Origin of the sequence: Sinorhizobium sp. KGO-5 (genome assembly GCF_036245905.1) — a bacterium.
GTDB classification, from domain to species: domain Bacteria; phylum Pseudomonadota; class Alphaproteobacteria; order Rhizobiales; family Rhizobiaceae; genus Sinorhizobium; species Sinorhizobium meliloti_A.
In genome coordinates this window covers 278546-334712 of sequence record NZ_BDIZ01000005.1, presented here as the reverse complement: position 1 = coordinate 334712, position 56167 = coordinate 278546, and the positions used below count along the sequence as shown (strand labels likewise).

55 protein-coding genes, 2 tRNA genes and 1 pseudogene (2 of these 58 cut by a window edge) are annotated in these 56167 nt (G+C 61.4%); 26 read left to right on the top strand and 32 right to left on the bottom strand.

The window, feature by feature from the left end; genetic code table 11:
• Window positions 1–406: the end of a DNA gyrase subunit A gene (gyrA, locus tag BHD07_RS22245; protein WP_324763353.1), read on the top strand. 2390 nt of this gene lie to the left of the window's left edge; only the last 406 of its 2796 coding nucleotides appear in the window; the start codon falls outside the window, past its left edge; its stop codon occupies window positions 404–406.
• A gap of 67 nt (window positions 407–473) precedes the next feature.
• Here gyrA and BHD07_RS22240 read toward each other — a convergent pair whose 3' ends face one another.
• Entirely contained in the window at window positions 474–1367 is an 894-nt protein-coding gene (locus tag BHD07_RS22240; RefSeq protein ID WP_338283101.1) for a LysR family transcriptional regulator, read from the bottom strand.
• Window positions 1368–1457: 90 nt separating this feature from the next.
• Between BHD07_RS22240 and BHD07_RS22235 the strand changes: the two genes are divergently transcribed.
• Window positions 1458–2498, top strand: a complete 1041-nt coding sequence (locus BHD07_RS22235; protein WP_338283100.1) for an NAD(P)H-binding protein — start codon at window positions 1458–1460, stop codon at window positions 2496–2498.
• On the opposite strand, the gene BHD07_RS22230 is transcribed toward BHD07_RS22235, so the two are convergent.
• The 7 genes from BHD07_RS22230 to trxB all read right to left on the bottom strand — a co-directional run bounded on the left by BHD07_RS22230 (window position 2488) and on the right by trxB (window position 9189).
• Window positions 2488–3501: a lytic transglycosylase domain-containing protein gene (locus BHD07_RS22230; protein ID WP_338283099.1), complete on the bottom strand. Its 1014-nt coding sequence runs from the start codon at window positions 3499–3501 to the stop codon at window positions 2488–2490. The genes BHD07_RS22235 and BHD07_RS22230 overlap by 11 nt on opposite strands.
• 46 nt (window positions 3502–3547) lie before the next feature.
• A complete protein-coding gene (locus BHD07_RS22225; RefSeq protein ID WP_338283098.1) occupies window positions 3548–4057 on the bottom strand; it encodes a GNAT family N-acetyltransferase in 510 nt (169 codons plus the stop codon).
• A 58-nt stretch (window positions 4058–4115) separates the two neighbouring features.
• Entirely contained in the window at window positions 4116–4910 is a 795-nt protein-coding gene (locus BHD07_RS22220) for an aminoglycoside phosphotransferase family protein (RefSeq protein WP_338283146.1), read from the bottom strand.
• Window positions 4911–4980: 70 nt separating this feature from the next.
• Entirely contained in the window at window positions 4981–6102 is a 1122-nt protein-coding gene (locus BHD07_RS22215; protein WP_338283097.1) for an alkene reductase, read from the bottom strand.
• Window positions 6103–6150: 48 nt separating this feature from the next.
• Window positions 6151–6441 (bottom strand): ArsR/SmtB family transcription factor, encoded by a 291-nt coding sequence (locus tag BHD07_RS22210; RefSeq protein WP_003529553.1) that lies wholly within the window; start codon window positions 6439–6441, stop codon window positions 6151–6153.
• Window positions 6442–7084: 643 nt separating this feature from the next.
• Complete coding sequence (locus BHD07_RS22205; RefSeq protein WP_003529555.1) at window positions 7085–7981, bottom strand: LysR family transcriptional regulator VtlR; 897 nt, start codon at window positions 7979–7981, stop codon at window positions 7085–7087.
• Between the two features lie 233 nt (window positions 7982–8214).
• On the bottom strand, window positions 8215–9189 hold the full coding sequence (gene trxB, locus BHD07_RS22200) for a thioredoxin-disulfide reductase (protein WP_324763358.1): 975 nt from the start codon (window positions 9187–9189) through the stop codon (window positions 8215–8217).
• 433 nt (window positions 9190–9622) lie between these two features.
• Between trxB and BHD07_RS22195 the strand changes: the two genes are divergently transcribed.
• The 4 genes from BHD07_RS22195 to BHD07_RS22180 all read left to right on the top strand — a co-directional run bounded on the left by BHD07_RS22195 (window position 9623) and on the right by BHD07_RS22180 (window position 13096).
• Window positions 9623–10093 (top strand): Lrp/AsnC family transcriptional regulator, encoded by a 471-nt coding sequence (locus tag BHD07_RS22195; RefSeq protein WP_003529557.1) that lies wholly within the window; start codon window positions 9623–9625, stop codon window positions 10091–10093.
• Window positions 10094–10190: 97 nt separating this feature from the next.
• On the top strand, window positions 10191–11027 hold the full coding sequence (locus BHD07_RS22190; RefSeq protein ID WP_338283145.1) for a glycosyltransferase family 2 protein: 837 nt from the start codon (window positions 10191–10193) through the stop codon (window positions 11025–11027).
• A gap of 18 nt (window positions 11028–11045) precedes the next feature.
• On the top strand, window positions 11046–12077 hold the full coding sequence (locus BHD07_RS22185; protein WP_338283093.1) for a glycosyltransferase: 1032 nt from the start codon (window positions 11046–11048) through the stop codon (window positions 12075–12077).
• Window positions 12074–13096 (top strand): glycosyltransferase, encoded by a 1023-nt coding sequence (locus BHD07_RS22180; RefSeq protein ID WP_338283091.1) that lies wholly within the window; start codon window positions 12074–12076, stop codon window positions 13094–13096. Before BHD07_RS22185 ends, BHD07_RS22180 begins: the two co-directional genes overlap by 4 nt.
• Before the next feature lie 6 nt (window positions 13097–13102).
• On the opposite strand, the gene BHD07_RS22175 is transcribed toward BHD07_RS22180, so the two are convergent.
• A complete protein-coding gene (locus BHD07_RS22175; protein WP_338283090.1) occupies window positions 13103–14158 on the bottom strand; it encodes a glycosyltransferase family 4 protein in 1056 nt (351 codons plus the stop codon).
• A gap of 80 nt (window positions 14159–14238) precedes the next feature.
• Complete coding sequence (greA, locus tag BHD07_RS22170) at window positions 14239–14715, bottom strand: transcription elongation factor GreA (RefSeq protein WP_003529568.1); 477 nt, start codon at window positions 14713–14715, stop codon at window positions 14239–14241.
• A 318-nt stretch (window positions 14716–15033) separates the two neighbouring features.
• Here greA and BHD07_RS22165 point away from each other — a divergent pair, with 318 nt between their 5' ends.
• Complete coding sequence (locus BHD07_RS22165; RefSeq protein WP_338283144.1) at window positions 15034–16476, top strand: MFS transporter; 1443 nt, start codon at window positions 15034–15036, stop codon at window positions 16474–16476.
• A 3-nt stretch (window positions 16477–16479) separates the two neighbouring features.
• On the opposite strand, the gene BHD07_RS22160 is transcribed toward BHD07_RS22165, so the two are convergent.
• The 3 genes from BHD07_RS22160 to BHD07_RS22150 all read right to left on the bottom strand — a co-directional run bounded on the left by BHD07_RS22160 (window position 16480) and on the right by BHD07_RS22150 (window position 21648).
• Window positions 16480–16827 carry a DUF6894 family protein gene (locus BHD07_RS22160; RefSeq protein WP_338283086.1) on the bottom strand — a complete coding sequence of 116 codons (348 nt, stop codon included), beginning with the start codon at window positions 16825–16827 and terminating at the stop codon, window positions 16480–16482.
• A gap of 83 nt (window positions 16828–16910) precedes the next feature.
• Complete coding sequence (carB, locus tag BHD07_RS22155) at window positions 16911–20402, bottom strand: carbamoyl-phosphate synthase large subunit (RefSeq protein WP_100673996.1); 3492 nt, start codon at window positions 20400–20402, stop codon at window positions 16911–16913.
• 202 nt (window positions 20403–20604) lie between these two features.
• Window positions 20605–21648 (bottom strand): zinc-dependent alcohol dehydrogenase family protein, encoded by a 1044-nt coding sequence (locus tag BHD07_RS22150; RefSeq protein WP_338283085.1) that lies wholly within the window; start codon window positions 21646–21648, stop codon window positions 20605–20607.
• A 214-nt stretch (window positions 21649–21862) separates the two neighbouring features.
• Here BHD07_RS22150 and ypfJ point away from each other — a divergent pair, with 214 nt between their 5' ends.
• Window positions 21863–22798 (top strand): KPN_02809 family neutral zinc metallopeptidase, encoded by a 936-nt coding sequence (gene ypfJ, locus BHD07_RS22145; protein WP_018097684.1) that lies wholly within the window; start codon window positions 21863–21865, stop codon window positions 22796–22798.
• Between the two features lie 41 nt (window positions 22799–22839).
• Here ypfJ and BHD07_RS22140 read toward each other — a convergent pair whose 3' ends face one another.
• Window positions 22840–23838, bottom strand: coding sequence for an aldo/keto reductase (locus BHD07_RS22140; RefSeq protein ID WP_338283084.1), 999 nt, complete (start codon window positions 23836–23838; stop codon window positions 22840–22842).
• A gap of 117 nt (window positions 23839–23955) precedes the next feature.
• Between BHD07_RS22140 and BHD07_RS22135 the strand changes: the two genes are divergently transcribed.
• From BHD07_RS22135 to BHD07_RS22125, 3 genes are all read left to right on the top strand, one after another.
• Window positions 23956–24864: a LysR family transcriptional regulator gene (locus tag BHD07_RS22135; protein ID WP_324763366.1), complete on the top strand. Its 909-nt coding sequence runs from the start codon at window positions 23956–23958 to the stop codon at window positions 24862–24864.
• Window positions 24865–25025: 161 nt separating this feature from the next.
• The gene (locus BHD07_RS22130) at window positions 25026–26285 is read left to right on the top strand and encodes a TCR/Tet family MFS transporter (RefSeq protein ID WP_324763367.1); all 1260 of its coding nucleotides are present in this window, start codon (window positions 25026–25028) and stop codon (window positions 26283–26285) included.
• 167 nt (window positions 26286–26452) lie between these two features.
• Complete coding sequence (locus tag BHD07_RS22125; protein WP_100673991.1) at window positions 26453–27853, top strand: MATE family efflux transporter; 1401 nt, start codon at window positions 26453–26455, stop codon at window positions 27851–27853.
• Between the two features lie 243 nt (window positions 27854–28096).
• On the opposite strand, the gene BHD07_RS22120 is transcribed toward BHD07_RS22125, so the two are convergent.
• Window positions 28097–28228 (bottom strand): hypothetical protein, encoded by a 132-nt coding sequence (locus BHD07_RS22120; protein WP_003529597.1) that lies wholly within the window; start codon window positions 28226–28228, stop codon window positions 28097–28099.
• A 225-nt stretch (window positions 28229–28453) separates the two neighbouring features.
• On the opposite strand from BHD07_RS22120, the gene coaD reads away from it, so the two are divergent.
• From coaD to BHD07_RS22090, 6 genes and pseudogenes are all read left to right on the top strand, one after another.
• A complete protein-coding gene (coaD, locus tag BHD07_RS22115; RefSeq protein WP_018097678.1) occupies window positions 28454–28945 on the top strand; it encodes a pantetheine-phosphate adenylyltransferase in 492 nt (163 codons plus the stop codon).
• 26 nt (window positions 28946–28971) lie between these two features.
• Window positions 28972–29544: a peptidylprolyl isomerase gene (locus BHD07_RS22110; RefSeq protein ID WP_018097677.1), complete on the top strand. Its 573-nt coding sequence runs from the start codon at window positions 28972–28974 to the stop codon at window positions 29542–29544.
• A 24-nt stretch (window positions 29545–29568) separates the two neighbouring features.
• Window positions 29569–30078: a peptidylprolyl isomerase gene (locus tag BHD07_RS22105; RefSeq protein WP_003529604.1), complete on the top strand. Its 510-nt coding sequence runs from the start codon at window positions 29569–29571 to the stop codon at window positions 30076–30078.
• A gap of 181 nt (window positions 30079–30259) precedes the next feature.
• A complete protein-coding gene (gene queA / locus BHD07_RS22100) occupies window positions 30260–31342 on the top strand; it encodes a tRNA preQ1(34) S-adenosylmethionine ribosyltransferase-isomerase QueA (protein ID WP_100673989.1) in 1083 nt (360 codons plus the stop codon).
• The gene (gene tgt, locus BHD07_RS22095) at window positions 31343–32473 is read left to right on the top strand and encodes a tRNA guanosine(34) transglycosylase Tgt (protein ID WP_275597970.1); all 1131 of its coding nucleotides are present in this window, start codon (window positions 31343–31345) and stop codon (window positions 32471–32473) included. It begins immediately after the preceding gene.
• A gap of 290 nt (window positions 32474–32763) precedes the next feature.
• Window positions 32764–33586: pseudogene (locus tag BHD07_RS22090) on the top strand (transporter substrate-binding domain-containing protein).
• 1341 nt (window positions 33587–34927) lie between these two features.
• On the opposite strand, the gene BHD07_RS22085 reads toward BHD07_RS22090, so the two are convergent.
• From BHD07_RS22085 to BHD07_RS22060, 6 genes are all read right to left on the bottom strand, one after another.
• Window positions 34928–35812, bottom strand: a complete 885-nt coding sequence (locus BHD07_RS22085; RefSeq protein ID WP_338283082.1) for an SDR family NAD(P)-dependent oxidoreductase — start codon at window positions 35810–35812, stop codon at window positions 34928–34930.
• Window positions 35809–36594 carry a hypothetical protein gene (locus BHD07_RS22080; RefSeq protein WP_026168888.1) on the bottom strand — a complete coding sequence of 262 codons (786 nt, stop codon included), beginning with the start codon at window positions 36592–36594 and terminating at the stop codon, window positions 35809–35811. The genes BHD07_RS22085 and BHD07_RS22080 overlap by 4 nt, the downstream gene beginning before the upstream one ends.
• Window positions 36595–36603: 9 nt before the next feature.
• A complete protein-coding gene (locus tag BHD07_RS22075; RefSeq protein ID WP_018097672.1) occupies window positions 36604–37191 on the bottom strand; it encodes a protein-S-isoprenylcysteine O-methyltransferase in 588 nt (195 codons plus the stop codon).
• 133 nt (window positions 37192–37324) lie between these two features.
• A complete protein-coding gene (locus BHD07_RS22070) occupies window positions 37325–37909 on the bottom strand; it encodes a hypothetical protein (RefSeq protein ID WP_100673984.1) in 585 nt (194 codons plus the stop codon).
• Between the two features lie 163 nt (window positions 37910–38072).
• Window positions 38073–38213: a hypothetical protein gene (locus tag BHD07_RS22065; protein WP_003529619.1), complete on the bottom strand. Its 141-nt coding sequence runs from the start codon at window positions 38211–38213 to the stop codon at window positions 38073–38075.
• Window positions 38214–38402: 189 nt separating this feature from the next.
• Window positions 38403–38984: a L,D-transpeptidase gene (locus BHD07_RS22060; protein ID WP_100673983.1), complete on the bottom strand. Its 582-nt coding sequence runs from the start codon at window positions 38982–38984 to the stop codon at window positions 38403–38405.
• Between the two features lie 168 nt (window positions 38985–39152).
• Here BHD07_RS22060 and BHD07_RS22055 point away from each other — a divergent pair, with 168 nt between their 5' ends.
• A complete protein-coding gene (locus tag BHD07_RS22055) occupies window positions 39153–39908 on the top strand; it encodes an SDR family NAD(P)-dependent oxidoreductase (protein ID WP_275597967.1) in 756 nt (251 codons plus the stop codon).
• Between the two features lie 79 nt (window positions 39909–39987).
• Here the strand turns inward: BHD07_RS22055 and BHD07_RS22050 are convergent, their stop codons facing one another.
• Together BHD07_RS22050 and BHD07_RS22045 are read right to left on the bottom strand one after the other, a co-directional pair.
• The gene (locus BHD07_RS22050) at window positions 39988–41154 is read right to left on the bottom strand and encodes an MFS transporter (RefSeq protein ID WP_275597966.1); all 1167 of its coding nucleotides are present in this window, start codon (window positions 41152–41154) and stop codon (window positions 39988–39990) included.
• Between the two features lie 11 nt (window positions 41155–41165).
• Entirely contained in the window at window positions 41166–41372 is a 207-nt protein-coding gene (locus BHD07_RS22045; protein ID WP_275597965.1) for a DUF1127 domain-containing protein, read from the bottom strand.
• A gap of 133 nt (window positions 41373–41505) precedes the next feature.
• Between BHD07_RS22045 and BHD07_RS22040 the strand changes: the two genes are divergently transcribed.
• On the top strand, window positions 41506–43014 hold the full coding sequence (locus BHD07_RS22040; protein ID WP_338283081.1) for a winged helix-turn-helix domain-containing tetratricopeptide repeat protein: 1509 nt from the start codon (window positions 41506–41508) through the stop codon (window positions 43012–43014).
• 27 nt (window positions 43015–43041) lie between these two features.
• Here BHD07_RS22040 and BHD07_RS22035 read toward each other — a convergent pair whose 3' ends face one another.
• Window positions 43042–43434 (bottom strand): GFA family protein, encoded by a 393-nt coding sequence (locus tag BHD07_RS22035; RefSeq protein WP_275597963.1) that lies wholly within the window; start codon window positions 43432–43434, stop codon window positions 43042–43044.
• Window positions 43435–43668: 234 nt separating this feature from the next.
• Between BHD07_RS22035 and BHD07_RS22030 the strand changes: the two genes are divergently transcribed.
• Window positions 43669–44409: a hypothetical protein gene (locus BHD07_RS22030; RefSeq protein ID WP_338283080.1), complete on the top strand. Its 741-nt coding sequence runs from the start codon at window positions 43669–43671 to the stop codon at window positions 44407–44409.
• 292 nt (window positions 44410–44701) lie between these two features.
• On the opposite strand, the gene BHD07_RS22025 is transcribed toward BHD07_RS22030, so the two are convergent.
• The 4 genes from BHD07_RS22025 to metG form a co-directional block, all read right to left on the bottom strand.
• Window positions 44702–46129, bottom strand: a complete 1428-nt coding sequence (locus BHD07_RS22025) for an ISNCY family transposase (protein WP_338283079.1) — start codon at window positions 46127–46129, stop codon at window positions 44702–44704.
• Window positions 46130–46377: 248 nt separating this feature from the next.
• Entirely contained in the window at window positions 46378–47214 is an 837-nt protein-coding gene (locus BHD07_RS22020; protein ID WP_100675097.1) for an MBL fold metallo-hydrolase, read from the bottom strand.
• Between the two features lies 1 nt (window position 47215).
• On the bottom strand, window positions 47216–47995 hold the full coding sequence (locus tag BHD07_RS22015; RefSeq protein WP_018094908.1) for a TatD family hydrolase: 780 nt from the start codon (window positions 47993–47995) through the stop codon (window positions 47216–47218).
• A gap of 14 nt (window positions 47996–48009) precedes the next feature.
• Window positions 48010–49560, bottom strand: coding sequence for a methionine--tRNA ligase (metG, locus tag BHD07_RS22010; RefSeq protein ID WP_338283078.1), 1551 nt, complete (start codon window positions 49558–49560; stop codon window positions 48010–48012).
• A 286-nt stretch (window positions 49561–49846) separates the two neighbouring features.
• On the opposite strand from metG, the gene BHD07_RS22005 reads away from it, so the two are divergent.
• Window positions 49847–50152 carry a pyrophosphatase gene (locus BHD07_RS22005; protein ID WP_338283076.1) on the top strand — a complete coding sequence of 102 codons (306 nt, stop codon included), beginning with the start codon at window positions 49847–49849 and terminating at the stop codon, window positions 50150–50152.
• Here BHD07_RS22005 and BHD07_RS22000 read toward each other — a convergent pair.
• From BHD07_RS22000 to BHD07_RS21985, 4 genes are read right to left on the bottom strand one after another with little or no spacing between them, the layout of a single operon-like run.
• Window positions 50147–51178 carry a DNA polymerase III subunit delta' gene (locus BHD07_RS22000; RefSeq protein ID WP_338283074.1) on the bottom strand — a complete coding sequence of 344 codons (1032 nt, stop codon included), beginning with the start codon at window positions 51176–51178 and terminating at the stop codon, window positions 50147–50149. The two genes, BHD07_RS22005 and BHD07_RS22000, sit on opposite strands and share 6 nt — an antisense overlap.
• Window positions 51175–51879, bottom strand: coding sequence for a dTMP kinase (gene tmk, locus BHD07_RS21995; RefSeq protein WP_100675101.1), 705 nt, complete (start codon window positions 51877–51879; stop codon window positions 51175–51177). Before tmk ends, BHD07_RS22000 begins: the two co-directional genes overlap by 4 nt.
• 57 nt (window positions 51880–51936) lie before the next feature.
• Complete coding sequence (locus BHD07_RS21990; protein ID WP_338283073.1) at window positions 51937–53091, bottom strand: D-alanyl-D-alanine carboxypeptidase family protein; 1155 nt, start codon at window positions 53089–53091, stop codon at window positions 51937–51939.
• 56 nt (window positions 53092–53147) lie between these two features.
• Window positions 53148–54188 carry a septal ring lytic transglycosylase RlpA family protein gene (locus BHD07_RS21985; protein ID WP_338283072.1) on the bottom strand — a complete coding sequence of 347 codons (1041 nt, stop codon included), beginning with the start codon at window positions 54186–54188 and terminating at the stop codon, window positions 53148–53150.
• A 450-nt stretch (window positions 54189–54638) separates the two neighbouring features.
• On the opposite strand from BHD07_RS21985, the gene BHD07_RS21980 reads away from it, so the two are divergent.
• The 5 genes from BHD07_RS21980 to lexA form a co-directional block, all read left to right on the top strand.
• Window positions 54639–54851, top strand: a complete 213-nt coding sequence (locus BHD07_RS21980) for a hypothetical protein (RefSeq protein ID WP_338283071.1) — start codon at window positions 54639–54641, stop codon at window positions 54849–54851.
• A 194-nt stretch (window positions 54852–55045) separates the two neighbouring features.
• Window positions 55046–55135, top strand: a tRNA-Ser gene (locus tag BHD07_RS21975).
• A 268-nt stretch (window positions 55136–55403) separates the two neighbouring features.
• Window positions 55404–55479, top strand: a tRNA-Ala gene (locus tag BHD07_RS21970).
• A gap of 194 nt (window positions 55480–55673) precedes the next feature.
• Window positions 55674–55838: a hypothetical protein gene (locus BHD07_RS21965; RefSeq protein ID WP_013844460.1), complete on the top strand. Its 165-nt coding sequence runs from the start codon at window positions 55674–55676 to the stop codon at window positions 55836–55838.
• 208 nt (window positions 55839–56046) lie between these two features.
• On the top strand, window positions 56047–56167 hold the 5' end (the start) of the coding sequence (gene lexA / locus BHD07_RS21960) for a transcriptional repressor LexA (RefSeq protein WP_018094916.1). It continues 596 nt past the right edge of the window; 121 of the gene's 717 nt are visible here — the first part of the coding sequence; it begins with the start codon at window positions 56047–56049; its stop codon lies beyond the right edge, outside the window.

Below are 56167 nucleotides of genomic sequence, written 5' to 3'. Positions count from 1 at the left end.
CGAGCAATTCATCCTGACGGTCTCGGTGAAAGGCTTCGGCAAGCGTTCCTCGTCCTACGACTTCCGCACTTCAGGCCGCGGCGGCAAGGGCATTCGCGCCACCGATACCTCGAAGACGGCGGAAATCGGCGAACTCGTCGCCGCCTTCCCGATCGAGCACAACGACCAGATCATGCTCGTTTCCGATGGAGGTCAGCTCATCCGGGTTCCGGTGGAAGGCATTCGCCTGGCGAGCCGCGCCACCAAGGGCGTGACCATTTTCTCCACCGCCAAGGACGAGAAGGTCGTTTCGGTCGAGCGGATCAGTGAGCCGGATGGCGACGAGGAGATCGAAGCCGTAGGTGCCGAAGGCGTCATGGCCGAACCGGAGCTGCCGCCGGACACCACGTCGACACCGGACGAGTGATCGAAGCGCAGGAATAAGTTCAGGCCCGCCGCTTTCCAGCGGCGGGTCTCTTTTTTTGGGAATCGATTTATTGGCGCAGGTAGTCGAGAAGCCCGCGGGCAAGGGCATCGAAAACCACGCGGCAACGTGGCGTCGCACGGAGATTTTCGTGCATTACGAGCCAGGTCTCGAGCTTCAGTTCAAAGGCATCCGTCAGCACGTGCATGAGATCCGAGTCGCGGGCGGCAAGGGCGTTTTGGCAAATGCCGATGCCGAAACCGGCGCGGATCGCCGCGAGTTGAGCAAGGTTGCTATCGGATTTGAAAGCGAAGCGCCCGATCGGCAAGTCCGGTGCTCTTCCTATGATCGAGCGGATCGCCGGCGTTTCCCGGTCATAGCCAATCACGCTGTGGCGGGAGAGATCCTCAAGCGTCTGCGGTATCCCACGGCGCTCCAGATAGGAGCGATGCGCATGGAAACCGAGCGGAACCGCACCGATATGGCGCGCAACCAATGCCTCCTGGGCCGGCGCGACCATGCGCACAGCGATATCCGCCTCCTGGCGAAGCAAGTCTTCGACGACATCCGACGCGGAAAGTTCGACGGAGAGGTCCGGGTAGTCCCTGTGCAATTCGGCGAGGATCGGGGGCAGGACTTCAACGCCGATGACCTCACTGGCGCTGATACGGACCGTTCCGCCGATCGCACCGTGTTGTCCTGATGCGGCACGCAACAGGGCTGCAGCTGTCGCTGCCAGGGTCTCGGCATAGGGCCGCAACTCCAGCGCGGCGTCGGTCGGCATCAATCCGTGCGGCGAACGCGTGAAGAGCGGAAACCCCACGGACGTCTCCAAGGCATCTATGTGCCGGCCAACGGTCGGCTGGGTCAGGCCGAGCTGGCGCGCCGCGGCCGATAGCGAGCGCTCGCGCAACACCATGAGAAAGGTGCGGTAGAAGTCCCAACTCGGCTCAATGAGGTTCATGCATTTCAGTATAGCGGAAAGACCTATTTAGACAATTCCGTTTAGCCGAATGATGGCCGATGCTCCGTTCGTCAAGCGATGGAGAGAATGATGAGCGCGACGAAAGAGAATACAGGAACGGTCCTGGTGCTGGGTGCAACAGGCGGAATCGGTGGCGCCGTGGCGCAAAACCTGAATGCGCGTGGGTGGAAAGTCCGCGCGCTGCACCGCAACGCTGCGAAGGTATCCGCAGAAATGCCGGCCCTCGAGTGGATTCAAGGCGACGCGATGAACGCGGAGGATGTTCGTGCCGCGGCAGAGGGAGTGGGGTTCATCGTTCATGCGGTCAATCCGCCCGGTTACCGCGATTGGGAACGCCTGGTGCTGCCGATGCTCGACAACACCATAGGTGCAGCCGGACAGGCTGCCGCCCGCATCGTGTTACCGGGCACGATGTATAACTTCGGTCCCGACGCTTTCCCAATTCTTCGTGAGGATTCACCGCAGCGGCCACTGACGAAAAAGGGAGCGATTCGCAAGGAAATGGAGGCCCGGCTGAAAGCTGCCTCTGAGGAAGGCACCGGCGTCATCATCCTCCGGGCGGGGGATTTCTTCGGGCCGAATGCTGGGAACAACTGGTTCTCGCAAGGGCTGGTGAAGCCTGGAAAACCGCTGACGACGGTAACTTATCCCGGCGCGAAAGGGGTCGCTCACCAATGGGCCTATTTGCCGGACATGGCGGAGACGATGGCACGCCTGATCGAGCGTGCGGAAACCCTCCCGCCCTTCGCCGTCTACCATATGCGCGGACACTTCGACGATGAAGGCACCAGAATGATCGCCGCGATCAGACGTGCGGCGGACAGGCCGCACCTAAGGGTTCGGTCCTTTCCGTGGTGGCTCGTCACGCTGGCGTCGCCCGTCGTCCCTTTCTTTCGGGAAGTTAAGGAGATGCGCTACCTGTGGCGGAAGCCGCTTGAAATGCGCAACGATCGCCTTGTCGCGCTGCTGGGTGAAGAGCCGCATACGCCGATCGACCAAGCCGTTGCAACGACGCTTGCGTCTCTTGATTGCCTGCGCAGTGAAACGAGCAACAATTTCCCCGCCGGGCATAGCGGCAACGCGCTGGGGCGTGCATCCGTCAGTTCTTGAACACGACGCAGACGCCACCGCTCTTGCGGATGGCGGCGCAAAGCTGGTCTGCCTCGGCGCGTGTCTGCCGGCCGATGCGGGCAGCGTAGCGGCGCCTGGACCCGAAGCTGGCATTGCGCTCCCGCACCAGAACTGCCTTTTCGCTGTTGATCGGAGCGGGCAATCTTTTCACGGCATTCAGGAACAGCCGCTGCGCCATGGATTTCTGATAGTGGGCCGAAAGCTGAACGCCCCAGGGCGCCCAGACGGCTTCATCGGCGATAACCAGCTCGCGCAAGCGCCGCGTATTGGCAAGCGCGACGCAGCCATCGAGGAAGCTTTTGTTCTTGTCGAGTTCGATGTTGAGCGACTTCGGTGGGTTGTCGCGCCAGTCTTCGACCGAATAGGCGGTGATCGCCAGCACGTAATCCCGCGTTTCATAGGGTAGACGGTCCTTTTCCAGGAAGCGCTCCAGGCCTGCTTCGCCGGCATTGTAGGCCGCCGCCGCAAAACCGAGATTGCCGTACCGGGACTTGAGCTCCCTCAGATATTCGGCGGATTTGCCGAGCGCCGCCACCGCGTTGAAGCTGTCCGAGAGGCCGCGCAGCTTTGCCGTCGCGGGCATGAACTGGGCAATTCCTTCTGCGCCCTTGGGGCTGATGGCGTCCGGCTGGAAAAGACTTTCGCGCCAGATCAGACGGGCGAAGAAAGCGGCGGGCAGATCGTTCGCCTTGGCATAATGTTCGATGATGCCGCAGACGTCGCGGGCGAAATTGTCGGGGCTGATGCAGAGACGGAGGAAGGGGTTTGCCGTGGACACCCCCGAGTAGAGGCACTTCCGCGGCGGAGCCGGCGCGTCGGTGCGTGCCTCCGCAGCCCCGGAGTGGGCGGAGACAAAACACATGACCACGGACAACACGGCCGCGGCGACGCGTGCCAGACGTCCCTTCAGGGTGCTCCGGATAAAGCTTGTGCCTGCCTTTTCGTACGCGACCATGCGGCCCTCGGCGACCAACGAGTGCATATAGATAGCATCTTCGTTGCGGACGAGAAATCGGGCTGCAAAGCTTTCAGTCCGGAGAACCGGTGCGAAGGATCAGTTGCATGAAGATGAGGTCGAGCCATCGGCCGAATTTCGTGCCGACCTCCTTCATATGGCCGGCCTCACGAAAACCGAGTTGCTCATGGAGACGGATCGACGGCAGGTTTGCCGACTCTATCCCCGCGACCATCACGTGCTTGCCAAGTGCTTCGGCACGATCGATGAGCGCGAGCATAAGCGCCCGGCCTATGCCGCCGCCGCGCTGGTCCGTCCGCACATAGACCGAGTGCTCCACCGTGTGCCGGTATCCGTCGAAGGCGCGCCACTCGCCGAAGGAGGCGTAGCCGACGACCTCGCCGTCAGGGGAAAGGGCGGCAAGCACCGGAAAGCCGGCAGCGTTGCGTGCTTTCAGCCAGGTTTTCCGGTTGGCGACGTCGACAAGGGTCTCGTTCCAGATCGCCGTCGTGTTCGCCACAGCGTCGTTGTAGATCGCGCATATCGCCGGAAGATCGGTTTCTGCGGCATCTCTGATTTCCATACTCTTCCTCCGGGTCCAGCGGACTTGTCGGCTCAACAGCCGAGTTTCTCCCCGTCCACTAGCCGCTCAGCTCCGCGGCTGCAATCGCGGCCACTGCCAAAGTGCTTTCCGGGCTTTCTCCGTCGCCAAGGAACCAGGCCGCCGACAGGCCGGCATAGGCGACGATCCACCGAAGGAGCCTCTTCGGCTCCAGCCGCGCCTCATGGGCGACGATTGCAAGCTGTCCGGATAGCCGCCCCGGAGCGGTTACGACGGGAAGCTCCGGATTGCAGAAGAGATTGGCGTAATCGAAACCGCGATCGCCATAGAGGCCCTTGGGATCTATGGCGAGCCAGCCCCGGGCATCGAAGTCGAGAATGTTGCCGTGGTGAATGTCTCCGTGCAGGACGACCGGGACTTCGGGCGCGGATAGGAGATGGTGGGCAGCGTCTGCACAGGTCCTGAGAATACCGCCATGGGCGCGGGCTGCAGGGTCCAGCGCCTGGAACCAGCGCTCGAGCGGTGCGAGACCCGCCGGCGTGGAGGGCCGTGGTGCATGCAGCGCGGCAACGGTGCGGCAGACGATCCGGGTGGCGTCGTCGTCGCTGCCGGTCATCGCCATATGAAAAAGCGATCGGCGGCTCTCCGACCGTTCGAGGAGGATGGCGCTTTCGGTTGCGGCGTAGACCCGGGCGACGCCGTGGCCATCCCACCATCGCATCAACTGCCCACCAAATCTTTCCTCCGGCTCGTCTGCCACCTTGAGCATCGCCGGCACGCCGCGCCAGCGAACGGGCAGGAGATGGCTCGTCCGCGTGAGGATAGGGTCGCCTGCGGGCTCTAGAGACCATTCATCGATGAAGGACGTGAACATCGGGGCAGCATAATCGATTCGCTGCGCAAGGAGCCCGCGCATTGGGCGGGGCTCCTTGGTCTTTATCGATTCAGGCGACGTTTTCGAGCGATGGGTAATCCGTATAACCCTTGGCGCCGCCGCCATAGAAGGTCGCCTGGTCCGGCGCATTCAGGGGCACGTTGTCTCTCAAACGACGAACGAGATCCGGATTGGCGATGAAGGGTTTGCCGAAAGCAACCAGATCGGCTTCGCCGTTTTCGACCGTCTTCAGCGCCAGATCGCGATCGTAACCGTTGTTCGTCATCCAGGCCGCCCTGCCGCCGGCGGCTGCGTAGGCGGCACGGAGGCTTGTGTAGTCGAAGGGCCGGTCACCCTGCTGATGGTCGCGCGCCCCGCCGGTAGCGCCCTCGATCACGTGCACATAGGCGAGCGGATAGCGGGCCAGGCCCTCGACGACATAGGTGAAGAGCGGCTGCGGATCCGGATCGAAGGCGTCGTTGGCGGGGGTCACGGGAGAGATGCGGATCCCGACCCGACCAGCGCCGATCTCCTTGGTAACGGCATCGACCACCTCGAAGAGGAAGCGGGCGCGGTTCTCGATCGAGCCGCCGTAGGCGTCCGTGCGCTGATTGGACCCGGAGCGCAGGAACTGGTCGATCAGATAGCCGTTGGCAGCATGGATCTCGACGCCGTCGAAACCGGCTTCGATCGCGGCCCGAGAAGCTTTGCGGTAATGCTCGACGATGCCGCCGATCTCCGCCAGTTCGAGCGCCCTCGGTTCGGAGGTTTCGGCAAAGCTGCCGGTCCCATCGGGATTGACGAGATAGGTCTTCGATTTGGCGCGGATAGCGGAAGGGGCGACCGGTTTGCCGCCCTGCGGCTGGAGCGAATCGTGGGATATCCGCCCGACATGCCACATCTGCACGACGATCTTGCCACCGGCTTTGTGAACCGAATCCGTGACCTTGCGCCAGCCGGCGAGGGCCTCCGGTTTGTAAAGGCCCGGCACGTCGGCATAGCCCTGGCCCTGGTGGCTTATCGCCGTCGCTTCGGTGATCAGCAGGCCGGCGGATGCGCGCTGCTCGTAATAGGCGACGTTCAGATCATTGGGCACGGCCTGGGGTGAACGGTTCCGGGTCAGAGGTGCCATCACCACGCGGTTGCTGAGGCTGATATCGCCGATCGTGATCGGGTCGAAGAGAGAGGCCATGGATTGTCCTTTCCATTGCGGTTGAGACTTGGGAGGAAGTTGGGGAAATCAGAGATCGCCGATGGTCTTCAGAAACGCTGCGATGGTCTCCTCATTGCGCCGATAGAAGACCCACTGGCCGACGCGGCGGGTCGTCACCAGACCGGCGCGCTGCAGCACGGCGAGATGAGATGAAACCGTCGACTGCGACAGGCCGCATCTTTCGAACTGCCCTGCGCAGACGCCCATGTCGAGCGGATGCTCCTGGCCGGAGAAATGCGCCTGCGGCTCCTTCAACCAGGTCAGAATCTCCATGCGCGTCGGATGCGCCAGTGCTTTGAGAATTTCGTCTCTATCCATCGTATTTCGATGTATTTAGTTTCTTCGATATATATATCGCTAAAATTCGATACAGGAAGTCACAACGTCGTGAATACCGGGCCCAAATGACCTGTGAATGCCGGGCAAAACGCGGGCAAAAAAAGAGGGCCACAAGAAACTTGGGCCCTTTCAGTTGTGAAGGTTTCAAACCTCCAGAGGGGAACAGCTGCTGCAGCGGCTGGGGAGGAGAAAGCCGCTAGATGCACCAGCTGAAAGAGATATGGGGAGGGCCGTAGCCGCTTTCAATAGCCGTTCCCAAGATTTTCGCAACTGAAGGCTGTGGGCCTCCCGCAGGCAAAAAAAGAGGGCCACAAGAAAACTTGGGCCCTTGTAGTTGTGAAGGTAATTAAAACCTCCAGAGGGGAACAGCTGCTGCGGTGGCACTGGGAGGAGAAGCCACCAAAGATGCATCAGCTGAGTGTGGTATGCTGCTTTTTTGGGCTGTCGGCAATCATTTAATATGCATGACAGCCATGCCGTTTGCGCATCGCTGCTCATTTTTGCAGCGCACAAGGACGCGGTTCGCGAGGAGCGCCGCTCTCATATGAAAAAAGTCTAGCATTAACAAAGGCTTACGCAAGAGACTGGCAATTGCTCACAAATCGGGCAATTGAACGGAACGTCAAAAGTTCCAGTTTCTCGCTTTAGCGACGATGTAATCGCGGAAGACTTTCAGCTTCGCGGCGTTCTTCAATTCGTCCGGATAGCAGAAATAGGTATCGAAAGAGGGGATGTCGGCGCTTATCGGCAGTTGAATGAGACCGGGATCGCGGCCGACGATATAGTCCGGAAGCATGGCGATGCCGATGCCGAGCAGGCAGGCGCGCTTGATCGATGTCTGGCTGTTGATCTGCAGATGCGAAATGCGCGGATTGTCGGAATCGCGTCCGGCAATCTCCAGCCAGTTCACGTCGAGCAGATAGTTGGGGGCGGGCTCGCCGAAGGTGATGATCCGGTGATTGTCGAGATCGTCAAGCGACTGCGGCTCGCCATATTTGTTGATGTAGGACGGCGCGGCATAGACATGCATGTGCACTGTGAAGAGCTTGCGCTGGATCAGATCCGACTGTTGCGGTTGCCGCAGCCTGATGGCGCAGTCCGCATGACGCATGTTCACGTCCAGTTCCTCGTTGTCGAGGATGAGCTGTACCTGGATTTCCGGATACAAGGACATGAATTCCTGGATCTTGTCGGTCAGCCACCCCTGGCCGAGGCCGACCGTGGTCGTGATCCGCAACTTGCCGCTTGGCTTGTCCGTCGTCTCGCTAAGCTGCGCCTTGACGCTTTCGAGCTTCATCAGCACGTCGTGCGCGGTGCGATAGAGCATTTCGCCCTGTTCGGTGAGGATCAGGCCGCGGGCGTGCCGATGAAAGAGCTTGATACCGACATCCTGCTCGAGCGAACTGACCTGCCGGCTGATCGCCGACTGCGAAAGGTGGAGTTTGTCTGCCGCGTGCGTGAACGAGCCAGCCTCGGCCGCCGCATGGAAAATGCGCAGTTTGTCCCAGTCCAGCGACATAGAATCCCCCATAAAGGCTCAGCCGGAAAAGCTTGCCACTTTTCTCCGGAGACGACCGATGCATCTGTTCCCTAGATCACGATAATCTTAGTCGGATCGACCTAAGATCATGAACGTGATCGATTCTAATAAGTTGAGACGCGGGATACGGCGGAAAACCGCACGCACTTTTCCTCATCCCGCGCTCGCAGAGCCGCGCCCCCGATCCCGGCGCGCGCCCTGTTTAGCAGCTTCTATTCGGCTGCAATTGCGACGGGCATATGACCCGCCAGGTATTTCTCCGCTTCGAGCGCAGCCATGCAACCCATGCCGGCGGCAGTAACCGCCTGCCGATAGATGTCGTCGGTCACGTCGCCTGCGGCGAAGACGCCCGGGACGTCCGTCGCGGTGGAATCCGGCGCAGTCCAGAGATACCCGTTCGGCTTCTGGCGAAGTTTGCCCTTGAAGAGCTCGACCGCAGGCGCATGACCGATCGCGACGAAAACGCCGTCGATGGACATGTCGGATGTTTCCCCGGTCTTGGTGTTGCGAAGCTTCACGCCGTTGACCGAGGCCGGCATCGGCGGCTTTGCAGGCGTCCCGAGATATTCCAGAACCTCGTGGTCCCAAATCACCTTGACGTTCGGCTTTGCGAAAAGGCGCTCCTGCAGGATCTTTTCCGCGCGAAAAGCATCCCGGCGGTGAACGACGGTGACGGTCTTCGCCAGATTGGAGAGATAAAGTGCTTCCTCCACCGCGGAGTTGCCACCGCCGACGACGATGACATCCTTGTTGCGATAAAAGAACCCGTCGCAGGTGGCACAGGCGGAAACGCCGAATCCCATGAAGGTCGGCTCGGTTTCGATGCCGAGCCATTTCGCCTTGGCGCCGGTGGCGATGATCAAAGCGTCCGCCGTCCAATCCGTGCCGCTATCCGTCTTGAGGCGGAAGGGGCGGACGGACAGGTCGACGTCGGTTACGAGGTCGTTGACGATTTCGGTGCCGACGTGGATCGCCTGATTCAGCATCTGCTCCATCATCCAGGGTCCCTGGACCGGATCGGCATAGCCCGGATAGTTCTCCACATCCGTGGTGATCATCAGCTGGCCGCCCTGTTCCATACCGGCGATGAGGACCGGCGAAAGCATGGCTCGCGCCGTATAGATGGCCGCGGTATAACCGGCAGGGCCGGAACCGATAATCAACACTTTCGTGTGGCGCGCAGTCATGCTTTTGTCCTTCGTCCGCCGGAGAGAGCAGGGAGCGTCCTCCGGTGCAATCCGCCAATGCAAATATTGCCTTACTTTAGGTATTCACAGCGCGCACTTTCAAGGGCGCGTCCTCTGATACACACAAGTGGTTGCGTGGTCAGCGTCGATTTGACACCAGATCGGGCATATTTGCATCGGTTTTGACCCGCAGCACCGCCATAACACGCTCCAGCGCCCGGGCGCACAAGGTTTTTGTGCATGCACCTGCAAGCGCTCTCGTATCGGCATTCGGTTACGTGCTACCCAAGCACGGAGACAGCCCGGGGGCAGCCGCCGCCAGGCGCCCTTTGGTGCGGACGGATAGGCGCTGCGGTTACGGCCTGTGGTGCAGTTGATCGGCGGATAAAACGGGGCCTTCCCCGCAAGGCCGGCAGGATTGGGGATTTGGGCAATGGTCGTACGCGTCGAGCTCGATGCCATCGATATGAAGATACTGCGCGAACTGCAGGACGACGGCCGAATCACGAATGTGGAACTGGCCGAGAGGGTGGGGATCTCGGCGCCTCCGTGCCTGCGCCGCGTGCGCAAGCTCGAGGAGGCCGGCGTCATCAGAGGCTATCGTGCGCTTCTGAACGCGTCCGCGCTGGGATACGACCTCGTCGCCTTCTGCATGGTCGGCCTCAAGCACCAGTCCGATGCCAATCTGAAGGCGTTTGCCGCCCGCACCGCCTCGTGGCCGCTTGTTCGCGAGGCCTGGATGGTCTCCGGGGAATCGGACTTTCTGCTGCAGTGCGTGGCCGAAAACCTTGCGAGCTTTCAGGATTTCGTTATTGAAGAACTGACCGCCACCGAGAATGTCGACACGGTGCGGACGATGCTGACGATCCGTCAAGTGAAGGACGCATGTCAGGTAGAAATCTGATGTGCAGGGCGGCCCGGCCGCCGAGCATCGCAACCAAACGCCCCGCGGACCGAATGAATTGAGCAATTACCAGGACGAGAGCGAGGGAACCCTGCCGATTCCGGCGACGCGGGACGGCCATACGACCCCCAAGCTTCCGCTTTCAGCCTTCATCATCTGCTTGAATGAGGAGGCCTATCTCGGCAAGTGCATCGAGAGCCTCGAGCGGTGCGCGGAAATCGTGATCGTCGATTCCGGATCGACGGACGGCACCGCCGCTTTGGTTCAATCCTACATCGACGCGGGATGGCCAATCCGTTTCATGTACGAGCCGTGGCGCGGCTATGCCGGGCAGAAGCAGTTCGCCCTCGAGCAATGCAGCCAGCCCTGGTGCTTCAACATCGATGCGGACGAAAGATTGGACAAGGCGCTGCGGGAATTGCTGCCTGAGCTGCTCGCAGCATCGGCCGAAACCGTCGGCTGGCGCGTGGCGCGTCGTCCCTATCTGATCGGCTATGGCTACACCCCCGAAAACGTCCGCGAGCGGCGGAACTTGCGGCTGATCCGGCGCGGCAAGGGACGTTACGACCTTAGCCAGAAAGTCCATGAAGGCATCGTTCCCGAGGGAAACGTCGACAATGCCCGGACCGGCAGTCTCCTTCATTTCCGCCCGCTGCTCATGGACGAGCAGATCCTGAAGGAAAACAAATACTCGACGCTGAAAGCGGACCAGCAGGTCGAATCCGGAAAACGGCCGCGCTTCTACAAGCTCATCTTCACCCCGCCGATCTATTTTCTCAGGCTCTATTTCCGCAACGGTCTCTGGCGCTGCGGCCTGTCGGGCTTCATCGAGGCCATGACCGGGGCGGTCTATGCCTTCCTGACGGCGGCGAAGATCTACCAGCGGCACGCTCTGAAGGCGCGCCCGAATGTGGATGATGCGCTTTCGCACTGATCGATCAGGGGGTTCGGCATGAAGGTCATGCATATTCACTTCGGCACGGAGGGCGGTGCGGAGCGGTTCTTCGTCAATCTCGTCAATGCGCTGCATGAGAGGGGCGTCGAACAACGGGCACTGATCCGCCCGGGCCGCAGCTGGCGTAAGGACCTGGAGAACAGTGCTACGATCTATGAAGGGGTTTTTCGGCGCATTTCGCTTTCTCGCTTCCTCCTGAAATGGCGGATGAACCGGGTCCTTCGCGAGTTCGAGCCGGACGTCATAATGGCCTGGCAGTTGCGGGCGAGCCGCTTCATGCCGGCTCATGCCAAGGCATTTCGCATTTCCCGGCTGGGGGATTATCCCGAACATCTCGGCTACTATACCAATGTCGAGACACTCGTCTGCATCACACCGGATATGGCCGCCAAGGTTCGCGAACTTGGCTGGAAGCGCGACATCGAGGTGATCGCGAACTTCACCCGCGCAAAGCCTGCACCGCCCGTAGCGCGGGCCGACCTGCAGACACCGGCGGATGCCTTCGTCGTGGTCGGCATGGGCCGCTTCGTCAAACGCAAGGGTTTCGCAGGGCTCATCCGCGCCGTGAAGGAGGTGGACAACACCTATCTCTGGCTGGTCGGCGATGGTCCGGAACGAGAGCAGCTCGAGCAGCTGACCGACGAACTCGGGCTTCGCGATCGCGTCCGCTTCACCGGATGGCAGACCAACGCCTATGGTTTTCTCTCCGCCGGCGACGCCTTCGTCATCAACTCGTCGCACGAGCCTCTCGGCAATGTCTGCTTCGAAGGCTGGGGCGCCGGAAAGCCCACGATAGCCTCTCGCGCTGAGGGGCCATCCTGGGTGATGACGCATGAGAGCGATGCTCTCATGGTCGATTGCGGCGATGACGTGGGTCTTGCGGAGGCCATTCGCCGGCTGCGCGACGATCCGGCACTTCGCGAGAGGCTGAGCGCCGGCGGCCGCGAAACCTTGCGCACGCGCTTCTCCGAAAAAGCGATCACCGACGCTTATCTCGACCTTTTCGACAGAGGTGTCGCAAAGCGATGAAAGTCACTCACTTTCATTTCGGCAAGGACGGCGGCGCCGAGCGTTTCTTCGTACACCTGGTCAATGCGCTTGCGGAACGCGGCGTCGAGCAGTCGGCGATCATCCGCCCCGGACGCGGCTGGCGGCGAGACATCGAAGGCGCCGCGACGATCCGGGAAAGCCATTTTCGCAACCTCTCGCTCGATCGGATCCTGCTGCCGTTGAAGGTGAAGCACATGGCGCGGCGCGAGAAGCCCGATGTCCTGATGGCTTGGGCGCCCCGGGCAAGCGAGTTGATGCCGAACTACAAAGGCGCACTCAAGATCTCGCGCCTCGGCGATTATCCGACACGGTTGAGCTATTTCAGAAACACTGACTGCATCGTGTGCAACACGCCGGGAATTGCCGAGCGCGTTCGAGGTCTCGGCTGGAAACGGGAGATAAGGGTCATCTCCAATTTCACCGGAACCGGGCGCGTCGAGGCGATAGACCGGGCAATGCTCGATACGCCAGCCGATGCGCCCGTGGTGATGTCCATGGGCCGATTCGTCGAGCGGAAAGGGTTTCATACGCTGATCGAAGCGGTCGCCAGACTGCCGGGGATCTATCTCTGGCTGCTTGGCGATGGAGAGGAGCGTGACAATCTGCACAAGCTCGCGACGGACCTCGGCGTTTCCAGCCGCGTTCGCTTTGCCGGCTGGCAGGAAGACACGAGGCCCTTCCTGGCTGCGGCCGACGTCTTCGTGATGTCGTCCAGCCACGAGCCGCTCGGCAACGTCATTCTCGAGTCATGGGCCCAGGGAACGCCAGTCGTATCGACCCGTTCCGAGGGGCCGCAATGGTTCATGCGCGACGGCGAAAACGGCCTGATGGTCGATATCGGCGATGCCGAAGGTTTCGCCCGCGCCGTCGAGCAGATCGTGGCCGACAATTCCCTAAGCACGCGCTTGGCCGAGCGCGGCCACGAGACGCTTGTCGGTCAGTTCTCAAGGGAAGCGATCACTGACGCCTATCTGCAGCTGTTTGCCTCGAAGCCGTAGCCAAGATCAACGCATCAGGCTTTCGTAAACCGCTCCGATCGCGCGGGCTTCCTGCTCGATGGCGAAGTTTTCGGCGGTCCGTGCCAGGCCGTTGGCGCCGGCGGCGGCAAGCCGCGGCAGGTCGTCCATGAAGGCGGCTCCCGCATCGACCATCGCCTTGAGATCGTCGGCCGCGATGATGAGGCCCGTCTCCTCGGAACCGCTGGTTACCAGTTCCGAAAACGCGCCGACATCGGTTGCCACGACGGGGACCCCGGTCGCCATTGCTTCGAGCGGCGTCAGGCCGAAGCCTTCCCAGCGTTGCGGGGCGATGAAGAGATCGAGGGCGCGGTACCAGTCGGGAATATTCGTGTGTTCGCCTACGAACAGGATGCGGTCGGCGAGACCGGCCTTGGCGACGCGTTCCTTCAGTTCCGACTCGAAGGCGAGGTGAGGGCCGGTGGCCCGCCCGGCAACGATAGCGCCCCAGCCCGGCCGGCAGGGCAGGAGGGCGATCATGCTGTCGACGAAGAGGTCGGTCCCCTTCTGATGTCGTACGCGCCCGAAGCATCCTACGAATTTCTTCGCGGGATCGAGGCCGAGTGCCTTCTTCGCCTCCGTCTTGTCGAAGGGTGGCTGAAAGCGCTTGGTGTCGATCCCGTGCAGGATGACGGTGTTCGGTTCATTGAGATAGGCGGCCGTCCTGCCGCTGGTGGCGATAACCGCGTCCATCCGGCGGATGAGGAACTTGCTCCAGCCGGTATGCCGGCGTTGCGAAGCGGAGGTAAAGACGATCCGGATCTTCATGCGCAGCAGGTCGCGCAGAAGGATGGCCGGGAGCATTTCGACGTTTCGACGCGCGTGCCAAACGCGGCAGGGCCGGCCTTCGGGCCTCTTCCAGAGATGAATGAGATCGCGAAAGCGGACCGAAGGAAGGCTTTTGGGAAGGCCCGGCCCGAGAACCGCGATCTTCTGTCCAAGGGCACGCTGCACAGGCACCAGCTGAATGATTGTCGAGGTAACGCCGGACAGGCGCTGCTTGAAATTGGGCGCGATCACTTCGACGTCGCGGATATCGACCACCTGTGCGCTCTCCTTGCGCCTGCGACAATCAATTCAAGGGAGGAGGGGCGGCACGGGGCCGGCGCGCCCCTAAAGGCAGGTCAGCCCCATTGAACGGCGAGAATCTCATATGCCTTGGATCCGCCGGGTGCATTGACTTCGATCGAGTCGCCGACCTCCTTGCCGATCAGGGCGCGGGCGATCGGAGAGGAGATGGAGATGCGTCCCTGTTTGACGTCGGCCTCCTGATCGCCGACGATCTGATAGGTCTTTTCTTCTTCCGTATCCTCGTCGACGAGCTTCACCCTGGCGCCGAACTTGATCTTCGATCCGGACATTTTCGAAAGATCGATGACTTCGGCGCGCGCGATCAGGTCTTCGAGTTCGGAAATTCTTCCCTCGTTATGGCTCTGGGCTTCCTTTGCCGCATGATATTCGGCGTTTTCCGACAAGTCGCCATGGGCGCGGGCCTCGGCGATCGCTTCGATGATGCGCGGCCGTTCTTCCTGCTGGCGCCAGCGCAGCTCCTCCTGCAGATTGACGAATCCACCCTGTGTCATGGGCACCTTGTCGACCATTTCATCATCCTTCATCAAACACGCGGCGCCGCCTTTCGGCGGCGCCAGCGCAAAAGAAAACGGCCTCCGGAGCGCAAGCACCGGAACCGTCCGAACAAACCGAACCGATCTTATAACAGAATCCGAAGTCCGAAAGCCAGATTTTTCGCGATCCTCGCGCGGCACGTCATGTCGATCCGCGGCTTCCGGTGGGTTGGGATAAAGGTGAGATTCTCAGTAAAGCCTCTTTACCTCAACCGCGATTGAGGTCGTATCAGTGCCGGCTCCATACCAACCACACGGGGCCGAATCATGAGTTTAGTCGAAGAGGAATCACAAGTGGCCGGTCCGGCGCCGCAGACGGAGATCGACGTGGAGGAGGGGAGCTGGAGCGAGCTCCTTCGGCCGCGCCACCTCGCCGCAACCGTGACGCTGTGCCTTGGCGTCGCGCTTTTTGCCTTCAACGAGTTCTTCGTCTCGACGGCGCTGCCGACGGCCGTCGCGGAATTTGGCGGAGCCGCCCTGTTGTCCTGGGCCTTCACGCTTTACCTCGTTTTCGCCATCGTCGGTGGCGCCTTGGCGGCAAGCCTGAAGGTCCGGTTTGGCGCGCGCAACACGCTGATCGTTGCTGCGCTCGTCTTCGCAACGGGCACGGCCATCGCGACGGTGGCGAGCAGCATGCCGCAGGTTCTGACCGGGAGAGTGCTCCAGGGCCTTGGGGAGGGTATCATTGCCGCCCTGTGCTACGCGCTGATACCGGAGCTCTTTCCGCAGCGGCTGGTGCCCAAGATATTCGGCGCAGAAGCGATCGTATGGGCTGCCGCCGCCTTCGGGGGGCCGCTGATATCCGGCCTGCTCACGGAATATTGGTCCTGGCGCGCCGCCTTCTTCGTCAACATACCGGCAGCCGCAATCTTCATAGCGCTCGTCGTCGCAATCCTTCGTCAGCCAAAGCAAGGTCCAAGGACGGCCGGACCCGTTCCCTTGCTGCGCCTCGTGGCGTTCGGCTTCGGCATAATGCTGATCTCGCTCTCGAATACGGCTGCCGACGGCTACAGGATGTCGGCGCTGCTGGCGGCTGCACTCGCGGTCTTCGTCGCGACCGTTCGCTTCGACCGCCGATCGCCGCAGTCCATCCTCCCCTTCGGCGCGTTTTCGTTCGACCGCCCGCTCGGAACAGGGCTCTGGGTCGTGTTGCTGATGCCTCTGGCACAGGCCTCGGGCTCCGTCTATCTCGTCTACGCGCTGCAACATCTCTGGGGTTTCGGTCCGACCGCCGCCGGCTTCTCGAACGCCCTGATGGCCATCTCCTGGAGCCTGACGGCAATCATCGTCGCGAGCCTTCGCTCTCACGAGACGCGCATACGGCTGGTCTGGACCGGGCCGTTGTGCCTTTGCCTCGGCCTCGGCGGATTGACGCTCGCCGTCGGCACCGGCGAATACGGCCTCGTCTTCGTCAGCCAGAGCGCCGTCGGAGCCGGTTTCGGCCTTTGCTGGGGGACGCTGAGCCAACTGCTGATGAACGTCTCGACCATCGAGGAACGCGACAAGACCTCGGCGCTGCTGCCGACGCTGCAATCCGCCGGCTACGCGATCGGCGCCGCCGTTTTCGGAGCGGTCGCCAATGCCGGAGGATTCGACGAAGGTGTCAGCGCTCGGGTGATTTCGACGGCAATGCTGGGCGTTTTCGCGCTCGGCTGCGTTCTCGCCGCCGCGTCGCTCTTGTTCGGGATCAGGACCCTGCGGCTGGCGCGATGCGAGGGCAGGGCCGCCATCCGGTAGCGGTCACCGAGTGGCGGCCGGCGCATGGTCGGCTTTGAACGGATGCGGGAACAGGCCGGGGCGGGGGCGGCCGAGCAGGGCTCCCTGTTCGGCGGCGCGGCCCCGCGAAGGCGTGACCGTTGCAAGGAGCGCGCCTGCCTGCGAGCGTATCGCGACCTTCAGGGAACCATAATCCGCGTCGCGGCCGATCCTGTCGGCAATGCGCTGGGCGTAATAGAGCGCCGATCCCTCGTCGAAGTGAAGGATGCCCTCGTCATCGGTGACACAATCGTCATCCCAATGAAGATCGAAGAAATATAGCTGCATGTCGTTGCCCCAACCATGCGCGTCACGGGTGATCCGTTTCCGCATGTCGGGGCATGGAACCATGCGGCAATGGAACGCAGCCTGAATCGGACATTCAGGCTGCGTTCAGAAGCGTAAATCCGCAATGGTCAGGCTTCGAAGTAGCTCTGCAGCGGACGCACTTCGAGGTTGCCTGCCTTCAGTGCCTTGATGGCGAGTGCCGCGGCCTCGGCGCCGGCCATCGTCGTGTAATAGGGCACCTTCTGCATCAGCGTCGCACGGCGAAGCGATTTCGAGTCGGAGATCGCCTTGTTGCCGTCGGTCGTGTTGATCACGAGCTGGACCTGCCGGTTGCGGATGGCGTCCTCGACATGGGGCCGTCCTTCCAGGACCTTGTTGATCTTGGTTGCCACGATGCCCTGCTCGCCGAGGAAGCGCGCCGTGCCGCCGGTCGCCATGACCTTGAAGCCGATATCGGCGAGAATGCGAATCGCGGGCAGCACCCGTTCCTTATCCTCGTCGCGAACCGAAACGAAAACCGTTCCGTCGCGCGGCAGGTCGACGCCGGCACCGAGCTGCGACTTGGCAAAGGCCAGCGCATAGTCGGTGTCGAGGCCGATGACCTCGCCGGTCGAACGCATTTCCGGGCCAAGCAGCGTATCGACGCCCGGGAAGCGGGCGAAGGGGAACACGGCCTCCTTGACGGCGATATGTTTCAGGTTGCGCGGATCCGGCTTCTTGCCATAGGCGGCGATCGCCTCGTCGAGCATTTCGCCGGCCATGACGCGGGCGGCGATCTTGGCGATCGGCGCGCCGATCGTCTTGGCGACGAAGGGGACGGTGCGTGAAGCGCGCGGATTCACTTCGAGCACATAGATGGTGCCGTCCTTGATGGCGAACTGCACGTTCATCAGACCGCCGACATTCAGCGCCCTGGCGAGCGCCCCCGTCTGACGCTCCAGCTCGTCGACCATCTCCGTGCCGAGCGAATGCACCGGCAGCGAGCAGGCGGAGTCGCCCGAGTGGATGCCGGCTTCCTCGATATGCTCCATGATGCCCGAAACGAAGACATCCTTGCCGTCGCAAAGGCAATCGACGTCCACTTCGATCGCATTCGTCAGGTAACTGTCGAAGAGGAGCGGGTTCTTGCCGAGCAAGGTGTTGATCTGGCCCGTCTTGTCGTTCGGATAGCGCTGCTTGATATCTTCAGGAACCAGCCCCGGAACGGTATCGAGCAGATAGCTCTGCAGCATGCTTTCCGAATGGATGATCTGCATGGCGCGACCGCCGAGAACATAGGACGGGCGCACGACCAGCGGGAAGCCGATTTCGCCGGCGACGAGGCGGGCCTGCTCGACGGAGTAGGCAATGCCGTTATTCGGCTGGTTGAGGTCGAGCTTCATCAGGAGCTTCTGGAAGCGATCACGGTCCTCGGCGAGGTCGATCGCGTCCGGCGCGGTGCCGAGGATCGGGATGCCGTTCTTTTCCAGCGCTTCGGCAAGCTTCAGCGGAGTCTGGCCGCCGAACTGGACAATGACGCCGTGCAAAGTGCCGTTTTCCTGTTCGGCACGCATGATCTCGATCACGTCCTCTGCCGTCAGGGGTTCGAAATAGAGCCGGTCGGAGGTGTCGTAATCTGTCGAAACCGTCTCCGGGTTGCAGTTGATCATGATCGCTTCGTAGCCGGCGTCCTTCAGTGCGAAGGCGGCATGGCAGCAGCAGTAGTCGAATTCGATGCCCTGGCCGATCCGGTTCGGTCCGCCGCCGAGGATGACGACCTTTTTCCGATCGGAAACCTGCGCCTCCGACCGGGCGGCACCGACGAAAGGCGTCTCGTAGGTCGAATACATGTAGGCGGTCGGCGATGCGAACTCGGCCGCGCAGGTGTCGATGCGCTTGTAGACCGGGCGCACGTTCAGTGCGTTGCGGAGCTCTGCCACTTCTTTCGGACGCTTGCCGGTAAGCGTCGCAAGCCGGGCGTCGGAGAAGCCCATCGCCTTCAGCATGCGCAGGTTCTCGGCGTCGGTGGGCAGGCCGTGCTCGCGGATGCGCGCCTCCATGTCTACGATCGCCTTGAACTGGGCAATGAACCAGGGGTCGATCTTGCAGGCTTCATGCACTTCGGCTTCGCTCATGCCGAGACGCAGCGCCTGGGCGACCATGCGCAGGCGGTCCGGCGTCGGCGTGCCGAGCGCAGCGCGGATGGCATTGCGACCGTCGCCGTTGTCGTCGAAATCAGGAACCTCGATTTCGTCAAGTCCGGTCAGCCCGGTCTCAAGCCCGCGCAGCGCCTTCTGCAGCGATTCGGCGAAGGTCCGGCCGATCGCCATGACTTCGCCCACCGACTTCATTGCGGTCGTGAGCGTCGGCTCGGCTCCCGGGAATTTCTCGAAGGCGAAGCGGGGGATCTTGGTGACGACGTAGTCGATCGACGGTTCGAATGATGCGGGCGTCGCGCCGCCGGTGATGTCGTTCTCGAGCTCGTCGAGCGTATAGCCGACGGCGAGCTTGGCGGCGATCTTGGCGATCGGGAAGCCGGTCGCCTTCGATGCGAGTGCGGAGGAGCGCGAGACCCGCGGATTCATCTCGATGACGACGAGGCGGCCATTCTCAGGGTTGACGGCGAACTGGACGTTCGAGCCGCCCGTTTCGACGCCGATCTCGCGCAGCACCGCTATCGAGGCGTTGCGCATGATCTGATATTCCTTGTCGGTCAAGGTCAGCGCCGGCGCAACGGTGATCGAATCGCCCGTGTGGACGCCCATCGGATCGATGTTCTCGATCGAGCAGATGATGATGCAGTTGTCCGCCTTGTCGCGGACGACCTCCATTTCATATTCCTTCCAGCCGAGGACCGATTCTTCGATCAGGACTTCTGTCGTCGGCGACGCGTCGAGACCGCTGCCCACGATCTCGAAGAACTCCGAACGGTTATAGGCGATGCCGCCGCCGGTGCCGCCGAGCGTGAAGGACGGCCGGATGATCGCGGGGAGGCCGACATCGTCGAGCGCCTGTGCGGCGATCGCCATGGCATGGTTCACATAGCGCTGCTTGCGATCGCCTTCGCCCAGGTTCCACTGGTTTTCGAGTTCGTCCAGCGCCTTGTCGAGTTCGTCACCGGAAAGCTTCGCCTTGAGGGCCGAGCGCTCCGCCTCGTGTGACTTGCGGTCGTGGTCCTTGATGTCCGTGGCGTTCGCCAATCGCGACTTGGGCGTCTCCAGGCCGATATGCGCCATGGCCTCGCGGAACAGGGCACGGTCTTCCGCCTTGTCGATCGCCTCGGGCTTCGCACCGATCATCTCGACATTGTAGCGGTCGAGCACGCCCATGCGGCGCAGCGACAGGGCCGTGTTGAGCGCCGTCTGTCCGCCCATGGTCGGCAGCAGCGCGTCCGGGCGTTCCTTGGCGATGATCTTGGCGACGACCTCGGGCGTAATCGGCTCGACATAGGTCGCGTCCGCCAGTCCCGGATCGGTCATGATCGTCGCCGGGTTGGAGTTGACCAGAATGACGCGGTAGCCTTCCTCCTTCAACGCCTTGCACGCCTGGGTGCCGGAGTAGTCGAATTCGCATGCCTGACCGATGACGATCGGCCCCGCGCCGATGATGAGGATCGATTTGATGTCTTGGCGCTTCGGCATGGGCAATCATCCGTTTCTAGCTGCGCGAAAAACCGGCCAGGTTGGGAGGTCACCGGCCGGGTCGCGCATTGATGGTCTTTTCAGGCTAGAAGCGGCTTATAGGCAAATGTTTTCGCCAGCGGAACCCCGAAAATTCGGGAATCGACAAGAAAGCGAAGATATTTGTTCCGCCTCTCGAACCAACGGTTCTCCTATGGAATCGCTACTGCTGCGCCACCCGCTCGGCGGACGGGATCACCAATACCTTCACCTCGCCGGCAGCGGCGGGATTTGAAATGACACCAGGCGCCTCATCGAGCGATATGCGCCGTGAAATCAACCGGTCGATCTCGATCGCGCCTGCCGCGACCAGGTCGGCCGCGCGGCGGTGGACGAAGGGATTGATAAAGGAACCAAGCACGCGGAGCTCGCGGAAGAGAATGTCGAACGGTTCGATTTCGACCTTTTCGCCTTGCGGCAGCACGCCGAGGATCACGACCGTACCGCCCGCTTTGGCGAGGCGCGTCGACTGCTTCACCGTTTCCGGGACTCCGGCGCACTCGATGACGACATCGACCCCTCCGGGGACGAGACCTGCCGGACCCGCGATCGCCTCGATGACGTCGCCGGCCGACGGGTCGACCGATGCGGTGGCGCCGAGATTCTCGGCCAGACGACGCTTCGCTGCCTGGCGTGTCGACAGAATGACCGTCGTGGCGCCGGCGAGCCTCGCGAGCTGCACCGTCAGCAGGCCGATCACGCCGCCGCCCAGGATCGCCACCGTCGAGCCCGCCTTGATGCCCGAAAGATCGACACCGTGCAGGCAGCAGGCGAGAGGCTCGCAGAAAGCGCCGTGCACGGGATCGAGAGCAAGCGGAATTTCGAACGCCTGCTTGCGCGGCACCAGGACGTATTCGGCGAAGCCGCCGTCGCGATGGATGCCGATCGCGCGCAAATTCCGGCAGAGATTGACCCGGCCCATCTGGCACTGGGGGCAGCGACCGCAGGAGATGTTGGGATCTCCGGTAATCCTCGCACCCGGTGCGATGTCTCGAACGCCGCTCCCGGCTTCAACGACGATGCCGCAGAATTCGTGGCCGAGCGTTACCGGTGGCGTCGACGGAAATTCCCCATGAAGAAGATGACGATCGGTCCCGCAGATGCCGCAAGCTTCCACTTTGACGAGCAGATCGTCAGGCCCGGGCACGGGAATCTCGACGTTCCGAACGGAGATATTGCCCACCGACTCCAGACGCACTGCCTTCATCTGTTCCTCCCGTCGCCTGCTTTCCATTGGAGCCGAACACGGCGCGAGCGTCAATCCTGCGGCCCTTGCCCTTTGCGCCGGCAGCTCCGCTCGACAAAACGATGCGTCGCATGCAACCGGGTGACGGCGATTGCGTTTTACAAGGATTGCCGCCCCGGCTTATAAAATCACTCAGCGCGCTAAAGTAGAGGCGACGCCTTCTGGAGGACAGATCATGGAATGGAAGGGCCGCCGCCAGTCCGGAAACATCGAGGATCAACGCGGGGCCGGCCCCCGGGGAGGCGGTCCTTTCGGTCGTGGCGGTGGATTCCGCCTGCCGGGTGGTGGCGGCGGAATGCGTCGCGCCGGCGGCGGCATGAGCTTCGGCACGCTCATCTTCCTCGTCATTCTCTATTTCGTCCTGAAGGCGATGGGCATCGACATGCTCCAGGTGCTCGAGGGTGGGGGCCCGGCGAACATGCCGGGCTTCGAGCAGAGCGACGGTTCGGGGGCGCCGCAGGGCACGGCCGAGGAAGAAGAGATGAAGGCCTTCATGGCCACGGTTCTTGCCGAGACGGAGGACACCTGGAACGGCATCTTCCAGGCAAGCGGCGAGCAATATGAAGAACCGAGGCTGGTGCTGTTCAGCGGCTCGGTCCGCTCGGCCTGCGGCTTTGCCTCGTCCGCCTCGGGTCCTTTCTATTGCCCCGGCGACCGAAAAGTCTATCTCGATATGAGCTTCTTCGACGAGCTGGCCCAGAAGTTCGAGGCCTCCGGCGACTTTGCCCAGGCTTATGTGCTGGCGCATGAAGTCGGCCATCATGTCCAGAACCTGATCGGCGTATTGCCAAAATTCAATGAAATGCGGCAACGCATGAGCGAGGCCGAGGCGAACCAGATGTCGGTCCGGGTCGAACTGCAGGCGGACTGCTTCGCCGGAATCTGGGGCAAGTACACCGAGCAGAAGGGGCTGCTGGAGCGTGGCGATCTGGAGGAGGCGCTGAACGCTGCGACCCAGATCGGCGACGACACGCTGCAGAAGCGCATGCAGGGCTATGTCGTCCCGGAAAGTTTCAATCACGGCACGTCCGAGCAGCGGATGCGGTGGTTCCAGCGGGGCTTCGACAGCGGCAAGATGTCGGATTGCGACACGTTCTCCGGCGCTATCTGATCACAACGCCGGACCGGGCTGCCCGGTCCGGCGTTCCTTCGTCATCTCTGCCGCTCGCTGTCCATGTGCACGAGCTGTGCTTCCGGATAACGCGCACCGGCGGCGGCGCCTTTCGGCACGGCGCTTTCGATCGCAGACATGTCGTCAGCGTCCAGTCGGACCGCCTGCGCGCCGAGTGCTTCGGCGAGACGGTCCCGCCGGCGCGCACCGACGAGCGGCACGATATCATGACCTTGAGCGGCGACCCAGGCGATGGCGATCTGGGCGACGGTAACGCCTTTGGCCTCGGCGATGCGTCTGAGCGCCTCGACCAAGGCGAGGTTTCGCTCGACATTTCCTTCCTGAAACCGGGGGCTCATCGCTCGAAAGTCGCCGCCCTTTGCGGCATCTTTCTGCCAGTGGCCGCTGATCAGCCCGCGCGACAGCACACCGTAGGCCGTGACGGCGATGCCGAGTTCGCGGCAGACCGGCAGGATCTCGTCCTCGATGCCGCGCGAAACCAGCGAATATTCGATCTGGAGGTCTGAGATCGGGTGAACGGCTGCCGCGCGCCTTATCGTGTCCGGGCCGACTTCGGAGAGACCGATATGGCGCACATAGCCTGCCTTTACCATGTCGGCAATGGCACCGATCGTCTCCTCTATGGGCACGTTCGGATCGAGACGGGAGGGGCGATAGACGTCGATATATTCGACGCCGAGGCGCTGCAGCGTATAGGCGAGAAAGTTGCGTACAGCGTTCGGTCGTGCATCGTAACCGAGCCATGCGCCGGCCGGATCCCGCAATGCGCCGAACTTGACGCTCAACTGCACCTGGTCTCGATTGCGTCCCTTGAGCGCCTCGCCGATCAGGATCTCGTTGTGCCCCATGCCGTAAAAGTCGCCGGTGTCGAGCAGGGTGATGCCCGCATCGAGGGCCGCATGAATGGTGGCGATGCTTTCCGCGCGATCGGACGGACCGTACATGCCCGACATTCCCATGCAGCCAAGCCCGATTGCCGAGACCTTCGGACCGGAATTCCCGAGCGAAACCATATGCATCTCGTTTCTCCTTTGATGAGCCGTCCCGCGGCCGCTTGCGTCGATGCAATGTTTACTTCGGATGGCAGTGTGCGATAATCACCCACAAGCCAAACGACTTGTTCTGAATTTTGTACAATGCATGATCTGCCGCTTGCCGATCTCGACGCCTTTGCCGCGGTTGCACGCGAGCGCAGCTTTCGTACGGCCGCCCGCAAGCGCGGCGTTTCCGCTTCGGCGCTCAGCGAAGCCCTGCGACGGCTGGAGGCGAGACTCGGCGTCAGATTGCTCAACCGCACGACGCGCAGCGTCACGCCGACGGAAGCGGGCAAGCGCTTGCTCGAGCGGCTGTCGCCGGCGCTCGGGGAGATTGCCGGAGCGCTCGATCAGGTGGCGAGCGAGCGCGGCAGTCCGGCAGGTACATTGCGGTTGAACGTTCCGACCATCGTCGCAAGGGTCATCCTGCCGCCGCTCGTCGGCCGATTCATGAAAGCGCATCCGGCGATCACCTTGGAGGTCACCGCCGAGGATGGCTTCATCGATGTGCTTGCCGCCGGCTTCGATGCCGGCGTGCGCTACGAGGAACGCGTCGAGAAGGACATGATCGCAATTCCCATCGGTCCGCGCGTGCAGCGCTACATCACCGCGGCCGCTCCGGACTATCTCGCCCGTCACGGCGAACCGCAACATCCGCGCGATCTTCTCGACCACGCGACCATCCGCCACCGATTCCAGAACGGCGTTTCGCTGCCGTGGGAATTTGGCGAGGGAGAAATGGCGATGAATATTGCGCCGCCGCCGGCAGTGCTCGCCAATTCGGTCGACCTCGAGCTCGGCGCGGCCGTCGACGGCCTGGGGGTGATACGTACCTTCGAGGAGTTCCTGATGCCGCAGATCGAGGCCGGGAGACTGGTTCGCATCCTCGCAGCATGGGAGACCAGCTTTCCCGGGCCGTTCCTTTACTATGCCGGTCGCCGGCACCTGCCGGCGCCCGTGCGCGCCTTCGTGGACTTCCTGAAGTCGGAGCAGCGGCATGCGGGGCAATGATGCACGCGGAGGCTATACGAGCTATCAGCACAACCGATCGGTACCATCTTAAACTTTGACATGTTCACGTATTGTTTCGGATCAGGCAAGCCGTTACACCTAATCTGGTAACGTCGTTCACGTTCTGTCTCCGCTCCGGCGGAAAGCGGGGAGGGAGCTTCATGCTCGACAAGAAATTCGTGAGACGCGGCCTGTTCCTCGTCTTCCTCATTCTCTTCCTCGACATCATGGGCATCGCAATCATCGTGCCGGTGTTGCCGACCTATCTGGAGGAGCTGACGGGCGCGGATGTCGGCGAGGCCGCCATCGACGGCGGGTGGTTGTTGCTCGTCTATTCGGCGATGCAATTTCTCTTCGCACCGCTAATCGGGAATCTGAGCGATCGATTCGGGCGTCGGCCGGTCCTGCTCGCCTCCGTGCTGACATTCGCTATCGACAACCTGATCTGTGCGCTTGCGACCAGTTATTGGATGCTCTTCATCGGACGCAGCCTTGCCGGCATCAGCGGCGCGAGCTTCGGCACCGCATCCGCCTACATTGCCGATGTCAGCGACGATGAGAACCGCGCCAAGAATTTCGGGCTGATCGGCATTGCCTTCGGCACCGGTTTTGCGCTCGGCCCGGTCATCGGAGGCTTCCTTGGCGAATTGGGCCCGAGAGTGCCCTTTTATGGTGCTGCAGCGCTCTCCTTCGTCAATTTCATCATGGGGGTCTTTCTCCTGCCGGAAACGCTCGCCCCGGCCAACCGGCGCCGCTTCGAATGGCATCGGGCCAATCCGCTCGGCGCGCTCAAGCAGATGCGGCATTATCCGGGGATCGGCTGGGTAGGCCTCGTCTTCTTCCTCTACTGGCTGGCTCACGCCGTCTACCCGGCCGTCTGGTCCTTCGTTGCTTCCTATCGCTACGGGTGGAGCGAAGGGCAGATCGGACTTTCGCTGGGGATCTTCGGTGTCGGCGGCGCAATCGTGATGGCGCTGGTGCTCCCCCGCGTCGTGCCCGCACTGGGAGAAAGGCGAACCGCAGCACTCGGGCTCACTTTCACAGCCCTCGGGATGGCCGGCTATGCGACTGCCTGGGAAGGCTGGATGGTCTATGCGGTGATCGTCGCGACGGCGCTCGAAAGCCTCGCCGACCCACCGCTCCGCAGCATAGCCTCCGTCCATGTCCCGCCTTCGGCACAGGGCGAGCTGCAAGGTGCGCTCACCAGCATATCCAGCATCACCACGATCCTCGGGCCTCTGATGTTCACGCAAATTTTCGCCTTCTTCACCGACCCTGCAGCCGCCTATCGCTTTTCCGGCGCCCCCTATGCCCTGGCAGGCTGTTTGATCGTCGCCGCGCTGGTGATTTTCCTTGCCAAGGTCCGCGCCGGCCGGGGAAATGTCATCCGGGATGCCGTTCCGAGCGTGACGGAGGCATAGCGGTCCGTGGCTTCCCTGCCTCCAGATTGATCAATATTCTTGATCGATCGATGAAAAATCGAGCAGTTCGGCCTTTACCGCTGGCGCAAGCCCTGGTGGTGCTCTAATTCGTTCTCTCTTCTTCATTTTTCCCTTTGCCCATTGCCGGTGCAGAGCCAGGATTCCTCATGCTGACCGCGACCAAAGACTTCGTGCTTGCGCAGAGCGACAATTCATGGCCCACGCATTTTCGCGCGAGCCTCTATCTTGGCGTGCCGTTTATCGGCGCCCAGCTGGCCCAGTTGGCAATCAATACGACGGACGTGCTCATGGTCGGCCAGCTGGGCGCCACCCAGCTGGCGTCGATCATCCTCGCGACGCAGGTCTTCTTCACGGTCTTCATATTCGGCAGCGGATTTGCCAATGCGGTGGTCCCCATGGTTGCTCAGGCGCAGGGCCGGGGCGATCAGGTCTCCGTCCGGCGCTCGGTACGCATGGGCATGTGGGTGGTGCTGCTTTACGGCGTGCTGACTGCGCCGGTCCTCTGGATGGCCGAGCCGATCCTTCTCTTTGCCGGGCAGAAACCCGAAGTCGCTGCGCTTGCGGGAGAATATCTGCATATCGCGCAATGGGCGATCTTCCCCAGCCTCATTTTCATGGTCCTCAGGGCATTCTTGAGCGGGCTCGAGCGGGCAGGGGTGATCCTCTACGTGACGCTCGTGACCTTGGTTCTCAATGCCGCGCTTTGCTATGTTCTAATTTTCGGCCATTTCGGTTTTCCGGAGCTGGGCATCTTCGGAGCGGCCGTCGCCGCTCTCGGCGTGGCGCTGCTCGGTGCGGCCCTGACGATAGGCTATATCCGCCGGCAGCCGGAACTGCATCGCTACGAGCTGTTCGTCCGCTTCTGGCGGCCGGATTGGCCGGCTTTCGGAGAGGTGGTCTATCTCGGCATTCCGATCTCCGTGACGATTCTCGCGGAAGTCAGCCTGTTTACCGTGGCTTCGCTGCTCATGGGCACGATCGGAACCATCGAGCTGGCGGCCCACGGCATAGCACTCCAGTTCGCGTCCATCGCTTTCATGATCCCGCTTGGGCTGGCGCAGGCCGGAACGGTTCGCATAGGATTGGCCTATGGCAGCGGCGACATGGTAGGCGTGAAGCGTGCCGCAATTGCCGTGCTGACGCTCGGCGTCGGCTTTGCTGCCGTCGGCAGCACGATTTTCGCCCTGTTTCCGCACGAGCTTGCCGGCCTCTACCTCGATACGAGGCGGCCCGATGCAGCCGAGGTTCTCGCCTTTGCAGGACCACTGATCGTCATCGCCGGTGCCTTCCAGCTCGTCGACGGCCTGCAGGCCATTGCCGCCGGCATGCTGCGCGGCCTCAAGGACACGACCATACCGATGATCCTGGCGATGATCGCCTATTGGCCGATCGGCTTTTTCTGCGCCTGGGCTTTTGCCTTTCCGCTGGGTTTCGGCGGCGTCGGCGTCTGGTTCGGCTTCGTCCTCGGTCTTGCGTCTGCGGCGCTGTTGCTCAACTGGCGCTTCTTCCGTCTCCTCCGCAGGGTGAGCGTGGCCCCGGCCGGCTAAGGCCTGTCGAGATCGGATACCCGCGGCGTCTTGTTTGATTTCCTCATTCCTGTGCTTGTCACAGGTATCCAGCCAGAAAGGCAGGGCATGTGCGCAAAGAAAAAGCCGGACGGGCAGGGGAGACCGTCCGGCTTGTAGTAGCGATCGCATCAGGGGAAGAATGGGATCGCTTGTGAAACTTCCGGCGAGAAGTTTCCTGGAGGCATTGGTTTCAACTGTGGCGAGCCACGATATTAGAATTCGTCATTTGCGCCTGCGTCTATCGGCCAGCGGCAACAGCACGGTCGCGCGGTCACGGTCCTCGTCTCGCAGCGCATGGATCGTCGCAACGACCATCGCGAAGAACATCGCCATCGAAAATAGAGCAAGTCCCATGGCCGTCTCCTTTCGTGGTTTTAAACGGCAGGTACTGAAAAAAGTTCCCGTCGACTTGGCTCCACACTAAGACTTGCGGTGTGAAACCCTCTTGAACGTTGCGTTCATCTAGCATTCACCATTTTGCCGACGCTGTTTCCGGGGGAACAGGAAGCAAGGATCGTACAACCCTTGCGGTCCGCGGCCGTCCGTGACAAAAGGCTTCACCAAACGGAAACAGGCGCGATGACCACGGCTTTCTATCCCGGCTCCTTCGATCCGATCACCAACGGGCATCTCGATGTACTCGTCCAGGCATTGAACGTCGCAGCCAAGGTCATCGTCGCGATCGGAGTTCATCCCGGTAAGGCGCCGCTTTTCACTTTCGACGAAAGGGCGGATCTCATCCGGGCCGCGCTTGAGGAGACGCTGCCGGAGAGGGCAGCCGACATCTCCGTCGTCTCTTTCGACAATCTCGTGGTCGATGCCGCCCGCAAGCACGGCGCAAGGCTGCTGGTCCGGGGGCTCCGCGATGGAACGGACCTGGACTACGAGATGCAGATGGCGGGCATGAACCGGCAGATGGCCCCTGACATTCAGACCCTGTTCCTGCCGGCAGGTACCGCCTCGCGGCCCATTACGGCCACATTGGTTCGGCAGATCGCGGCTATGGGCGGTGACGTCAGCGCTTTCGTCCCTGGGGCGGTTCACCAGGCGCTGCAGGCAAAGCGCAAATAAAGCTTTACATCACGCAAGGAGTCCCAATGAAGATTCTCCAATTCGCTTTTGCCGGAGCCTTGGCGCTCGCAACCTTCACGGGAGGTGCGCTGGCGCAGTCCGGCGAAAACATTCTGACGGTTCAGCTCAAGGATGGTCCGGTGGTCATCGAACTGCGTCCGGATATCGCCCCGAAGCACGTCCAGCAGATCAAGGAACTGGCCGCGGCGGGCGAATATGACAATGTCGCCTTTCATCGCGTCATCAAGGGCTTCATGGCCCAGACCGGCGACGTCGAGTTCGGCGACGTGAAGGACGGCTACCAGCCCGATCGCGCTGGAACCGGCGGCTCGTCCAAGCCCAACCTTCCGGCCGAGTTCTCCGACGTTCCCTTCGAGCGCGGCACGGTCGGTATGGCCCGCGCCCAGGATCCAAACAGTGCCAACTCGCAGTTCTTCATCATGTTCGCACCGGGCGATTTCCTCAACGGCCAATACACGGTCGTCGGCAAGGTGGTCGAAGGCATGGAGAATGTCGACAAGATCAAACTCGGCGATGACGCCAATAATGGTGCCGTCGCCGATCCAGATCGCATGATCAGCGTTAAGGTCGGCAGGTAAGACTGAAACAGAAGGAGAAGAATCATGGCCGAGATCAAGGATCCGGAAAATACGATCATCATGGAAACCACAAAGGGCAGGGTGGTGATCGAGCTGCGGCCGGACGTGGCTCCGGGCCATGTCGCCCGCATCAAGGAACTGACGCGTGAAGGCGCCTATGACGGGGTGGTCTTTCACCGCGTGATCGAGGATTTCATGGCCCAGACCGGTGACGTGCAATATGGCAAGACCGGCGGCGAGCAATTCAACCCGTCCCGCGCGGGCATGGGCGGTTCCTCGAAGCCGGATCTGAAGGCCGAATTCTCCGACGTTTCACATGTGCGCGGAACGTGCTCCATGGCGCGCAGCCAGATGCCGAACTCGGCCAATTCCCAGTTCTTCATCTGCTTCACCGACGCTCCCTGGCTCAACAAGCAGTATTCGGTCTGGGGCCAGGTCGTCGAAGGAATGGAGAATATCGACAACATCAAGCGCGGCGAACCGGTCCGCGATCCGGATACCATCGTTTCGATGCGGGTTGCCGCCGACGCCTGATCTGCGCTACTGCATGTTGCCTTGGATCGTCATCGATCCAAGGACGGAACATGCAGCGGTTCGACGTGCTGCGGCGATCTTCGCGCGTCTTGTCAGACGCGCGGCGCTGTAGCGCACTGACCTGCCCGCCCCGATCGCGCGCGAGCCGCCGGGGCGGGTTTGCTTTTAATTGATACCATAGATGCGCGTAGACCTGTTCGATTTCGACCTGCCGGAAAATTCGATTGCGCTGAGGCCCGCAAGCCCACGCGACAGCGCCCGCATGCTCATCGTTCGCCCCGACGGCGAACCGGTTCTCGAAGATCGCGGCGTCCTCGATCTGCCGTCATTCCTGCGGCCGGGCGATGCGCTGGTTTTCAACGACACCAAGGTCATACCGGCGCAGCTCGAAGGCGTACGCTACCGGGGTGAGGACATAAGCACGCCCGTGTCGCTGACGCTGCATATGCGGGTTGCGCCCAGTCGCTGGAAAGCTTTCGCCCGTCCGGCCCGCAGATTGAAGCCGGGTGACCGGATCAGCTTCGGTCATGGCGGCAATGCCTGCCTGCTCGGATCGCTGGAGGCCGTGGTCGAGGAGAAAGGCGATGCCGGCGAGGTGACGCTTCGCTTCGATCTCTCGGGCCCCTCGCTCGATGAGGCGATCATGGCCGTCGGACACATTCCCCTGCCGCCTTACATCGCATCCAAGCGTGCCGACGATGCACGGGACCGGACCGACTACCAGACGGTCTATGCGCGCGAGGAAGGGGCGGTAGCCGCGCCGACTGCAGGGCTGCACTTTACCGACCGGCTTTTCGCCAGCCTGGACGAGGCTGGGATCGAACGGTATTTCGTCACGCTGCATGTAGGTGCGGGAACCTTCCTCCCGGTCAAGGCAGACGATACCGCCGACCACGTGATGCACGAGGAAATCGGTCACGTCGATCCGGTGACCGCTGCGAAGCTCAATGCCGTGCGTGAACGCGGCGGCCGCATCGTCTGTGTCGGCACGACATCGCTTCGGCTGATCGAGAGCGCAGCCGCCGAAGACGGAAGCATCCGTCCCTGGTCGGGCGCAACCGGGATTTTCATAACGCCGGGTTATCGCTTCCGCGCGGTCGATATGCTGATGACCAATTTCCACCTGCCGAAATCGACCCTGTTCATGCTCGTCTCGGCCTTTGCGGGGCTCGAGACGATGCACGCCGCCTATGCGCATGCGATCGCAACGGGGTACCGATTCTATTCCTATGGCGATTCGAGCCTGCTCTTCCGGAAAGATTAGATGACCGAAGCGTTTCAATTCAAACTGCTTGCCAACGACGGCAATGCGCGCCGTGGCGAAGTGGTGACCCCTCGCGGGACGATCCGTACGCCTGCCTTCATGCCGGTCGGAACCGTCGGCACGGTCAAGGCGATGTATCTCGACCAGGTGCGCGATCTGGGCGCCGATATCATTCTGGGCAACACCTATCACCTGATGCTGCGCCCGGGTGCCGAACGGGTTGCCAGGCTTGGCGGACTACACAAGTTCATCCGCTGGGAGCGGCCGATCCTGACCGACAGCGGCGGCTTCCAGGTCATGTCGCTGTCAAGCCTGCGCAAGCTCAACGAACAGGGCGTTACCTTCAAGAGCCATGTCGACGGCGCGCTCTATCATATGTCGCCCGAACGTTCGATCGAGATCCAGGGCCTGCTCGGCAGTGACATTCAGATGCAGCTCGACGAATGCGTGGCGCTGCCGGCGGAACCGGACGAGATCGAGCGCGCGATGGAAATGTCGCTGCGCTGGGCAGAGCGCTGCAAGGTCGCCTTCGGCGATCAGCCGGGGAGGGCGATGTTCGGCATCGTACAGGGCGGCGACATTCCCAGGCTGCGCGAACGCTCGGCCCTGGCCCTCCGGGATCTGGACCTCAAGGGCTATGCCGTCGGGGGGCTGGCCGTTGGTGAGCCGCAGGAGGTCATGCTCGGCATGCTCGACGTGACCTGCCCCGTCCTGCCGGCCGACAAGCCGCGCTATCTGATGGGCGTCGGAACGCCGGACGATATCCTGAAGTCGGTCGCGCATGGGATCGACATGTTCGACTGCGTCATGCCGACCCGCTCCGGACGCCATGGGCTTGCCTTCACGCGCTACGGCCGCATCAATCTGCGCAATGCCCGACATGCGGAAGACATTCGCCCGCTCGACGAACAGTCTTCCTGTCCGGCGACTCGCGACTATTCGCGCGCCTACCTGCACCACCTGATCCGTTCAAACGAATCGCTCGGCGGCATGCTGCTCAGCTGGAGCAATCTGGCCTATTATCAGGAGTTGATGGCCGGCATCCGCAAGGCGATCGAAGAAGGGCGCTATACCGATTTCATGGCGGAGACCATGGAAGGCTGGCAGCGCGGCGATCTGCCACCGGTGTGATCTTCGCGCGGCCCGCCGGTAACTGCGATCTGCGCGCTCGAAAGTTTGGCTCCCCTGAACGACGCCGTCGCCGACGGCCTTCCACCGACAGAAACGAACTGGACCCTCCGGCGGTGCTGGTTTCATTTCGACAACCCGAAGCTATCAGAACCGATTTTGGAAGGTGGAATCGGAAATTCCGATAGCACAATTCTAATAAATGGGTTTGCGGGCTGCGTCCGTTTGTAGAACTATCCCAGCAAAAAACGTCCAAGGAGTTGTTGACCGTTCAACGGGGGGTAGGAGAAAACATGAAAAGAATTGCTGCTATAGCATCGGCGTCTCTGTTTATATTTTGCAGTTCGGCAGTGGCAGGCCCTACGCTTGATCGCGTCAACGAGAAAAAAGAGATGGTCGTCGCCACCAATGTCGGCTGGCCGCCGCAGGGGTTCCTCGATGAAAAACAATGTCCTTGTCGGCTTTGACATTGATGTCGCCAAAGAAATCGGCAACCGGTTGGGCGTGAACGTGCGTTTCGAAACTCCGGAATGGGCAACCATGACCGGGGGGCACTGGCAGGGCCGTTTCGATCTCGGGGTCGGTTCCGTCGCACCGACCAAGGCGCGCGCAGAGGTCATCGATTTCGCCGGAATCTACTATTACAGCCCTTACGTCTACGTCGTTCATGCCGAAAGCGGCATTCATTCGGAAGAAGATCTGAATGGCAAGGTTATCGGCGTCGAGACAGGCACGGCGTCCGAAGACTTCATCAACCGTCGCCTGGAGATCGATGCGCCGGGCTTGCCGCCGGTTCAATACAAACTCGAACCGGGCGAGGTGCGCACGTTTCCCGATTCCATGATGCCCTTCGACGACCTGCGTCTTGGCAACGGTGTTCGGTTGGACGCGGTCATCGCCCCCGAGCAGACCGCAAAAAATGCAGTCAGAAACGACTATCCCGTCCGTATCCTCGAGGATGTCTATCCCTTTCGGTCGCCCGCGGTCGTCATTGCCGATAAAGGCGACCCGGAATGGACTGCCAAAATCGGTGAAATCATCAAAGCGATGAAGGCCGACGGCACACTCGGAAAACTGACGACCAAGTGGTACGGCGCCGACTACAGCAAGGACTGACAACGTCACGAAGCCGGCGCTCCTCGGAGGTGCTGAAGCCACGACCAGAGCATCCGGTCTTCCAGGATCGGATGCTCTGGTTCTTCCCGTGTCCGGGAAAGGCCGCCCGGCCGTCCATGGGAGCCTGGCCGGATCTGGAAATCAGTCGATGGCGTCGTAGCAGCTTTCCGGCCGGACGTGCTTGCTTCAATGCAACCTCTCCTCCTTCGCCATCTCTGTGCTTGTCACAGAGATGAGAGCAGCGCCGCGTCTGCGGCGCGGGAAACGCTCTTTCAGCCCAAGGACTTGGTCTGGCTGGATTCCTGTGACAAGCACAGGAATGAGGGACCGAGATGTGCGGCCACTACATCGAAGCGAAGCGGGACACTGTATACGGGCGGGAGCTTCCGCGCCGCCATAGTTTCGTCACGGTTTATGAAACGCGCCGAAGGACCGCACCCTCTCGACCCTCATCTCTGTGCTTGTCACAGAGATCCAGCAGCGCCGCGTCTGCGGCGCGGGAAGCGTTCTTTCAGCCCAAGGACTTGGTCTGGCTGGATTCCTGTGACAAGCACAGGAATGAGGGACCGAGATATGCGGCCACTACATCGAAGCGAAGCGGGACGCTGTATACGGGCGTGACCCGGGACCTGTCGTGTCGCCTCGCTATCTTCACGGTTTATGAAACGCGCCGAAGGACCGCACCTTCTCTACCCTCATCTCTGTGCTTGTCACAGAGATCCAGCAGCGCCGCGTCTGCGGCGCGGGAAGCGTTCTTTCAGCCCAAGGACTTGGTCTGGCTGGATTCCTGTGACAAGCACAGGAATGAGGGACCGAGATATGCGGCCACTACATCGAAGCGAAGCGGGACGCTGTATACGGGCGGGAGCTTCCGCGCCGCCTTACTATCGTCACGGTTTATGAAACGCGCCGAGGGACCGCACCCTCTCTACCCTCATCCCTGTGCTCGCCACAGGGATCCAGCAGCGCCGCGTCTGCGGCGCGGGAAGCGTTCTTTCAGCCCAAGGACTTGGTCTGACTGGATTCCTGTGACAAGCACAGGAATGAGGAGATCAAACAAAACAAACCGCTGCGGGAATCCCGAATCTAAACTGGCCTTTGTTAGAGCACTTGCAAGAAAGGTGTGGCGGTTCTCTGCCCGAAAGCGCGTAGTTTCAGAGAGCTATAACGTCTCACTGTTTCAATGGCACAGTGAAACGCTATAGAAGGGGCTTCGACGATGTCGCTTGATTATCAAGGAGATATGGACGCCATTTAATTGTTTATTCATCGATCGTAGAGGCTCGACCTCATCGGAGAGGCCGGTGTTTCATGGTCGCTCGCCGTTCCGCGAATACTTCGCTATCGACTCTGCGTGGTGATTCCGAGCGAATTGCCGCGGGCACCGCAGCACGAGGTGAAACTTTTTCCGGATCCGCAGGGGCACGGATCTTTGCTCCTGCGCTGCAATCGGCCGATCAGGGGCAGCATGATCGCCGACGGGACCACTGTCGCCAACAGGATCGTCAGCTTGGACGCAATGCCGGGTATGACAAGGCGGCGGCCCGCTTTGAAGCCGCGCCAGGCCTTTTCAGCGACATAGCCCGACTCGAGCTTGGGCAGGATCTTGAACAGCGCGACGCGATTGGCGCCGGAGGTTGCCAGAAATTCCGTCGATACCGGGCCCGGCGCCACGCATGTGACGGTCACGCCGGTGCGACGCAGTTCCTGATGCAGCGCTTCCGAAAAGGAGCGGACGAAACCTTTGCTGGCATAGTAGAGCGCCATATACGGACCCGGCGTGAAGCTTGCGACCGAACCGAGATTGATGACGCCGCCGCGTCCGCGCGCGACCATTGCCGGCAGGAAACGCAGGGTGAGTTCGGTAAGGGCGCGGATGTTGAGGTCGACGAGGCCGAGCTGTTCACCGAGCGGCAGGACCGTCGCCCCTCCGCGCAATCCATAACCGGCACTGTTGACGAGTACGTCGCAGAACAGGCCGTTTGCGGACAGGAAGTTCTCGAGACCGAGCGTCGCGTCATCAGCCAGGAAATCCAGCGGGACCGTGAACGCCTCGCCTCCGGCCTTCCGGATACCGTCGGCGGCGGCCGCCAGTGATTCGGCCGAACGCGCTACCATTACGACCGGCGTGCCATCCCTCGCGGCCACTTCGGCGATTGCCTTGCCGATTCCCCGCGATGCACCGACGACGACTACGGCCGGACGACTTTGACCGCCCGAAGTCATCGCGCTGCCCCGGAACCTGCCGCAGCGGTCACGTCGCGCCCAAATGCAAGCCCCTCCAGCTCGGCGGTGATTTCGCCGTTCAATATCCTCTCGAACCGCTCGAGGGCGCGCGCGACGTTGGCGCCGTCCATGACCCGGTGGTCATAGTGGATACGCACCGTGACCGAGCCATCCTTGTCGATCGGGCCGTAATTCAGAAGTGAGGTCAAAGGCGTGAGAGGGTTGAGCGATTCTGCGCCGAGGCCCGAATAGACCGACAGCTGAAATGTACCGAAACGGCGCGCCCTTTGCCGGCCGATATTCAAACCGAGCCACATTAGAAGCCATCTGACAGGGCCGGGGAGGCGGGCGATCTTCAAGGCGCGCCGGAATTCCTTGACCTCCAGCACGGGGCTGGTTCGCGCCGTCTGCATCAAGGAGCCCAGCTCCGTGATCGAACGGCGCTCCGGATTCTTGATCGTCGTCAGAAGCACGACTCGTTCGCCCTCGTACTCCCTTTCATGCGCGATGGAAGCGATGCTTCCCGGATACTCGTAGAGCTGCGGTCTGGGAAACTTGACGTAAGCGCGCCGCAACTCGGGCGTCTCCTGCGCGAGAAGGGCGTATCCTTTGAGGAAGAGCGCCGTCCAGGATGGCCTGCTTTCAAGCGATGTTCTGGCCTTGAGCAACGGCCCGAGATTCATCCGCCGCTGCACGCTCACCCGCGGCACCTTCATCGAAAATCGCATGAGATCCCCGACCAGGCGCCGAGACGCTGAAAGCTTGAGGGCTCGGCCTCGCATCATGCACCTCTAGTAAATGTACGGAATGATCCGCTTGGTGTCCGCCATGTAGTCGCGATACTCAGAGCCGAACATTTCCATCATCATGCGTTCCTCCTTGTCCACCCTCAGAAGAAAGAGGACCGCGAAACCGGCAAGACCCGCCAGCCCTGCGACCCAGTTCGGCAGAAGAAACGCCTGGCCGACGCCCATCAGCAGGAACGAAGTATACATGGGATGGCGGACTAGGGCGTAAGGACCGCGGCGAATCAGTTCGTGCTTGTCGCGAATCTCGAGCGTGATCGACCAGTTGCGCCCGAGTTCCTTGTGGGTTCTGCGAAAGACCCACATGGCCAGACAGAAAATAGCGGCACCGACCACGACGGCCCAGAGCCGGGCAGGGTGGTCGGCTCCTTCCGGGATGCCGGTTGCGACATAAAAAGCGGGAATGATCGCGAGGCCGAGCAGGGCTGCCGCCAGCCCCAGCATCTCGGAGGTTGAGCGGCGATGGCTGACGACTCGCACGCGCTTGGCCCGGCGTTCATAGGGGCGGCGAATGAAGTACCAGGCAACGATTCCGAGCACCCAGGCGATCTCGCCGATGGAGGATACCGACATGTCTAGTTCCCCAAATCCTTAGCATGCGCCTGGCGTCAACGATCGGGCGGGAACCTTCTTCAGCCGATGCTTCGCAGCGTGATTCTATGTCGAACGGTGACGGCTGGATCGCGAGCTCTGTGCCCGTCGCCTCTCAACCTCCGTTCATCTCCCGAAGCCTTGTAATGAATTCCTGCGGTCGAAGCCAGATGCCGGGCGTCTTATAGCCCATGGAGCGGGCGATTTCGGCCACGAAGGCGTTGCAGTTGTAGAGCGACGCGTGCCAGACCTTCGACCTGGCTTTCAGTTTGTCGATGAAAGCCACGACCTTCTTGTATTCCGCCTCCGTCAGCATGACGCGCCAGCTTGCCGAGCGGTATTCTTCCTCGAGGTCACCGTCGCTCGCGCCGGTTTCGGCGGGAACGGGCACAAAATGGCCGAGGACATACGGCGTCGGATCGAGCGTGGCCGGTGCAAGGCCGGCAACCTGACGCTGAACGACCGCGCCAGACTTGTTCGTGCGCCCGTAGATGACGTAGGTGTGGCCATAGCTCAGCGCGTAGCGGGAGCGAAATTCGATGAAATAACCCTGCTCTCGCGCTTGAGATTCAAGTTTCGCCGGCGCATTCAGGCTGCTGGAAACGTAGCGCGGTTCGGGATTTTTGTCTTGTGTCTGGCATGCTGCTGCTGCCAGTGCGACCAAGATCACAAAGGATATGCGGCCTCGTGCAAGCGTCATCACACCACTTAGATTGTCTTCCGAGTTCTGACAATCCAGACCTCGGGCCGGCTTGCTGGAGTTCTTGACACGTACTATGCCGTCAGTCTCACAGCCGGTCTAACCCTGAATAACGCGCCGTGGGAGAGCGCTCGTTGAGCTCTCCCACGGCGCAAAGTCACTGTTACTTGTATACCGGCGCCGGCTCTACCGTATCGACGGCAGCAGGCGGCGGGGCCTTACCCTTACCTTTGCCGATCGTATCACACGCGGTGAGGCCGGCAACGGAAAGCAACGCAATCATCACAACTAGAATTCGGCTCATCAAGTAGTCCTTTCCTCAATAGTCGGAATGGGTTATCGAAGGCAACACTTCAAGTAATAGTGGCGATTTGCGCCGGGGCCTAGTGCAGAAAGGACACAGTTGATAACCGCTTTATGGTTACCGGGTTATCAACCGCGTCGGAACACACGGGGCTTAGTCATTTATACCGAAATGTAACGGAAAACGCCATCAAACGATCAGCACGGTCGTACCCACCGGGGTACGGCTGTAGAGATCGACGATGTCGTCGTTCGTCAAGCGAATGCACCCGCTCGATACGGCCTGCCCGATCGTCCAGGGCTCGTTCGTCCCGTGCAGCCGGAACATAGTGTCGTTTCCGCCCTGGTAAAGGTAGAGGGCCGCGGCCCCAAGCGGGTTATGCAACCCGCCGCTCACTCCGCCGGCATATTGTGCCAGATGCGGCTTGCGGCGAATCATGTTTGCAGTCGGCGTCCAGGAGGGCCACTCCGCCTTGCGGCCGATTTTCGCCCGGCCTTTGAGAGTGCGGCCTTCCTCACCTACGCCGATCCCGTAGCGAATCGCCGAACCGCCACCTTGAACATAATAGAGATAGCGTTCTCCCGTATTGACAACGATCGTTCCGGGCGCTTCGCCGCCATAATAGGCGACCTCCTGCCTGCGGTATCGTGGGTCTATACGGGTCCTGGCCGTTTGCGGGCTGTCGGCTGGTCGCAACGAACTGCAACCGGAGGCCAATAGAGCCAGGCTACCCAGCACGAGTACCCGGCGCGTAATGCGATCGTTCTCCATTCTCACCTGCTGAGTAAATTGTGAGTCCCTACGATTTCGTGTTTAACACCCAAGCGCGTGTCGGCCAAGCCTTGCAACGGTTACGACCGCAAGGATGAAACCTCTTGCGACCGGAACCGGCGTCTGATCGACTGGTTCGGGGAAGCAGCGGACACAAGGAGCGGCACGATGAAACTCGGCCTGGAAGGAAAAATCGCAATCGTGACCGGCGCGGGTTCCGGCATCGGCGCCGCCATTTCCAGGCAACTTGGCGGCGAGGGTGCGGAAGTGATCGTCGCAGACCGCGACACCGAAGCGGCGCGAAGCGTCGCCGCCGAGATTCGCTCAGCCGGGGGTAGGGCGCGAGATTTCACCGTCGACGTCACCGACGCGGGGGCGGTGGAGCAAATGGTCGCCTTCGCCGTGCAGGAATGCGGCGGATTGCATCTGGCGGTCAACAATGCAGGCATAGAGGGGCCGCGCAAAGCGACCGCGGACTACCCGCTCGAAGATTGGCGCAGGCTGATAGAAGTCAACCTGAACGGCGTCTTCTACTGTATGAAATACCAGATCGCCGCCATGCTCGGAAAGGGCGGAGGCGCCATCGTCAATATGTCCTCGATTCTCGGCGCGGTCGCCTTGCCCACCGCGTCTGCCTACACCGCCGCCAAGCACGGGGTGGTGGGGCTCACCAAAGCTGCCGGGATCGAATATGCAAGAATGGGGATTCGCGTCAACGCGGTCGGCCCCGGCTGGATCGAAACGCCGCTTCTGTCGGGACATTCGGAATTGGCGAAGACACGGCGCCTGGAAGCGCTGCAGCCGCTCGGCCGGCGGGGAAAACCGGAGGAAGTTGCCGCTCTCGTCTGTTTCCTGCTGTCGGAACAGGCGAGCTTCATCACCGGCAGCTATCATCCGGTCGACGGTGCTTTTACGGCGCATTAGAGCACTTCCGGGATAGCGGCATTCCGTCCGGAAGTGCATAGTTTCAACGTGTTGGACCGCGGCACGACGCAATTCCCGGTCAGATCCGCCGTCTCTCTGCCACGAGAAACATGGCCAGCACGAAGCAAAGCAGGCCAAGGGACGATGGCAGCCCCTGATGTCCGATCAGTTGCATCGCCAGTCCGGTCGCGGGCGAGCCCACGATGCCGCCGATGCCCCATACGAAGGCGAAGGCCGCGTTGCCGGCGATCAGGGCCTGGCCGGTGAAACGTTCGCCGAGCTGGATCAGCGACATTGTGTAGATTCCGAACGAGGCTCCGCCCCAGACGAAAAAGAGCGGCCAGATGAGCCATGATTCGAAGATCGCCGGCAGCAGCAGGCAGCCACCCAGTGAAGCCAAGGCGCAGAGCATCATCGTCCGCAGCGACCCGAACCGTTCGGCCACCCGCCCGAGCAATATCTGCAGCACGGCATTGCCTGCGATGAAACAGGTGATGAGCGAGGCGATGCGCCCTTCTGTGCTGCCGAGCGCCGCGCCATAGACCGCGAACAGGGAAAGCAGGGTCTGCTCCAAGGCGGCGGCGGCGAAAACCGCGAACAAGAGGAGCGGCGCCAGTGCGAAAAAGCCTCCGACCGATGTCGCTTCGCCTTCATGTGGCATCTTCGGCAGGTGCGGCACGACCGCAAGCACGATCAGCCCGCAGAGAAGGAAGGCGACGATGCCGACCATGAAGGGCGGCCACCCTTGCGTGCCGACAAGACCGAGCGAGAGCGGGCCGATGGCGAAGCCGCCCGAGACGATCGACGAATAAAGGCCCATGATGCGGCCGCGCCGCCGCGCGGGCGTGATCGAGAGCAGCCAGGTCTCGCTGATGACGTAAAGCGGATTGGCGAAGAAGCCGAGCAGGAAGCGCAGCGGCATCCAGATCCAGACCTCCCGCGACCAGCCGATTGCGATCAGCGTGAGCGCGGCCAGGCCCGAACACAGGATGGCAAGCCGCGCCCCGCCAATGCGCCGCGCCAATGCCGGTATGAAGAGGGCGGATACGATGAAACCCAGCGGGGTCATCGCCGCGGACAAGCCGATCAGGCCGGGCGTCGTCCCCTGCCGCTCCAGGATGAAGCTGAGCAGGGGATAGGTAAGCCCCTGTGCCACGGCGAACACCGTGACGGTCGCGATGATGCCGGCCATGGCGGCCCATGGGATCCGCTCGTGGAGCGATAATGTCGTGCTTTCAGTGGTCATGCAGACTACGCCTATACTTGCCAGAAGGGCTTGGCGATCTCCGCCTCGGCTTCAAGCTTCGTCAGACCGATATCGCAGATCAAATGCGGATCGTCCTTCAACTTTTGCTCAAGTTCGCAGCGAAAGCGCTTCCGCTCCTCCCACGTCGCGATAATGCTTCGAAGGGTCGCGAGGCGGCGACGCGGCATTTCCGTCATAACGGAGGGGATATCGTTCATTGCAACCTCCATACGGCTTGAGGGGCAGAGCCCTCGACCTGGGGAGGACGAATTCTGCGTTATGCGAAAAGCGTCGTAATTAAGCTCCTCCAAAAAGTTCTCAAAAACTTCCAAACGCACTATAGATGCGCCTATGCAGCGATCGCGCATCGTCTTTGGTCCGTTCGTCCTTGATCCGGGTGCGGGAACGCTCGTCCGGAACGATGATCCCGTCGCCATCGGCTATCGCGGGCTGAAGCTGCTTGAGGCGCTCGCCGGACGGCCGGGCGAAATCCTGGGAAAAGCCGAGTTGATGGATGCGGCGTGGCCGGGCAGGGCGGTCGAGGAAGGCAACCTCACCGTCCAGATCGCGCAGCTGCGGAAAATGCTTGGTGCGCCCCCCGACGGCGGAGAATGGATCGCCACGGTTCCGCGGGTCGGCTACCGCTTCACGGGCCCTGTCGAACAGGTCGGTGGCGCGAAGCGAAATCCACTGGCACTGCCCAACGAACCATCGATCGCCGTGTTGCCTTTCGTTAATTTCAGCAGCGATCCGGAGCAGGATTCCTTCGCGGATGGGTTGACCGAAGACCTGATCACCGACCTGTCCAGGATCTCCGGCCTCTTCGTCATCGCGCGCAACTCGGCCTTCGCCTTCAAAGGAAAGGCGAGGGACGTGCGCGAGATCGCTGCGGACCTTGGCGTGCGGTATCTGCTGGAGGGTAGCGCACGACGCGCCGCAGGGCGCGTGCGCATCAACGCACAGCTGGTCGATGCGGTGAGCGGCAATCATCTATGGGCGGAACGCTTCGACCGCAGCCTCGAAGATATCTTTGCAGTTCAGGACGAGGTCACCGGCAAGATCGTGGAGGCGTTGCTCGGCCGGCTGCGCCCACAGCCGCCGCGCAATCGCCCCAAGAATCTCGAGGCCTACGATCTCTGCGTGCGGGCGCGCAAGCTGATCGATGATTCGCCTCAGACGGCGCGGGAAGCGCATCTGATGCTCACGCGCGCGATTTCGCTTGATCCGGAATATGCCGAGGCCAATCGCTGGCTTGCCATGAACCACTGGATGAGATGGGTGCATTGGGGCGAACCGGTCGAGCCGAACCGTAGCATTGCTTTGGAACTGGCACGCAAAGCCGTGGCGATCGATCCGAACGATGCCGGCTGCCATTGGGTGCTGGCCAACCTGCTTGCATATGAGCGCAGCTTCGCCGAGGCGGATGCGGAATTCGCCAAGGCGATCGAGCTCGACCCGAATGAGGCCGATACCTGGGCGACTTTATCCGACATAGCGGTCTTGGCCGGGCGGGTGGAGGAGGGCCTTGAGCACATCCGCAAGGCGTTCCGGCTGAACCCGTTTCCGGCAAGCTGGTACTATCTGACGCTCGGCCAGGCCCAATATGCCGCCGGCGAATACGAAGCCGCCGTCGAGACACTGCGAAGGGACGAGACGTATCGCACCAGCTCGCGACGTTTCCTGGCGGCAAGCCTTGCCCAACTGGGCCGGCTCGACGAGGCGCGCGCCGAGGTCGAGCTGTTCCTCGTCGCCAACCCGCATTTTACAACGCGACACTGGGCGAGTACGGAGCCGTTCCGCGACCCTGTGACGCTTGCGCATTTCGTTGACGGCTACCGCAAGGCGGGCCTGCCGGAGTGACGCGCATCCATCGTCCGTTCGCGGGGCCTAATCCTCGAAGCGACTCGTTTCATCGCGATCCCGCTCGTATCGTCTCTTGAGGGGAAACGGCGGCAGCCAGGATTCGCGACGGACGGTCCAGCTTTCGTAGGTTGGCATCAATTGATCCGGGGCATCCAGGGATCCCAGGTTCACCTCGATTTCGTCTCCGGTGCGTGCGAAGACGATCGAGCCGCAACGGGGACAGAAATGCCGACCGGCGTAATCGCGTGTCTCGCCATCGACCGTCACAGAATCCTCAGGGAAAATTGCGGACGCGTGAAAAAGGGCCCCGTGATGCTTGCGGCAGTCGAGACAATGGCAGAGACCGACTCGGTATGGTCGTCCCGACGCCACAAATCGCAAGTTGCCGCACAGGCAACCGCCTGTGAATCGGTCCATACCGTGTCTCCTTTAAATCAAGCGGTTCAGCGTTGACGTTGTCCGGCACCCCGAGAGGTGCGGCTTGTCGCATGTCTATCGGGTAGAATGTGACGGGCTGGTCCGGGTTGCAAGAGCCGGGCCGGGTGAGGGGCTTTCTTTCCTTTGCTTAGCTTTTCGGGGTTTCAATCTCCGCGCTCTTGGGAGATCGTTCCGGATAAATTCAAGCGACCGGATTCGCCAGGAGCGCGCGCAATGCTTCCGGAAATTAAGCTCGTTGCGGACGTGGACGTAGTGGCCATGTCGCCACTGGTTCGCGGCATGGTCATGGCCATCTCCTATGCCGAGACCGAAGGCGGCATCGGTCTGACTGCGTCCGGTGCGATGAACCGTAAGTTTGTGCACTGGGCCGCTGTTCACTTCGATTGGCCCGGCAACACTCCGGAGGATCTATACAGCGTCAACAAGGTTCTGAACGAAGCTGACATGCCGCCGCTTTCGGTGGTCCACGACATGCTCAAGCACCTAAGGCTTGTGCGGCGAAAAAAAGACCGATTGTTTCCCACCAAACGCGGTCGGGATTTTCTTGCAAGACCCCACACCTTCTTCGATCAGATCGCGACGGACTATCTTTATGCCTATATCGACTACGGGCAGACACGGGACGATGTGCGCGTGCGGATGCGGTGGTGGCACGTCTTTCTCAATCTTATCAATATCAAGGCGAGAAAGGGCTGTTCGCTGGACGACCTGGTGAGCGAGTTATACCCGAGCGAGTCGTACTCGCTGGCGCAAGCAGAAATGATTATCCAAGCTACGACGATCAGAGGGGAGTTCCGCTACGACATTGTTCGGCCCCTGTGCTGGCTGGGATTGCTGCAGGAAGAGCGCGAAGGGCTAGATTTTCTGCAGGACGGTACCTATTACAAAACACCTCTATGGACAGCCTGTTTAAAGTTGGAATCCGATACGGAAGCCGAGATCACTGTCTCTTGAGACACATGCAAAGATCTGCAAGAGGCAAGCCATTGTTTTTATTGCCATGTCGCACTTGAAAATAGAATGTACCCCGGCTACATGCATTGTCACAGCTATTTAAAGATGAGACAAAGTAGTCAACTTAGAAACGCGACAACATCCTATCCATTACTACTGCATTTGCAAGTTGCTATATTTAAAAAGTACGGAGACGCAAGCCGCCGGCCGGGTGGAGCTGGTCAGGGTTGCGCAGCCCGGTCGGCGGCGGATGGCTCCAGCTGCAAGATAAACTTTAGCTTTGACATCCCCATCACTCCGCCGCTTTCAGCCGTGCAAGGGCTTGCTGGCGCTTGGCGATGACCACCGGATCCTTGGTAAAATCCGTCTTCCGGCCAGGCTTCGTGCCGCGCTTTTGATAGCCATTGCTCTGGCTGCCGTCGCGAATGCCGAACATATGGTCCGTCTGGCCGGTGCGGCGCGGCCCGCCCTTGCTGCGCTGTTGCTCTCGTCCGGCCTGCATCTCGGCCACCACCGCCAGCATGTCATCAAGGCGCTTGTTCTCAACCACCTCGCAGCGGTGCACCGAGCGCAGCGTGTCGAAGGTTCTGTAGGGCAGGGACGTCCCCTCCTGGGTGACCTCGAGGCGACCGTCGGGATAGTCGCAGACAATGACCTTCTTGCCGGCCAGCGCCGTGGCGAGGTCGGTCGGATCGAGGATGAACATCACCTTGTCATAGCGCAGCGTCAGCGACTGCGACAGCTTGCGGATCTCCTTGCGGCACATCGCGCCATCGAGGTTCTCATGCGCGGCAAACGGCCGATGCATGTCCTTCGGATTGCGCGGCGCCTTGCCAAAGCGGCGATTGAAGTCGGCCATGAACTCCGGCGCATAGGCATTCGCCGCCGCGATCGTGTCGATGCCGCGCAGCCGCAGTTCCTTGACGAGGCGATCCTGCAGCGTCTGGTTGGCGCGCTCGACGCGTCCCTTGGCCTGCGGGGTGTTGGCGCAGATGATGTCGATGTTGAGTTCATAAAGGGCTCGCCCGAACTGCGTCAGGCCACTGGTTCTGTCCTTCTTGGAAGCATGGGTGGTGCGGAAGACGCCATGCTTGTCGCTATAGAAGGCGATCGGCTTGCCCCATTGCTGCAGGTAGGCCTTCGTCGCGTGCAGATAGTCGAAGGTGTTCTCCGATCCGGCGAAGCGTAAGTGCAACAGCTTGCCGGTGGCATCGTCGATATAGACGAGCAGGGCGCATTTGGGGCCGCGGCCTTCGAACCACCAATGAAGCGAGCCGTCGATCTGAACGAGTTCGCCGAAACAATCGCGCCGGCCGCGCGGCTGGAAGATCCGCTTCTTGCGCTCGCGTCGCGACACCCAGATGCCGACTTCCATCATCCACTGACGCAGCGTCTCCTTGCTGACGGCAATCCGGTGGCATTCCAGCAGCTTCTCGGCGGCCAACGTTGGTCCAAAATCCCCGTAATGCTCACGCACCAGATCGAGCACCAGGTTGCGGAAATCCTCGCTATGACGCCGGTTGCTCGGACGGCCGCGCTTCTTCGAGACGAGACCGTCGGCGCCGTCCAGGTCATAGGCCTGCAACAGCCGGTGGACCTGACTGCGGCTGAGACGAAGCAACGCGGCCGCCTCGACGACGGTCAGGCTGCCACCGCGAATCCGCTGTATGAGTTCAAGACGATGCAATTCCTTCTGCGACATGGTGATCAAACAAGACATGACGACTCCGAACGCTCATGGTCTCAACCACGCTTCACGTCGCCAGTCTTCCTTCCAAACGTTGACGTTTGACCAGCATCCCGAGAGGCGACGACGTCGCATCTCTAACTGGCTCATATGTCGCATCTCTAAACTGCCGCTACATGCATCCATCGCATAAGATAGATTATGGAACGGATCGCTGTGATCTAAGAGAGGCGTAAGTCGCATCGGATCAGTGACTTATATAAGATCTCTGATATGGGACTTTATGCGTCTTCCGCCGACGGCCGGTCGATATCGAATTCCATGCGCATCATGTCGTAAGCCGGCTCGACGTGATCCGGCGTCTCCGCGCACACGGTCTCGTAATCCATCGGCACATGCATATGCGTGAGCACGGCGCGTTTCGGCCGCAGTCGGTTGATCCACACGAGCGACTGCACCAGGGACAAGTGACTCGGGTGAAATTTGTACTGCAGCGTGTCGATGACGAGCAGATCGAGTCCGCCGAGCTTCCCGACCGTCTCTGCCGGAAAGTCGCTGACGTCGCTGCAATAGGCAAAACCGCCGATACGGAAGCCGAGCGAATGGACGTTGCCGTGAAACTGCATCAGCGGCTCGAACGAGATCGGCCCGCCGGCGCCATGGATGGTCAACGGCGGCAGGTCGTCGGGAATCACATAGGGGTCGACGATCGGCGGATAGCCGCTGCCTGGCGGCGACTCCAGACAATAGCGGAAGCCGTCGCGAATACGGGCCATCGTGAACGCATCGGCCCAGATCGGCACGCGCCTGCGATTCTCGATGACGAAACCGCGCAGATCGTCGATCCCGTGCAGATGGTCCGCATGGGCATGGGTGTAGAGCACGGCATCGATGTGGCGTACATTCGCCGCGATCATCTGGGCTCGGAAATCCGGGCCGGTGTCGATCACCACGGTCGTCTTGCCGCCGTCCGGCGCAAACTGTTCTACGAGCAAGGCCGCTCGCATGCGACGATTGCGCGGGTTCGACGGATCGCAGGCGCCCCAATCACCGGTGATGCGCGGCACGCCCGGCGACGAGCCGCAGCCCAGAATGGTGAAGACCCGCCGAAACGCCATTTCAAAGCCTCGGCATCTTCGAGAAGATCCTGAAGGCGTTTTCGGTGGTGATTTCGGCAATCTCCTCGCTGGAGACGCCGATGGCTTGCGCCAGCACCTCGGCCGTGTGCGCCACGTAGGCCGGTTCGTTGCGCTTGCCGCGGAAGGGCTTCGGTGCCAAATAGGGCGCGTCCGTCTCGACGATCATCCGATCGCGCGGGACTGTCCTGGCGATGTCCCTCAGTTCCTCGGATTTCGGGAATGTTAGGATCCCCGAAAAGGACACATAGCCGCCGAGCTCGACGCCGATTCGGGCGAGGTCCGGGCCGGACGAGAAGCAATGGAGAAGGAAGGGGAAGGCGCCCTTCCCCGATTCCTCGGTTAGAATCGCAGCCATATCGTCGTCGGCCGACCTGCTATGGATGACGAGCGGCAGTCCGGTTGTTCGCGCCGCCGCGATATGCCGCCTCAATCCCTCCGCCTGCGCGTCGCGCGGCGCGTTGTCGTAAAAATAATCCAGCCCCGCCTCGCCGATCGCGACGACCTTGGGATGGGCGGAGAGCCGAACGAGATCGTCGGCCGTCACGTCCAGTTCCTCATCGGCATTATGCGGATGCGTGCCGACGGAACAGAAGACGTTCGGATATTTTTCGGCGATGGCGAGGATCGTGTCGAACCGTTTCACCCGGGTCGAAATCGTCACCATCTGCGCGACGCCGGCCTCGCGCGCGCGCTCGATGATTGCGTCGCGTTCTGCCTCAAAATCCGGAAAATCGAGGTGGCAATGGGTGTCGATCAGCATGCTTTCGTCTTCGTTCAGGCTTCCGGCGCGACGTAGCGCGGGAAGACCGGCTTGGGTGCTTCGAGCGGCGTTCCCGACACGAGGCGCCCGGCTTCGCCGAGATGGGCGAAATCGCGGCGGTCGGCCGGTACGACGACGAGATCGAGGAGTTTTCCCGCCGATTCCGGCATGAATGGCTGCAGAAGGATCGCGACCTGGCGAACGACCTCCGCCGTGACGTAAAGCACGGTTGCCATGCGGCTCGGATCGGTCTTCTTCAGCGCCCAGGGCTCCTGGCCTGCGAAGTAGCGGTCGGTCTCGGAAACGACGGCGATGATCGCCGCAAGTGCGCGATGAATGAGCTGCTTGCCCATTTCCTCGCGTGCGGTGTCGATCAGCGAGTCGGCGGCGGCGAGCATCGCCTTGTCTTCGTCGGTCAGCGGTCCACAGAGCGGAATCTGGCCGTCACAATTCTTGACGATCATCGACAGGGAACGGCTGGCGAGATTGCCGATACCGTTGGCGAGGTCGGAATTGATGCGGGTCGCGATCCCCTCCTCGCTGTAGCTGCCGTCCTGGCCGAACGAGACTTCGCGAAGGAAGAAATAGCGGATCTGATCGAGGCCGAAATGCTCGACCAGATTGAACGGATCGACCACGTTGCCGAGCGACTTCGACATCTTCTCGCCCTTGTTGAGCAGGAATCCGTGAGCGAAGACGCGCTTGGGAAGCGGAAGACCGGCCGACATCAGGAAAGCCGGCCAATAGACGGCGTGGAAACGGATGATGTCCTTGCCGATGACGTGGATATTTGCCGGCCAGAATTTCGCGCGCGGACCCGTCGGGTCGGTCAGATAGCCGGTGGCGGTGACGTAGTTGGTCAGCGCGTCGACCCAGACATACATCACATGAGCGGGATCGTTCGGAACTTTGATTCCCCAGTCGAATGTGGTGCGCGAGACGGAGAGGTCCTTCAAGCCTGACTTGACGAAGGAAATGACCTCGTTGCGCCGTTCCGCCGGACCGATGAAGTCGGGATTTTCCTCGTAGTGCTTGAGGAGCTTGTCCTGGTAGGCGGACAGCCGGAAGAAGTAGCTCTCTTCCTCCACCCATTCCACGGGCGTTCCCTGCGGTCCGTAACGTACGCCGTCGCCGCGCAGTTCCGTCTCGTTTTCCTGGTAATAGGCCTCGTCCCGAACGGAATACCACCCGGCATAGGAATCCTTGTAAAGGTCGCCCGCCTCGCCCATGCGGATCCAGATCGCCTGCGAGGCCTCGTGGTGGCGCTGTTCGGTCGTGCGGATGAAATCGTCGTTGGAGGCGTTGAGCAGCCGCGCCATATTCTGGAATTCGGCCGAATTGCGGGCGGCAAGCTCCTGCGGCGAAATTCCTTCCTTCTTCGCCGTCTGCTGCATCTTCTGTCCATGCTCGTCCGTCCCAGTCAGGAAGAAGACCTCGCGCCCATCAAGCCGCTGAAAGCGTGCCATGGCATCCGTCGCGATCAGCTCGTAGGCATGACCGATATGCGGCTTGCCGTTCGGATAGGAAATCGCGGTGGTGATGTAGAACGGGGACGTATCTCTCATAGCGGGCTTCGATATCCTCGGGACAGAAACTATGGGGTGCTATTACCGCATCGCCTTCGGGTAGGAAACCGGTAGATCACGTTGAATTTAGGCCGGAGCGACCTGACCATGGCCGTGAACCGTCTTCGAGGGGGAAAATTCGGGCTCCGCGGAAACCTCGCATACCCTTCTCCACCCGGAGCGCAAGTGAAAGCTTCTCTCCAGCCGCGGGGCTTCCCGCGATATCAGACGGGATTGACACGAAAGATCGTCTGGAACAAAACAAAAACAAACGGGGGGAGAGTGTGTGCTCAACGAACTCAGACGAAAATTCGAGAAAGCGTCGGCGGGCTATGCGGCGATGCATTCGATCAGCCGTGATCCGGATTGGTTTATATTGAAACTGCAGGAGGAAATGGGGGAACTGACGCAGGCCTGGAACAACGCCACAGGACGGGGGCGCGACCGGCAGGTCTCCCCGGAGACGCTGCGCCAGTCGATCGCCGACGAAACGGCCGATCTCCTCGGCCACGTTCTGCTCTTCGCCCACCACAACGATATAGACCTGGCTGCGGCAATCGAGCGAAAATGGAAGTTCGCTCCCTACCTATAGAGCTTCCTTGAGATCATCGAGGAGGGAAAGAACCGTCTGCTTGCGGTCGAGGTTATAGGCCGCGGTCAGCGTCAGGCGTTCGCCAACGGTGCTGGACAGCCTGGCGAACCGTTCGGCCGCGCCGACGTCGCCGGCGATCGCCGCCTCGCGAGCCATCCGCATGATGCGCCCCGACAGCAGCGACGAAAAGAAATCGAAGATCGTTTCGCTGTCCTTGCCCGAAAGCACGTCGGCCAGCTTGTGCATGTTCTTGCGAACGGCCGGGCCCTGCCCCGCCAGAATGTCTTCGAAAGCCTCGGCTATATCCAGCCCGCCATAGTTGACGAGCTTCAGCGCCTCAGAAACGCTGCCGTTTGCGGCGGCGAGGACGCGCTCTGCATTCAGGCCCGCGAGATCGAGCCCGAGATGCGCAAGCGCCTGGCGCAGCGCTTCCGTGTCCAGAGGCTTCAGCCGCAAAGGCAGGCAACGCGAGCGGATGGTCGGCAGGAGTTTTCCCGGCGCATGGGTGAGCACCAGAAACAGCGAACGGCGCGGCGGCTCCTCCAACATCTTCAAAATGGCATTGGCGGCGTTGCGGTTGAGATCGTCGGCCGGATCGATGATGACGATGCGCCAGTTTCCGGTGCCCGACGTCTGGCCGAAGAACTTGCCGGCGCGGCGAACCTCGTCGACCGTGATCGCGCCCTTCGTCCTGCCCGTCTTTTCGTCCACTGGGCGCGCGAGATGCAGGAGATTGTGCGATGCGCCCGAACCGAGCTGTCTCGTGACGATAGAGGCGGGATCAGGGTCGGCAAGCCTTTCGGGGGCGTCTGCCGGATCCGGATGGCTCAGGACATGATTGGCGAAGCGGAAGGCGAGTGTGGCCTTGCCTATCCCCTCCGGCCCTTCGATCAGGATCGCGTGATGACCCTTTCCGGACCGGTAGCTCTGTGCGAGAAAGGCTTCCGCCTCCCGATGACCGAAGAGCTTGCTGTTCATCACGGGAGCAAGCGCGCCCTCCAGCACACCTGGCTGTTCCGGGGTCATGACGTCGCTTCCGCATTCGAGGGTTGCGGCTTGCCCTCAAGCGGCAATAGCGCCTCGACGAGACTCAATACTTCGGCAGCGATCGCGGTCGGCGGACGGTTGGCATCGACGACGCGGCATCGCTCCGGATCGGCCGCGGCAATATCGAGAAAGGCTTCGCGCCGCTTTTCATGCGTCGCCAGCTGTTCCTTTTCAAATCGGTCGGGACTGTCGTTTGCGGCGCGCCGGCGGGCGCGCTCCAGCCCGACCGAGGCGGGAAGATCGAAAATGATGGTGCAGTCGGGAATGACACCGTTCACCGCAACGCGTTCCATGGTCTCGACGAAAGCCGGTTCCAGATTGCCCGTCACGCCCTGATAGACGCGCGAGGAATCCATGAACCGATCGCAAAGGACGATCGTTCCTTGCTGGAGCGCCGGCCGGATCACCTCCTCGACATGGTCGCTGCGGGCGGCCGCAAAGAGGATCGCCTCCATCCGGACTCCGAAGGACTCCGCCGCGCCCGAAAGAAGGACGTGGCGAACGGCTTCGGCACCCGCGGAGCCTCCCGGCTCGCGCGTGGTGAGCACGCGGTAGCCGCGCGCGCTCAGCGCTTGCGCAAGAAGGCGCATCTGGGTCGACTTACCGGCCCCCTCTCCCCCCTCGAATGTTATGAACAAACCCTTGGTCAGCGACACTTCAATTCCCGGATCGGCGTGCATTATCGTCCCTGTTTAGCCGATCGGTCCCGCGGAAGGAACCGTCGCAAAGCGCATTTGTCACAGCCAGAAGAACAGCAGTTCCTGCAGCGCGTCGAGCGCCCGGCTCGTGAGCGTTCCGGACTCGACCGCCCTCGCCGTCTTCACGGGAACTTCCCGCAGCAGCTTGTCCCCGTTCCAGAGCTTGACGACGCCGACCTGCTGACCGGCAGCGACGGGTGCGTTGAGCGGCCATTTGTAGACGATGCGTGCCGTCAGCCGTTCGGGATTTTTTACCGGCAGCAGAACGTCGACCGGGCTGCCCGCCACGAGCGCCACTCGGGAATCCGCGCCGCCGTAGACGCTCGCCTCTCCGATGGTTTCACCATCTGCGAAAATGCGCCGTTTCTCGAAAGCGGTCATCGCCCAATCCAGGACCCTGCGGCTCTCGTCGATTCTCTCCTTTTCGCTCTCGAGGCCCCCCATCGCGAGAAAGACGCGGCGGTCGCCGCGTTGCATCGAGACGGCGAGCGAGAAGCCGAAACCCTCCGCAAAGCCGGTCGCCAATCCATCGACGCCGACATTTGCCGCGATCAGAGGGTTCTTGTTGCGCTGAAGGATCTTGTTCCACTCGAATTCCGGCTGCGAATAGAGCCGATAGTAATTCGGGTGCGCCTCGTAGAGGTGCCGCGTAAGGGCGACGAGTTCGCGCATCGTGATCTTGTTTTCCGGATGCGGCAGCCCCGTGGCATTCCTGAATGTGGCGACCGGCAGCCCCAGCTCGCGGGCCCGCTTGGTCATCAGTTCGGCAAAAGCAGCCTCGCTGCCAGCCATTCCCTCAGCCAGGACAATGCACGCATCGTTGGCGAGTTGCACCGTTGCGCCCTGGATGAGATCGGCAACGCGAATCCTGGATTTGATCGCGGCGAACATCGTTGCAGTGCCGGAGGGGGCCCCGCCTGTACGCCACGCATGTTCAGAAACCTCGAAACTCGTCTCGGACGTCAGTTCGCCCTTATCCAGGGCCTCGAAAACCACCTCCATCGCCATGAGTTTGGCGAGCGAGGCAGGCGGGACGGGTGCATCCTCGTCGCGTGAAAAGAGCACTGTGCCCGTCTCGGCATCGACGAGATATATCTGCTTCGCTTTGGTGTCGAAGGCGGGCGTCTGTGCGACCGCTTGTCCCGAAACGATGGCCGCGAGGAAACCTACGACCGCAAGCCACTTCATGCGCATGAGAAACTCCGGTTCTGCATGGGCATATCAGCGCGAAAAGCCCTCTTCAACCGGCGTCAGCGCGAGTCGGCGTTTCGGTACTGGCGCTTCGCATAGGCGAGAATGGAATCGGGGGTCAGCGGATTGCGATCGACCATGATCGCCTCGAAGGGCGAAGGCTTGTCGCTGACGCGAACTTCGACGTAGGCCGCAGCATAGGCCATGCTGCCATCCGGCAGCGGGATCAATTGCGGGCGCGACGTCGGCATGGGGCCGATCTGCGGCAGAACGACGAATTCGCCGAAGGCGCTTGGTGCCGCCGAGGCCTGCGCCGGCTTTGCGAGCGCGTTCACCGGCACGCCGGCATCGAGCGTCGATCTGTTCGGAACCGGAACGGCGCGGAGATTCGGAACCATGTCGCGCAGCGGCTCGTTGGAAGCCACCATCACGCCTGAGGCGATCTGCCCTTCCGGCATCACGCTCGGGCCACGGTCGCCCTTCCTGACGTACGAAGCCATGAGGTAGGGCATGTCATTGCCTTCGAGGGGCGCACGACCGACATATTGAACGCGAACATTGGCGCTTCCCTTGCGCTTGATGTCCAGCAGGTCGGCGGTTTTCGAAGAGACGTCGATGATCCGGCCGTATTCATAGGGGCCGCGATCATTGACACGGACGATGACGGACGTGCCGTTCTCCAGGTTGGTCACGCGCGCATAGCTCGGCAACGGAAACGTCGGGTGAGCGGCCGAAAGGTGATGCTTGTCATAGACCTCGCCATTGGCCGTCAGCCGGCCGTGGAAGGCAGACCCGTACCAGGAGGCCATCCCGCTCTTGTCGTAGCCGAAATCCTCCTTCGGCTGATACCACTTGCCCTTGACCTGATAGGGTTTCCCTACCTGGTAGCGGCCACCGCCCTTGGGAATGTTGTTTCCGGTAGCGACTCTGGGGCTGGCTTTGACGCCATAGACGGACTCGGCGAAGTATTCCTTGCTCCGCGACTTGGTCTTCTTGACGCTCGACGTCGACCCGCAGGCCGCAAGCACCGCGCAAAGCAACGGAACCGCTGCGAGACGGAGCCCCCTCACAAGATATGCCGCACCGTTATTGGATGTCATCTGTCCCACAAGATCATTCGCAAAGCCGCACCCGAAATCCGCTCCTGCAGCGCTCGCGCATCCGACCGAACGCGCAACGATCGTCGCAATCGTGCAGTAGTTCCCCCCGCGAGAATTTCGCCGTCCCGAAACGGAACAGTCGAACAATCATGACAACAACAAGGCGAAATTGCGAACCGGAGGACGAACGGAGGCAAAAAAACGCTCGCTATGGTTTACGAAACGTAAATGAGTCGCTGGACCATGGTCCGATAGAGCGCGCCAAAGGTCCGAAACCCGTTGCCGGGTTTCCCTGCCGATACATATCGCAATAAGCACCCGCGTGGCTCGTCGGCCGCGGGGTGCGGCGGCCTCAGAGCTGGCCGAAGCTTCCCGTCGGTGCAACTCTGAGGCTCCGTCCCCGGTTGGCGTGGTGCCCGTGCTCCGGCCCAAGTCCGAGAGGATCTCGCAATGGACGACAGATACGATTATGGGCCGCCGGAGCGACGGGCGGCAACCGGCCTCCCCCTAGGCATAATGCTCCTGTCGATGTTGGCGATTGCCGTTTATCTGCTTGCCGGAGCGGCGCTCCTGGACGGCAGAAGCCGGGATGTCGCGACCTACGTCGCCCGGGCAGGCGACGAAAGTCCGACTGCGGCGCCGGACAGCGGACTCCGCCCGTGACGATGGCCCACAACCGTGCCACGGGCGTATGCGGCGCGGCACGCCTCGAATGCAAGCAAATGCTCCGGAGCAAGTTGACGCTGTGATCAAAGCTGCTAAAAAGCCAGCCGTTGGTGAATGGGCAGCAAACCCGGTAGCGATCGCCGGTCCATCGAGAACTCGGAAACGAATTTCACGAAGCTCCGCAATCACCTGGAAGAGTGGCCGAGCGGTTTAAGGCACCGGTCTTGAAAACCGGCGTGCGTGAAAGCGTACCGTGGGTTCGAATCCCACCTCTTCCGCCATTTCAGAATTGATCCGGGCACGCCGGAATTCCCAGCTTCTCGTCACTGATGGCCGTCTTCCCCACCCGCAAGGCTCGTGGCTGCCCTGCCCTTCCGACGCTTTGCGTCACCTGCAGGAGCGGAAGAAGCTGCTTTGGGACTCCATCGCGAAGGGGCGATATTCGGATGGGTGAATTGCAGCGTGCCCTACCGGGCGGCAAGGGTGAAGCCGGCAAACGGAATGCACTGGTGCGCGGGGCCGAAAAATCTTATACAATGGGTGACCAGTGGGGTCGTAGCTCAGTTGGGAGAGCGCCGCAATCGCACTGCGGAGGTCGAGGGTTCGACTCCCTTCGACTCCACCATTCCCCTCTTTTGTCCAGCCCGGAGACCCAGGTAACGGATCTTACCTGAGCTAACATCCACCGATGCCGGACGTCAGGTTGCGGAGCCCGGGCGATGCCGCGGCTCGGCTGCGCTTGCCAAAAAAGCTGATTTGAGAGAAAGTTTTAGTCTGACCCGTTCGAGGTCTGGGCAACTCCCGCGAGTGGAGAAAAACATGCCTGTTAAATCTTTGGTGGCAGCCGTAATTTTTTCCCTCTTCGCCCTTTCGGGGTGCGCCAGCACAGGCTCGACCAACACGACCTATACCCAGTGGTACGGGCCCTATCCCGAGCCTGAATTCGACGTTCTTACGCCGGGCGGACTGCGGCTTGCCTATTAGCATGGCGTAGGCGAGCGACTGGGCCGGCCGCTGTAAGTGAGCGTACGCCCCTGCCCCCAGATTCCGAGCGATCGCCATCGCACGCCGGATGGAAAGCGGACAGGCATTCAGCAGCAAGCGGTATTCACGGAATTTTAGGCACTTGCGGAACACATATGGAACAGATAGGTTCTGTTCTTGATTTGTTTCGCGATTCTGGAGTGACGCCATGCTGACCCGCAAGCAACAGGAATTGCTTCTGTTCATTCATGAACGAATGAAGGAATCCGGGGTTCCGCCGTCCTTCGACGAGATGAAAGATGCCCTGGACCTTGCCTCCAAATCGGGCA

Bases quoted from the DNA above. Each gene is read 5' to 3' on its own strand.
- BHD07_RS22080 (WP_026168888.1), bottom strand. From the start codon at position 36,594: ATGCGAGGCCGAGCCCTCAAGCTTTCAGCGTCTCGGCGCCTGGTCGGG.
- BHD07_RS22180 (WP_338283091.1), top strand. From the start codon at position 12,074: ATGAAAGTCACTCACTTTCATTTCGGCAAGGACGGCGGCGCCGAGCGT.
- BHD07_RS22230 (WP_338283099.1), bottom strand. From the start codon at position 3,501: ATGCACTCGTTGGTCGCCGAGGGCCGCATGGTCGCGTACGAAAAGGCA.
- BHD07_RS22020 (WP_100675097.1), bottom strand. From the start codon at position 47,214: ATGGCGTTTCGGCGGGTCTTCACCATTCTGGGCTGCGGCTCGTCGCCG.
- greA (WP_003529568.1), bottom strand. From the start codon at position 14,715: ATGGTCGACAAGGTGCCCATGACACAGGGTGGATTCGTCAATCTGCAG.
- trxB (WP_324763358.1), bottom strand. From the start codon at position 9,189: ATGACTGCGCGCCACACGAAAGTGTTGATTATCGGTTCCGGCCCTGCC.
- queA (WP_100673989.1), top strand. From the start codon at position 30,260: ATGCGCGTAGACCTGTTCGATTTCGACCTGCCGGAAAATTCGATTGCG.
- ypfJ (WP_018097684.1), top strand. From the start codon at position 21,863: ATGGAATGGAAGGGCCGCCGCCAGTCCGGAAACATCGAGGATCAACGC.
- BHD07_RS22110 (WP_018097677.1), top strand. From the start codon at position 28,972: ATGAAGATTCTCCAATTCGCTTTTGCCGGAGCCTTGGCGCTCGCAACC.
- BHD07_RS22235 (WP_338283100.1), top strand. From the start codon at position 1,458: ATGAGCGCGACGAAAGAGAATACAGGAACGGTCCTGGTGCTGGGTGCA.
- BHD07_RS22185 (WP_338283093.1), top strand. From the start codon at position 11,046: ATGAAGGTCATGCATATTCACTTCGGCACGGAGGGCGGTGCGGAGCGG.
- BHD07_RS22130 (WP_324763367.1), top strand. From the start codon at position 25,026: ATGCTCGACAAGAAATTCGTGAGACGCGGCCTGTTCCTCGTCTTCCTC.
- BHD07_RS22220 (WP_338283146.1), bottom strand. From the start codon at position 4,910: ATGTTCACGTCCTTCATCGATGAATGGTCTCTAGAGCCCGCAGGCGAC.
- BHD07_RS22045 (WP_275597965.1), bottom strand. From the start codon at position 41,372: ATGAACGATATCCCCTCCGTTATGACGGAAATGCCGCGTCGCCGCCTC.
- BHD07_RS22040 (WP_338283081.1), top strand. From the start codon at position 41,506: ATGCAGCGATCGCGCATCGTCTTTGGTCCGTTCGTCCTTGATCCGGGT.
- BHD07_RS22140 (WP_338283084.1), bottom strand. From the start codon at position 23,838: ATGCATATGGTTTCGCTCGGGAATTCCGGTCCGAAGGTCTCGGCAATC.
- BHD07_RS22075 (WP_018097672.1), bottom strand. From the start codon at position 37,191: ATGTCGGTATCCTCCATCGGCGAGATCGCCTGGGTGCTCGGAATCGTT.
- BHD07_RS21985 (WP_338283072.1), bottom strand. From the start codon at position 54,188: ATGACATCCAATAACGGTGCGGCATATCTTGTGAGGGGGCTCCGTCTC.
- carB (WP_100673996.1), bottom strand. From the start codon at position 20,402: ATGCCGAAGCGCCAAGACATCAAATCGATCCTCATCATCGGCGCGGGG.
- BHD07_RS22195 (WP_003529557.1), top strand. From the start codon at position 9,623: ATGGTCGTACGCGTCGAGCTCGATGCCATCGATATGAAGATACTGCGC.
- BHD07_RS22070 (WP_100673984.1), bottom strand. From the start codon at position 37,909: ATGACGCTTGCACGAGGCCGCATATCCTTTGTGATCTTGGTCGCACTG.
- tmk (WP_100675101.1), bottom strand. From the start codon at position 51,879: ATGCACGCCGATCCGGGAATTGAAGTGTCGCTGACCAAGGGTTTGTTC.
- BHD07_RS21980 (WP_338283071.1), top strand. From the start codon at position 54,639: ATGGACGACAGATACGATTATGGGCCGCCGGAGCGACGGGCGGCAACC.
- BHD07_RS22055 (WP_275597967.1), top strand. From the start codon at position 39,153: ATGAAACTCGGCCTGGAAGGAAAAATCGCAATCGTGACCGGCGCGGGT.
- BHD07_RS22030 (WP_338283080.1), top strand. From the start codon at position 43,669: ATGCTTCCGGAAATTAAGCTCGTTGCGGACGTGGACGTAGTGGCCATG.
- BHD07_RS22150 (WP_338283085.1), bottom strand. From the start codon at position 21,648: ATGAAGGCAGTGCGTCTGGAGTCGGTGGGCAATATCTCCGTTCGGAAC.
- BHD07_RS22125 (WP_100673991.1), top strand. From the start codon at position 26,453: ATGCTGACCGCGACCAAAGACTTCGTGCTTGCGCAGAGCGACAATTCA.
- BHD07_RS22240 (WP_338283101.1), bottom strand. From the start codon at position 1,367: ATGAACCTCATTGAGCCGAGTTGGGACTTCTACCGCACCTTTCTCATG.
- BHD07_RS22060 (WP_100673983.1), bottom strand. From the start codon at position 38,984: ATGGAGAACGATCGCATTACGCGCCGGGTACTCGTGCTGGGTAGCCTG.
- BHD07_RS22105 (WP_003529604.1), top strand. From the start codon at position 29,569: ATGGCCGAGATCAAGGATCCGGAAAATACGATCATCATGGAAACCACA.
- BHD07_RS22050 (WP_275597966.1), bottom strand. From the start codon at position 41,154: ATGACCACTGAAAGCACGACATTATCGCTCCACGAGCGGATCCCATGG.
- BHD07_RS22085 (WP_338283082.1), bottom strand. From the start codon at position 35,812: ATGACTTCGGGCGGTCAAAGTCGTCCGGCCGTAGTCGTCGTCGGTGCA.
- BHD07_RS22135 (WP_324763366.1), top strand. From the start codon at position 23,956: ATGCATGATCTGCCGCTTGCCGATCTCGACGCCTTTGCCGCGGTTGCA.
- BHD07_RS21990 (WP_338283073.1), bottom strand. From the start codon at position 53,091: ATGCGCATGAAGTGGCTTGCGGTCGTAGGTTTCCTCGCGGCCATCGTT.
- BHD07_RS22025 (WP_338283079.1), bottom strand. From the start codon at position 46,129: ATGTCTTGTTTGATCACCATGTCGCAGAAGGAATTGCATCGTCTTGAA.
- BHD07_RS22000 (WP_338283074.1), bottom strand. From the start codon at position 51,178: ATGACCCCGGAACAGCCAGGTGTGCTGGAGGGCGCGCTTGCTCCCGTG.
- BHD07_RS22225 (WP_338283098.1), bottom strand. From the start codon at position 4,057: ATGGAAATCAGAGATGCCGCAGAAACCGATCTTCCGGCGATATGCGCG.
- BHD07_RS22015 (WP_018094908.1), bottom strand. From the start codon at position 47,995: ATGCTGATCGACACCCATTGCCACCTCGATTTTCCGGATTTTGAGGCA.
- BHD07_RS22065 (WP_003529619.1), bottom strand. From the start codon at position 38,213: ATGAGCCGAATTCTAGTTGTGATGATTGCGTTGCTTTCCGTTGCCGGC.
- BHD07_RS21965 (WP_013844460.1), top strand. From the start codon at position 55,674: ATGCCTGTTAAATCTTTGGTGGCAGCCGTAATTTTTTCCCTCTTCGCC.
- BHD07_RS22205 (WP_003529555.1), bottom strand. From the start codon at position 7,981: ATGTCGCTGGACTGGGACAAACTGCGCATTTTCCATGCGGCGGCCGAG.
- coaD (WP_018097678.1), top strand. From the start codon at position 28,454: ATGACCACGGCTTTCTATCCCGGCTCCTTCGATCCGATCACCAACGGG.
- BHD07_RS22160 (WP_338283086.1), bottom strand. From the start codon at position 16,827: ATGCGGAAACGGATCACCCGTGACGCGCATGGTTGGGGCAACGACATG.
- tgt (WP_275597970.1), top strand. From the start codon at position 31,343: ATGACCGAAGCGTTTCAATTCAAACTGCTTGCCAACGACGGCAATGCG.
- BHD07_RS22210 (WP_003529553.1), bottom strand. From the start codon at position 6,441: ATGGATAGAGACGAAATTCTCAAAGCACTGGCGCATCCGACGCGCATG.
- metG (WP_338283078.1), bottom strand. From the start codon at position 49,560: ATGAGAGATACGTCCCCGTTCTACATCACCACCGCGATTTCCTATCCG.
- BHD07_RS22120 (WP_003529597.1), bottom strand. From the start codon at position 28,228: ATGGGACTTGCTCTATTTTCGATGGCGATGTTCTTCGCGATGGTCGTT.
- BHD07_RS22035 (WP_275597963.1), bottom strand. From the start codon at position 43,434: ATGGACCGATTCACAGGCGGTTGCCTGTGCGGCAACTTGCGATTTGTG.
- BHD07_RS22215 (WP_338283097.1), bottom strand. From the start codon at position 6,102: ATGGCCTCTCTCTTCGACCCGATCACGATCGGCGATATCAGCCTCAGC.